The 57,671-nt window shown below is 49.1% G+C and carries 57 protein-coding genes (2 of these 57 cut by a window edge); 16 read left to right on the top strand and 41 right to left on the bottom strand.

The features are described 5' to 3' along the window. Window positions 1-1,352, top strand: the 3' portion of a protein-coding gene (gene hpnE / locus ACXX82_RS20240; RefSeq protein WP_323506385.1) for a hydroxysqualene dehydroxylase HpnE. Its footprint begins 19 nt before the window's first position; 1,352 of the gene's 1,371 nt are visible here — the last part of the coding sequence; its start codon lies beyond the left edge, outside the window; the stop codon is at window positions 1,350-1,352. Window positions 1,353-1,660: 308 nt separating this feature from the next. After that, window positions 1,661-2,797: an alpha-hydroxy acid oxidase gene (locus ACXX82_RS20235; protein ID WP_322237839.1), complete on the top strand. Its 1,137-nt coding sequence runs from the start codon at window positions 1,661-1,663 to the stop codon at window positions 2,795-2,797. Window positions 2,798-2,921: 124 nt separating this feature from the next. On the opposite strand, the gene ACXX82_RS20230 is transcribed toward ACXX82_RS20235, so the two are convergent. The 13 genes from ACXX82_RS20230 to mltG form a co-directional block, all read right to left on the bottom strand. After that, on the bottom strand, window positions 2,922-3,245 hold the full coding sequence (locus tag ACXX82_RS20230) for a cytochrome C oxidase subunit IV family protein (RefSeq protein ID WP_322237836.1): 324 nt from the start codon (window positions 3,243-3,245) through the stop codon (window positions 2,922-2,924). 9 nt (window positions 3,246-3,254) lie between these two features. Beyond that, on the bottom strand, window positions 3,255-3,995 hold the full coding sequence (locus ACXX82_RS20225) for a heme-copper oxidase subunit III family protein (RefSeq protein WP_458563585.1): 741 nt from the start codon (window positions 3,993-3,995) through the stop codon (window positions 3,255-3,257). A 32-nt stretch (window positions 3,996-4,027) separates the two neighbouring features. Beyond that, a complete protein-coding gene (locus ACXX82_RS20220; RefSeq protein WP_322237831.1) occupies window positions 4,028-4,681 on the bottom strand; it encodes a cytochrome c oxidase subunit 3 family protein in 654 nt (217 codons plus the stop codon). Then, window positions 4,678-6,450 carry a cytochrome c oxidase subunit I gene (gene ctaD / locus ACXX82_RS20215; protein ID WP_458563584.1) on the bottom strand — a complete coding sequence of 591 codons (1,773 nt, stop codon included), beginning with the start codon at window positions 6,448-6,450 and terminating at the stop codon, window positions 4,678-4,680. The genes ACXX82_RS20220 and ctaD overlap by 4 nt, the downstream gene beginning before the upstream one ends. A gap of 58 nt (window positions 6,451-6,508) precedes the next feature. Then, window positions 6,509-7,681 (bottom strand): c-type cytochrome, encoded by a 1,173-nt coding sequence (locus tag ACXX82_RS20210; RefSeq protein WP_323506388.1) that lies wholly within the window; start codon window positions 7,679-7,681, stop codon window positions 6,509-6,511. 154 nt (window positions 7,682-7,835) lie between these two features. After that, entirely contained in the window at window positions 7,836-8,339 is a 504-nt protein-coding gene (locus ACXX82_RS20205) for a hypothetical protein (RefSeq protein WP_322237828.1), read from the bottom strand. Between the two features lie 494 nt (window positions 8,340-8,833). Then, window positions 8,834-9,538 (bottom strand): ankyrin repeat domain-containing protein, encoded by a 705-nt coding sequence (locus ACXX82_RS20200; protein ID WP_458563583.1) that lies wholly within the window; start codon window positions 9,536-9,538, stop codon window positions 8,834-8,836. Continuing rightward, complete coding sequence (locus ACXX82_RS20195) at window positions 9,531-10,325, bottom strand: TatD family hydrolase (protein ID WP_322237823.1); 795 nt, start codon at window positions 10,323-10,325, stop codon at window positions 9,531-9,533. The genes ACXX82_RS20200 and ACXX82_RS20195 overlap by 8 nt, the downstream gene beginning before the upstream one ends. A 214-nt stretch (window positions 10,326-10,539) precedes the next feature. Next, window positions 10,540-11,079 carry a GNAT family N-acetyltransferase gene (locus ACXX82_RS20190; protein WP_322237821.1) on the bottom strand — a complete coding sequence of 180 codons (540 nt, stop codon included), beginning with the start codon at window positions 11,077-11,079 and terminating at the stop codon, window positions 10,540-10,542. A gap of 2 nt (window positions 11,080-11,081) precedes the next feature. Continuing rightward, entirely contained in the window at window positions 11,082-11,459 is a 378-nt protein-coding gene (locus ACXX82_RS20185; protein WP_322237819.1) for a PilZ domain-containing protein, read from the bottom strand. 220 nt (window positions 11,460-11,679) lie between these two features. Continuing rightward, complete coding sequence (locus ACXX82_RS20180; RefSeq protein WP_323506390.1) at window positions 11,680-12,723, bottom strand: DNA polymerase III subunit delta'; 1,044 nt, start codon at window positions 12,721-12,723, stop codon at window positions 11,680-11,682. Between the two features lie 103 nt (window positions 12,724-12,826). Further along, the gene (gene tmk, locus ACXX82_RS20175) at window positions 12,827-13,435 is read right to left on the bottom strand and encodes a dTMP kinase (protein ID WP_322237817.1); all 609 of its coding nucleotides are present in this window, start codon (window positions 13,433-13,435) and stop codon (window positions 12,827-12,829) included. 165 nt (window positions 13,436-13,600) lie between these two features. Continuing rightward, window positions 13,601-14,587: an endolytic transglycosylase MltG gene (gene mltG / locus ACXX82_RS20170; protein ID WP_322237815.1), complete on the bottom strand. Its 987-nt coding sequence runs from the start codon at window positions 14,585-14,587 to the stop codon at window positions 13,601-13,603. A gap of 123 nt (window positions 14,588-14,710) precedes the next feature. Between mltG and ygfZ the strand changes: the two genes are divergently transcribed. The 3 genes from ygfZ to ACXX82_RS20155 are packed head-to-tail and all read left to right on the top strand — an operon-like array spanning window position 14,711 to window position 16,809. Beyond that, window positions 14,711-15,760, top strand: coding sequence for a CAF17-like 4Fe-4S cluster assembly/insertion protein YgfZ (ygfZ, locus tag ACXX82_RS20165; RefSeq protein WP_322237813.1), 1,050 nt, complete (start codon window positions 14,711-14,713; stop codon window positions 15,758-15,760). Between the two features lie 30 nt (window positions 15,761-15,790). Continuing rightward, the gene (locus ACXX82_RS20160) at window positions 15,791-16,093 is read left to right on the top strand and encodes a DUF4936 family protein (protein WP_322237812.1); all 303 of its coding nucleotides are present in this window, start codon (window positions 15,791-15,793) and stop codon (window positions 16,091-16,093) included. Further along, on the top strand, window positions 16,084-16,809 hold the full coding sequence (locus tag ACXX82_RS20155; RefSeq protein ID WP_322237809.1) for an NRDE family protein: 726 nt from the start codon (window positions 16,084-16,086) through the stop codon (window positions 16,807-16,809). Before ACXX82_RS20160 ends, ACXX82_RS20155 begins: the two co-directional genes overlap by 10 nt. A 194-nt stretch (window positions 16,810-17,003) precedes the next feature. On the opposite strand, the gene ACXX82_RS20150 is transcribed toward ACXX82_RS20155, so the two are convergent. From ACXX82_RS20150 to ACXX82_RS20105, 10 genes are all read right to left on the bottom strand, one after another. Beyond that, a complete protein-coding gene (locus ACXX82_RS20150) occupies window positions 17,004-17,453 on the bottom strand; it encodes a PaaI family thioesterase (RefSeq protein WP_322237808.1) in 450 nt (149 codons plus the stop codon). Between the two features lie 105 nt (window positions 17,454-17,558). Beyond that, window positions 17,559-17,870 carry a Dabb family protein gene (locus tag ACXX82_RS20145; RefSeq protein ID WP_322237807.1) on the bottom strand — a complete coding sequence of 104 codons (312 nt, stop codon included), beginning with the start codon at window positions 17,868-17,870 and terminating at the stop codon, window positions 17,559-17,561. Between the two features lie 365 nt (window positions 17,871-18,235). Beyond that, entirely contained in the window at window positions 18,236-20,839 is a 2,604-nt protein-coding gene (gene clpB / locus ACXX82_RS20140; protein WP_322237806.1) for an ATP-dependent chaperone ClpB, read from the bottom strand. Between the two features lie 184 nt (window positions 20,840-21,023). Next, entirely contained in the window at window positions 21,024-21,473 is a 450-nt protein-coding gene (gene moaE / locus ACXX82_RS20135; RefSeq protein WP_322237805.1) for a molybdopterin synthase catalytic subunit MoaE, read from the bottom strand. Window positions 21,474-21,541: 68 nt separating this feature from the next. Continuing rightward, window positions 21,542-22,189, bottom strand: a complete 648-nt coding sequence (locus ACXX82_RS20130) for a LysE family translocator (RefSeq protein WP_458563582.1) — start codon at window positions 22,187-22,189, stop codon at window positions 21,542-21,544. Between the two features lie 199 nt (window positions 22,190-22,388). After that, window positions 22,389-22,649, bottom strand: coding sequence for a molybdopterin converting factor subunit 1 (moaD, locus tag ACXX82_RS20125; protein ID WP_458563581.1), 261 nt, complete (start codon window positions 22,647-22,649; stop codon window positions 22,389-22,391). An 87-nt stretch (window positions 22,650-22,736) separates the two neighbouring features. Next, window positions 22,737-23,969 carry a molybdopterin molybdotransferase MoeA gene (locus ACXX82_RS20120; RefSeq protein WP_322237802.1) on the bottom strand — a complete coding sequence of 411 codons (1,233 nt, stop codon included), beginning with the start codon at window positions 23,967-23,969 and terminating at the stop codon, window positions 22,737-22,739. A 340-nt stretch (window positions 23,970-24,309) separates the two neighbouring features. After that, a complete protein-coding gene (locus ACXX82_RS20115; RefSeq protein WP_458563580.1) occupies window positions 24,310-24,867 on the bottom strand; it encodes a hypothetical protein in 558 nt (185 codons plus the stop codon). A gap of 432 nt (window positions 24,868-25,299) precedes the next feature. Then, window positions 25,300-26,760, bottom strand: coding sequence for a threonine synthase (gene thrC, locus ACXX82_RS20110; RefSeq protein WP_322237800.1), 1,461 nt, complete (start codon window positions 26,758-26,760; stop codon window positions 25,300-25,302). Between the two features lie 353 nt (window positions 26,761-27,113). Continuing rightward, window positions 27,114-27,671: a pilin gene (locus tag ACXX82_RS20105; protein WP_416186877.1), complete on the bottom strand. Its 558-nt coding sequence runs from the start codon at window positions 27,669-27,671 to the stop codon at window positions 27,114-27,116. A gap of 600 nt (window positions 27,672-28,271) precedes the next feature. Here ACXX82_RS20105 and gmk point away from each other — a divergent pair. The 3 genes from gmk (at window position 28,272) to ACXX82_RS20090 (ending at window position 31,508) form a co-directional block, all read left to right on the top strand. Next, window positions 28,272-28,916 (top strand): guanylate kinase, encoded by a 645-nt coding sequence (gene gmk / locus ACXX82_RS20100; protein WP_323507523.1) that lies wholly within the window; start codon window positions 28,272-28,274, stop codon window positions 28,914-28,916. An 81-nt stretch (window positions 28,917-28,997) separates the two neighbouring features. Then, window positions 28,998-29,201, top strand: coding sequence for a DNA-directed RNA polymerase subunit omega (gene rpoZ, locus ACXX82_RS20095; RefSeq protein WP_168052254.1), 204 nt, complete (start codon window positions 28,998-29,000; stop codon window positions 29,199-29,201). A gap of 33 nt (window positions 29,202-29,234) precedes the next feature. Continuing rightward, window positions 29,235-31,508: a RelA/SpoT family protein gene (locus ACXX82_RS20090; RefSeq protein ID WP_322237798.1), complete on the top strand. Its 2,274-nt coding sequence runs from the start codon at window positions 29,235-29,237 to the stop codon at window positions 31,506-31,508. An 86-nt stretch (window positions 31,509-31,594) separates the two neighbouring features. Here the strand turns inward: ACXX82_RS20090 and ACXX82_RS20085 are convergent, their stop codons facing one another. The 4 genes from ACXX82_RS20085 to ACXX82_RS20070 form a co-directional block, all read right to left on the bottom strand. After that, window positions 31,595-32,071, bottom strand: a complete 477-nt coding sequence (locus tag ACXX82_RS20085; protein WP_458563579.1) for a DUF1178 family protein — start codon at window positions 32,069-32,071, stop codon at window positions 31,595-31,597. Between the two features lie 329 nt (window positions 32,072-32,400). Further along, the gene (locus ACXX82_RS20080; protein WP_322237795.1) at window positions 32,401-33,108 is read right to left on the bottom strand and encodes a peptidoglycan DD-metalloendopeptidase family protein; all 708 of its coding nucleotides are present in this window, start codon (window positions 33,106-33,108) and stop codon (window positions 32,401-32,403) included. A 173-nt stretch (window positions 33,109-33,281) separates the two neighbouring features. Continuing rightward, on the bottom strand, window positions 33,282-33,728 hold the full coding sequence (locus ACXX82_RS20075) for a hypothetical protein (RefSeq protein ID WP_322237794.1): 447 nt from the start codon (window positions 33,726-33,728) through the stop codon (window positions 33,282-33,284). Between the two features lie 45 nt (window positions 33,729-33,773). Next, window positions 33,774-34,019, bottom strand: a complete 246-nt coding sequence (locus ACXX82_RS20070) for a hypothetical protein (RefSeq protein WP_322237792.1) — start codon at window positions 34,017-34,019, stop codon at window positions 33,774-33,776. Window positions 34,020-34,356: 337 nt separating this feature from the next. Here ACXX82_RS20070 and ACXX82_RS20065 point away from each other — a divergent pair, with 337 nt between their 5' ends. Further along, window positions 34,357-34,671, top strand: coding sequence for a high-potential iron-sulfur protein (locus ACXX82_RS20065; protein WP_322237791.1), 315 nt, complete (start codon window positions 34,357-34,359; stop codon window positions 34,669-34,671). Window positions 34,672-34,920: 249 nt separating this feature from the next. Further along, window positions 34,921-35,139, top strand: coding sequence for a hypothetical protein (locus ACXX82_RS20060; RefSeq protein WP_322237790.1), 219 nt, complete (start codon window positions 34,921-34,923; stop codon window positions 35,137-35,139). 342 nt (window positions 35,140-35,481) lie between these two features. On the opposite strand, the gene ACXX82_RS20055 is transcribed toward ACXX82_RS20060, so the two are convergent. Continuing rightward, window positions 35,482-36,054, bottom strand: a complete 573-nt coding sequence (locus ACXX82_RS20055; protein ID WP_322237789.1) for a DUF4337 domain-containing protein — start codon at window positions 36,052-36,054, stop codon at window positions 35,482-35,484. Between the two features lie 305 nt (window positions 36,055-36,359). On the opposite strand from ACXX82_RS20055, the gene ACXX82_RS20050 reads away from it, so the two are divergent. Further along, window positions 36,360-37,535: a D-alanyl-D-alanine carboxypeptidase family protein gene (locus ACXX82_RS20050; RefSeq protein WP_458563578.1), complete on the top strand. Its 1,176-nt coding sequence runs from the start codon at window positions 36,360-36,362 to the stop codon at window positions 37,533-37,535. Window positions 37,536-37,650: 115 nt separating this feature from the next. On the opposite strand, the gene ACXX82_RS20045 is transcribed toward ACXX82_RS20050, so the two are convergent. The 11 genes from ACXX82_RS20045 to ACXX82_RS19995 form a co-directional block, all read right to left on the bottom strand. Next, window positions 37,651-38,349 (bottom strand): dienelactone hydrolase family protein, encoded by a 699-nt coding sequence (locus tag ACXX82_RS20045; RefSeq protein ID WP_322237786.1) that lies wholly within the window; start codon window positions 38,347-38,349, stop codon window positions 37,651-37,653. Window positions 38,350-38,692: 343 nt separating this feature from the next. Beyond that, on the bottom strand, window positions 38,693-39,832 hold the full coding sequence (locus tag ACXX82_RS20040; protein WP_458563577.1) for an ATP-binding protein: 1,140 nt from the start codon (window positions 39,830-39,832) through the stop codon (window positions 38,693-38,695). 452 nt (window positions 39,833-40,284) lie between these two features. After that, entirely contained in the window at window positions 40,285-40,596 is a 312-nt protein-coding gene (locus ACXX82_RS20035; protein ID WP_322237783.1) for an EthD family reductase, read from the bottom strand. 312 nt (window positions 40,597-40,908) lie between these two features. After that, a complete protein-coding gene (locus ACXX82_RS20030; RefSeq protein WP_322237782.1) occupies window positions 40,909-41,229 on the bottom strand; it encodes a hypothetical protein in 321 nt (106 codons plus the stop codon). Between the two features lie 84 nt (window positions 41,230-41,313). Then, on the bottom strand, window positions 41,314-41,538 hold the full coding sequence (locus ACXX82_RS20025) for a hypothetical protein (protein WP_458563576.1): 225 nt from the start codon (window positions 41,536-41,538) through the stop codon (window positions 41,314-41,316). 108 nt (window positions 41,539-41,646) lie between these two features. Continuing rightward, complete coding sequence (locus ACXX82_RS20020) at window positions 41,647-41,943, bottom strand: CobW C-terminal domain-containing protein (protein ID WP_458563575.1); 297 nt, start codon at window positions 41,941-41,943, stop codon at window positions 41,647-41,649. Window positions 41,944-41,948: 5 nt separating this feature from the next. After that, window positions 41,949-42,740 carry a CobW family GTP-binding protein gene (locus ACXX82_RS20015; protein WP_458563574.1) on the bottom strand — a complete coding sequence of 264 codons (792 nt, stop codon included), beginning with the start codon at window positions 42,738-42,740 and terminating at the stop codon, window positions 41,949-41,951. Further along, window positions 42,737-44,332: an amidohydrolase gene (locus ACXX82_RS20010; RefSeq protein WP_458564032.1), complete on the bottom strand. Its 1,596-nt coding sequence runs from the start codon at window positions 44,330-44,332 to the stop codon at window positions 42,737-42,739. Before ACXX82_RS20010 ends, ACXX82_RS20015 begins: the two co-directional genes overlap by 4 nt. A gap of 99 nt (window positions 44,333-44,431) precedes the next feature. Continuing rightward, complete coding sequence (locus ACXX82_RS20005; protein WP_458563573.1) at window positions 44,432-45,826, bottom strand: sodium:solute symporter family protein; 1,395 nt, start codon at window positions 45,824-45,826, stop codon at window positions 44,432-44,434. 61 nt (window positions 45,827-45,887) lie between these two features. Further along, on the bottom strand, window positions 45,888-46,088 hold the full coding sequence (locus ACXX82_RS20000) for a DUF3311 domain-containing protein (RefSeq protein WP_322237775.1): 201 nt from the start codon (window positions 46,086-46,088) through the stop codon (window positions 45,888-45,890). A gap of 430 nt (window positions 46,089-46,518) precedes the next feature. Then, window positions 46,519-47,343 (bottom strand): IclR family transcriptional regulator, encoded by an 825-nt coding sequence (locus tag ACXX82_RS19995; protein ID WP_458563572.1) that lies wholly within the window; start codon window positions 47,341-47,343, stop codon window positions 46,519-46,521. Window positions 47,344-47,542: 199 nt separating this feature from the next. On the opposite strand from ACXX82_RS19995, the gene ACXX82_RS19990 reads away from it, so the two are divergent. Next, window positions 47,543-49,186, top strand: coding sequence for a GMC family oxidoreductase (locus ACXX82_RS19990; protein ID WP_458563571.1), 1,644 nt, complete (start codon window positions 47,543-47,545; stop codon window positions 49,184-49,186). 168 nt (window positions 49,187-49,354) lie between these two features. Then, window positions 49,355-50,683 carry an MFS transporter gene (locus ACXX82_RS19985; protein ID WP_458563570.1) on the top strand — a complete coding sequence of 443 codons (1,329 nt, stop codon included), beginning with the start codon at window positions 49,355-49,357 and terminating at the stop codon, window positions 50,681-50,683. A gap of 65 nt (window positions 50,684-50,748) precedes the next feature. Here the strand turns inward: ACXX82_RS19985 and ACXX82_RS19980 are convergent, their stop codons facing one another. Further along, window positions 50,749-51,579 (bottom strand): IclR family transcriptional regulator, encoded by an 831-nt coding sequence (locus ACXX82_RS19980; RefSeq protein WP_458563569.1) that lies wholly within the window; start codon window positions 51,577-51,579, stop codon window positions 50,749-50,751. Window positions 51,580-52,111: 532 nt separating this feature from the next. Between ACXX82_RS19980 and ACXX82_RS19975 the strand changes: the two genes are divergently transcribed. The 3 genes from ACXX82_RS19975 to ACXX82_RS19965 all read left to right on the top strand — a co-directional run bounded on the left by ACXX82_RS19975 (window position 52,112) and on the right by ACXX82_RS19965 (window position 56,567). Then, entirely contained in the window at window positions 52,112-53,419 is a 1,308-nt protein-coding gene (locus ACXX82_RS19975; RefSeq protein WP_322237771.1) for an MFS transporter, read from the top strand. An 86-nt stretch (window positions 53,420-53,505) separates the two neighbouring features. Next, a complete protein-coding gene (sauS, locus tag ACXX82_RS19970) occupies window positions 53,506-54,933 on the top strand; it encodes an acylating sulfoacetaldehyde dehydrogenase (RefSeq protein ID WP_458563568.1) in 1,428 nt (475 codons plus the stop codon). Between the two features lie 107 nt (window positions 54,934-55,040). After that, window positions 55,041-56,567, top strand: a complete 1,527-nt coding sequence (locus tag ACXX82_RS19965; RefSeq protein WP_458563567.1) for an AMP-binding protein — start codon at window positions 55,041-55,043, stop codon at window positions 56,565-56,567. A gap of 90 nt (window positions 56,568-56,657) precedes the next feature. On the opposite strand, the gene ACXX82_RS19960 is transcribed toward ACXX82_RS19965, so the two are convergent. Beyond that, on the bottom strand, window positions 56,658-57,671 hold the 3' portion of the coding sequence (locus ACXX82_RS19960; protein ID WP_458563566.1) for a D-amino acid dehydrogenase. It continues 300 nt past the right edge of the window; the window shows 1,014 of its 1,314 coding nt (coding positions 301-1,314); its start codon lies beyond the right edge, outside the window — the gene reads right to left on this strand; its stop codon occupies window positions 56,658-56,660.

Genomic DNA, 57,671 nt, shown 5'->3' with positions numbered 1-57,671 from the left:
AAGTCGCCGTTATCGGAGCCGGTTGGGCGGGCTGTGCAGCGTCGGTCGCCCTCGCCAGCAGCCAGCATCAGGTCACGCTATTCGAAGCTAGCCGCGTATTAGGCGGGCGGGCCCGGCGCGTGATTAGCCATGTTGCTAATCCGGTCTTTGGCGACAAAGCGACTATAGATATACCGCACGATAACGGTCAACACATCTTGCTTGGCGCCTACAAGCAAACCCTGCAACTGATGCGCAAGGTCGGGATCGATGCTAAAACAGCGTTGCTGCGCCTACCGCTCCAAATGTGTTATCCCGAAGGCAGCGGCGGCATCACCTTTGTGGCACCCGCCCTACCCGCACCATTTCATCTCCTCGCAGCTTTGTGGCGTGCCGATGGGTTAAGCAGGGAAGATAAAATAGCGCTGGCACGATTCAATTCCGCTGCGCGTTGGATGGGCTGGGAATTACATGACGATTGCACCGTTAGCACGCTATTAGAGCGATTTGATCAGACTGAGCGATTGACACGATTACTTTGGCATCCATTGTGTGTCGCCGCACTGAACACGCCACCGGATCGCGCATCAGCGCAAGTTTTTCTGGCGGTGTTGCGTGATAGCCTGGGTGCGCGTCGCTCTGCTTCGGACATGCTATTACCGCGCTGCGATCTGAGCAGTCTGTTGCCCGATAGGGCAGCCGATTTTGTCAGACAGCAAGGCGGCACTGTTCATCTTGGTTGTAACATCAGACGGTTACAGGCTAACGGCACCGGTTGGCGGTTAAGCTCCGCTGATTACGAAGGGGATTTTGATGCCGTTGTTATCGCGACGCCGCCTGACATTGCAGCCAACTTGCTCGGCCCTTTAACGGATACGACGCTACTCAAAAACTTCTCCTATGAGCCAATTACCACCTGCTATTTACAGTACGCCCCGACAACCTCCTTGCCACGTCCTTTTTTCGCACTGATTGAGGATGGCGCTGTCGGTGATTGGGGCCAATTTGTATTTGATCGCGGTCAACTTGATGCGACACAAGCTGGCATGTTGGCAGTTGTCATCAGTAGTTCTGGCGCAGCAATTGCCGATGGTCACGCGGCATTAACCGCTGGTATCACCGCGCAACTAGCTAAAGTATTCAATCAGCCTGAACTGGCACATCCAAGCTGGACCAAAGTCATTTCTGAAAAACGTGCAACCTTCGCCTGTACACCAGCCCTCGTCCGTCCTGACAATAATAGCGGCTTGGACGGTGTATGGTTGGCCGGTGATTATACGATCAGCGACTATCCCGCGACGCTGGAGTCGGCCGTCAGGAGTGGCAATCAGGCGGCAGCGCTAGTTGGCTTAAAGAGCAAGACTTCACCTTGACGGGGAATACCTAATAAATCAGGTCCGAACAGCGGGTCAATCAACAGCCTTCTAAAATGTTACATATTTTCTCTGCAATAGTTAATAACTACGCGTTATGTTATTCCCGCAATTAATCCAAAATTAATCCCAAGATTTCCTAAATCACCCGGCGCAATACACCCGTCGGGCTGATGACTTGAAAAGTCTTCATCTAAAAACCATATCATTTTCTCCCAACGACGGTGCATTTTGCCCTAGCATACTAAGGGTTCAGAAAATCAGCTGAAAATTTTCAGCATCTCACCCATCACATTCACGGAGAAATAATGCCCGTCATCACCTGCATCGAAGATCTGCGCGTACTCGCACAGAAACGGGTACCAAAAGCCTTCTACGATTACGCCGATAGCGGCTCGTACACCGAAGGCACTTATCGCGCCAATAGCAGCGATCTGGCCGCCTTGAAATTACGTCAACGCGTCGCCATCAACGTCGACGAGCGGAGTACCGCCACGACCATGATAGGCGAAAACGTGACGATGCCGGTTGCGATTGCCCCGACCGGATTAACCGGCATGCAATGGGCCAACGGCGAAATGCTGGGCGCGATTGCCGCCGAAAAATTTGGAATCCCGTTTACGCTATCGACGATGAGCATCTGCTCAATTGAAGATGTTGCCAGCGTGACGACCAAGCCGTTCTGGTTTCAACTTTACGTGATGCGTGACCGTGGCTTCGTCAAATCATTGATTGAGCGTGCCAAGGCCGCGAAATGTTCGGCCCTTGTTCTCACGCTGGATTTGCAGATTCTCGGCCAACGCCATAAAGATATTAAAAATGGGATGTCCGTGCCGCCGAAGTTAACGTTGGCAAACATCATTGACCTGGCGAGCAAACCAGCTTGGGCATTGCGTGCACTAAGTGGTCGTAAAACATTTGGTAATCTGGCAGGTCACGTCAAAGGTGCTGATGGAATTTTGACATTGAGCAAATGGACTGCCAGTCAATTCGATCCCACTTTGTGCTGGGATGATATTGCCTGGATCAAAGAACAATGGGGCGGCAAACTGATACTGAAAGGCATTCTGGATGTCGAGGATGCCAAAATCGCCGCCGCCAGCGGTGCTGATGCGATCGTCGTCAGCAACCACGGCGGCCGTCAACTTGATGGCGCTGTGTCGTCTATTTCGGCACTTCCGGCTATCGTCGAAGCGGTCGGTGATGAGATCGAGGTCTGGTTCGACGGCGGTATTCGTAGTGGTCAAGACGTGCTGAAAGCCGTTGCATTGGGCGCCAAAGGAACGATGATCGGTCGCGCTTTCTTGTATAGCCTGGGCGCGATGGGCGAAGCAGGCGTCACCAAAATGCTGGAGATCATGCGCCAGGAACTGGATGTCAGCATGGCCCTGACCGGGACCAAAAATATTAACGATGTTGGACCGCAGATTTTGACGCGCGGCTAAATGCGATTAAGCGCCTGGCCAATCTTGGCCAAGCGCGGCTTTGCTTCAAACCATGTGATTTGTACGCAAACTTGCATACCAATCTTGCTCGCCTACGACCGGGTAGCACGCCAAAAATACTTTCTCAGCGAAAAAATAGCAATCGCGTTAAAAATGTACTATGCGCTTCTGCCGCCATTAACGCCACCAACACCAACAAGCAAAGTGGTGGGATCAGAATGGCATACACCAACGCTAACCGCTCCCAGGCCATGTGCATAAAAAAAGCGACTATCAGTCCCGCTTTCAGCAACATCAGCAACAAAATCAGCGTCCATCGCAAATAGCCATGAAACTGCAAATAGTCGACCATGTAAGAAAGCGTGCTGAGTACGAATAGCAAGCCCCAAATCTTAAGGTAAAGACTCGTGGGGTGCTGCTGTCCGGTATGAGAACTGTGTGTTTCCATGACGGCCTCTTACCAAAGATAAAATAGTGCAAATATAAACACCCACACCAAGTCTACAAAGTGCCAATACAATCCGGCAATTTCGACAATCTGATAGTTACCACTGCGTTCGTACCGGCCAAGCAATACACGTACAGCGACCGTTACCAGATAAATGACACCGATGGAAACATGCAAGCCATGAAATCCGGTGATCATAAAAAACGTCGCACCAAATTGGGGCGCTCCCATCGCATTTCCCCATGGCCGCACGCCCTCGTTGACGATCAGATTAGTCCATTCAAAGACTTGCATGCTGACAAACGCCACACCGAAGGCTGCGGTGACCAACATCAAAATGGCAGCACGGACGCGTTCACGACGATAGGCAAAATTCACCGCCATTGCCATCGTGCCACTACTACTGATGAGCACAAAGGTCATAATGGCGATCAACAGCAACGGTACCGGCGTCCCGCCAATATGTAATGCAAACACTTCACTGGTATTCGGCCAGACTGTCGTACCTGACATCCGCACCGTCATGTAGCCGACCAGAAAGCAGCTAAATATGAAGGTATCGGAGAGCAAAAATATCCACATCATGGCCTTGCCCCAAGAGACCTGAAATGCCTCCCGATCTGCCGACCAGTCATTCACCAACTGCCGCCATCCAGATGCCGACGACACCGGCCTCGTCAGCAACACCGGTTCTTGCGCGGTCCGAATGGATAGGTCTTCTGACTTTTGTCCGCTCATCGACAGGTTCATTTCGCCCTCCCTTTCCTCTTTTTGATGCCGTATCAACGCGTGCCACAAATGAACCGGACTACTTCCGGTGTCAGCCAGCCTAACGCTGCAAAAAGCACGACCCATACCGCTAGCAAAAAATCCCAGTAACGGGTGCACAGTCGGGCGCGCCATCTCAACTCGAACATGGCGCTATCCAATACGGGGCCAAATCGTACAAAACGCACTGTTCGTAGCCAACCGACCAAACCGCCCAGAACGTGCGCGCCATGCATCGCGGTGAGTAAGAAGAAAAAACTACCCGCCGGATTACCCATTGGCGTTATGTGGTTTGCTTGGAGGGCATGCCAGCTCCAGAATTGGCATCCTATGAACGCAAATCCGAAAAAACCGCCCATTACTAAAAACTTACGCGTCGTTAATGGTCGGCCAGCTTTATTTGCACCATGTAACATCAAGCTCGTCGCCAACAACAAAATGGTACTGAGCCAACACTGCCAGGGCATCACAATAGGCGACCAGTCACTACCATCCATTCGCATCACATACGCCGCCATGAACAAGGTGAATAACGCAGTGGCCACGCCAATAAAAACCCACAGTGCAACGCTGACAGCAGCGATTGTTGACGGGCGCGTAATTCTGGCCCGTATAGTCATTCGACCAGAGTCGCGTCTGGTGACTTTTAATGTATGAGAAGTACTCACGCTAATGCCCCTTTACTCACAACGGGTAGCGGCGTGTCCAGTGCAGGTGGCGCATTCTGCGCGACAAAATCCTCCTTCTCGCCTGGAAGACTGTAGGCGTAAGCACCGCGATAGACGACCGGCAATTGCGGCCCCCAATTACCGTGTTCTGGTGGCGTTTTTGGTGTCTGCCATTCCAGAGAAGCAGCGCGCCATGGGTTGGATTCCGCTCGCTTGCCACGGAACGTACTCCACACCAGATTAAATATGAATACGAGTTGCCCCGCCGCTACCACCAGTGCCACCACGGTGATGAAAACGTTCAGCGATTGCGCCGATGATGGAATAAATTTATATCCCTGAAAAACGTAGTAACGCCGCGGCATGCCCAAAATGCCGAGATAATGCATTGGAAAAAATATCGCATAAGTACCGATAAAGGTAAGCCAGAAGTGAATCTTTCCCAGCCGATCATCCAACATGCGTCCTGATACTTTTGGGAACCAGTGATAGATACCGCCAAAAATCACCAATAACGGCGATACCCCCATCACCATGTGGAAATGCGCAACAACGAAATATGTGTTGGATAGCGGAATATCAACGCTGACATTGCCAAGAAATAAGCCAGTCAAACCGCCAATCAGAAAAGTGCTGATGAAAGACAGTGCAAATAACATCGGCACGGTCATGTGAATATCCCCGTCCCATAACGTCAGCAACCAGTTGTACACTTTGATCGCAGTAGGAATCGCGATAATGAGAGTTGTCGTGGCAAAGAAAAATCCGAAATACGGATTCATGCCGCTAACAAACATGTGGTGCGCCCATACCACCACACTGAGGACACCAATAGCAAGTATCGCCCACACCATCGTGCGGTAGCCGAAGATACACTTTCGGGCGTGAACGCTGATCAAATCCGAGACAATGCCAAATGCTGGCAATGCAACGATGTAGACCTCGGGATGACCAAAGAACCAGAATAAATGTTGAAACAGCAGCGGACTTCCGCCGTTGTAATTAGTAGCTTTGCCCATTGATAGCAAAGCAGGCATAAAAAAACTGGTGCCGAGCGTGCGATCAAGCAACATCATGATGCCGCTGACAAACAACGCAGGAAAAGCTAATAACGCCAAAATAGTCGCGACAAAAATACCCCACACGGTCAGTGGCATGCGCATCAACGTCATACCCTCAGTACGCGCCTGCAAGACGGTCGTCACATAATTTAAGCCACCCATCGTCGCAGCAACGATAAATATCAATAGCGACACCAGCATCAGAATAATACCCCACTCATAGCCGGGCGTGCCGGGCAAAATAGCTTGCGGCGGATAAAGAGTCCAGCCAGCGCCAGTCGGACCTCCTGGCACAAAGAAACTCGCCATTAACACGATCACCGATAAAAAATAGGTCCAGACACTCAACATATTTAAGTAGGGAAATACCATGTCACGTGCACCTACCATCAATGGAATCAGATAATTGCCGAAGCCGCCTAACAGTAAAGCTGTCAGCAGATAAATCACCATAATCATGCCGTGCATGGTCATGAACTGGTAGTAATGCGTCGCATCGATTCCAGAAAAACGACCAGGAAAGCCAAGTTGAAGACGCATCAAATTTGATAGCGCAACACCGACCAAACCAGCGAAGATAGCGATACAGGAATACTGAATAGCAATCACCTTATGATCCTGACTCCAGACATATTTCAAAAAGAACCTCTGAGGCGCCTGGTGCGCCTCATCATTCTGGTGTGTGATCATCTCTTCGGTGCTAGTCATGGACTTCCCCGTTAAACGCTGGCGACGTTAAGGCCGCTACTCATATGATAGGGACTGCTTATTGACTGCTATCGCTTGTCGCTTCTGCCTGTTTTTGCGGTGATCCCTGCGCAGCAATGCCAAATGATTTTATATACGCGACGAGTGCCGTTAGCTCCGCATCGCTCATATCGATCTTGGGCATGATCGGCGTGAATCCTTTGACGACGTGTTCCTGCGGGTTACGAATAAAATTCCGTAAATAGGCTTCATCGACCAACGCGGTACTGCCGTTTTCCATGATCTCCATTTTGCCAAATAATCCCTTCCAGGTTGGCCCGACCAAGGGATTACCGTCGACCGTATGGCAAGAAATACAGGCCTTGGAAGCGGCGAGCGCCTTACCTTCCGCTACGAGGCTAACTCCGCCACCTGAATTGCCCGCTTGAGTACGCGCTTGCGGCAACATAGACACCGCAAATGTCGGTTGACCCTGTAACCAGCTTTTAAAGCTGGCCACATCCTCCACCACGACATAAGCGCGCATGTTGGCATGACCCACTCCACATAGTTGTGCGCACAACACTTCATAGCGTCCCACTTTAGTTGGGGTGAACCAAAATGAGGTGACGGTACCGGGAACCATGTTCATCCGGGCACGAAAGGGTGGAACATAAAAGTCGTGCAATACATCTTGCGATCGAAGCACCATTTGAATCGGATAGTTAAGCGGCAAATGTAGTTCGTTGCTATTGATAAGTATATTGCCGCTGCCAGCATGATCGGCTGGATCAATACCAAATGGGTTGGCTCCACTGACCAAATGAACGTTCGTGCGACCAAATTTTCCGCTAGCACCGGCAAACCGAAAACGCCACTGCCATTGTTGTCCCAATACCTCAACTTGTAGCGCATTTTTAGGCACGTTAACAAAGTCGGCATACACCAGCAATCCCGGCGCCAACAGTGCAATAATTCCGATCGTGGTGATCCCTATCAGCCACAATTCCAGCTTTTTATTTTCAGGTTGATAGGCTGCACGCCTACCTTTGCGATGGCCGAAGCGCATCAACATGTAGACCAGAAAAAGATTAAGCACGATAAACACAAAACCGGTGATCACCAGCGTAATGGTTAACGTGTTGTCCATCTGCTGCCAGTTCGAGGCCAGCGGCGTTGCCGTCCACGGACTCAATAAGTGGAAGAGGACCGACAGGTCCACCAATACGATAAGTACGACGGCCATAGTCATATCTACCCTCTTCCGCTGCCATTACTCCACCAAGCGAATAGGCGGCGACAGGTCAATCAAGATTCAGATTTATTGTGTACATTTTCACGATCTCACGCGCACTTGCGGTGACTCCTTTCAGGCGAATACTCCTTGAAGCACTGAACGTAAGGTCCTACCGATGTCCATTTCTCCGTTCGAGCGTCCAATAAGAGACTGCCGTCACCATGCCGAAAATCAGATGCGTCCCCAAAGACGCCCAGCCGCGCATTCCGTCGAACCACGAGAAAAATTGCGACATGACATAAAAGTTAAACAGATACAACAACAAACCGAACACGGTACCTGTCAGAAATACCATGCCCATGCTGGAATCGAAATGAAATGGCGCAATGATCCCGCATAAAACAAGACCAAAAACGATGCCCAGCACATAATGCGTCACCAACGCCGTGGCGACCACCGATACGCTGAAATCAGTGGATTGGAGGACGTCAGGTCCCATGACAATAGCGGAAATCATGTGAGATATTGCCCATGGACTAGATCTCCCGATCAGTGACGACCAGAGCAATTCTAAAACCATCACAACTGCACCGCCAACAAATCCGGCAACCACAGCCGCCATCCAATCCGGCACCCGCGACTCCAGATGATGAGTATGCATATGAAGTTCCATAGTGATCTCCTGAACACAGCGACAGCACCTAAAAACACATTAACAACGCCATGTAAGAGCAACGTTGGAACGTGCATGGGCGAGCAGCTAAATCATTTTTTGGGGCGCTTATGAATTTAGTGTAGTACAAATTTGACAACGTGCAAAATACTCTGCATGTTGCACCGCACACGCAATAATCGCATCTTGATCGAACTACGAATAGAGCCGTAAACGATTGGGAATAGAGCGGAATAGTGCCGGAATAAGCGGACGGGAAGGAGGCGAAAAGAAAAGAAGTTTGAAGAGATAGTGATGATGGTTGGAGCACAGGAATAACGTGTCAACCTGCACTTGGCATCGCTTGAGGCGCACGACACTTTTTCCCTTAGTGCAATAACTGAAAGTGAAATCGGTTATAACTGACCTTGACCAGCTAGTGCGTGTTTGTCCTTGCTGTTCTTATTTGTTCTTATTTGTTCTTATTTGTTCTTATTTATCATGTTCCCTTCGGTTTATCGCTGTCTAGCTTTCTTCAATCGAGACATTAATCCATCAACGATATCCTGATGATCAAATTTCTTCGCAAAATCAATTGCGTTCATACCCACATCATTTTTTAAGGTTTCATCAGCCCCTGAATCCAACAGCAATTTGACCGTCAGAATTTTGCCTTCACGCGCCGCCATCATCAACGGTGTCGTCTGGTTTGGCGAGCCTGCATCAATGTAGGCCGATGCATCCAATAACAATTGCACAATTTCATCATTGCCAATCGTCGCCGCGTAATGCAGCGCAGTCCAGCCAGTACTATTCGGCTCAGCCTCTTTATCCAGCAAGGCTTTTACTGCAGCAACATTTCCCTTATACGACGCCACCATAAGGGCAGTATCACCATTGTGCGCACGTGCGTTAAGGTTAATTCCGCGTGCATTTAGTAATATATTGAACGACCTCATTGCATCTTCACGTATTGCCAACATCAAACCGGTCTCACCGCGTTTGCTCTCAACAATATTGGGATCCAGTCCGGTCGCAAGCAATTTGGGTAGACGACGATAATCATTCATCTGGACCAACTTGAAGAATTCGTCCGAGTTGGCAGCTTTGCTTACCATCGGAAACGCGCCCAACATGATTGCCAGTATTCCGCCACTGGCGCTCGACAAAAAGCGACGACGCGTGGCCGTTGCATTGACGGTTTCAACAAATTTAAGCATGGGCGATCTCTTGAGGCAGTTTGAATAACGTAAAGAAGTTATCTGTGGTTTGCTGGGCAACCTGGGCCACGGGCAAACCCTTCAGGTTAGCCAGATATTCTGCTACATGCACCACTAATCCGGGCTCGTTCATCCTGCCACGATACGGCACAGGAGCGAGATACGGCGAGTCGGTCTCAATTAAGGTACGTTCCAACGGGACCTCCAAAGCAACGGCTTGCAGGTCTTTTGCGCTCTTAAAAGTAACGATGCCGGAAAACGAAATATAAAATCCCATTTCAATCGCCGCTTCAGCCACCGCCAATGACTCGGTAAAGCAATGCATGACGCCGCCAGCGCCACCGGCATTCGTACCCGCGCCCTCTTCACGCATAATTTTTATCGTATCTTCCGATGCAGCGCGTGTGTGGATAATCAATGGCTTTCCGGTTGCTCGGGAGGCGCGTATATGACGACGAAAACGTTCACGCTGCCATTCAAGATCACCTTTAAGCCGAAAATAATCCAGACCGGTCTCACCAATAGCGATGATTTTTGGATGATCGGAAAGTCTGACCAAGTCATCCACCGTCGGTTCTGGCGTATCTTCGTAGTCGGGATGAACACCCACTGAGGCGTAGATATGCGGGTAAGTTTTTGCCAATTTCAGAACCTGCGGAAAATCAGGCAAATCGACAGAGACGCACAGCGCGTGCGTCACCTTGTTTTCTGCCATCTTAGCCAATATTTCTGGCATTTTCGCAGCAAGCTCGGGAAAATTGATATGACAGTGAGAGTCGATGTACATGATATAAGTAGATTAAAAACAGGGCAAATCGGAGTAGAAAATCATCTGAACAACGAAAACAGATGAAACACGACAGGAGGCTGCGGATAGACATGCTGCACATTACTACTGGACGTGGAATCGATTTGTATCGATTTATCTAACGAGTTGGCAATCCCGCGATCAAGCAAAACAAATGGATAGTACAAATAGCGCTCGCACAACCAGCATAAATTTATGCGACGCGCTTGCCTAATATTACTAAATCGCGCTCAATGCCATCAAGCGTTGCCACCCTTGGCATGTTGGCCCAGCGCTCGAACCCAAATACTTCAAATAATTTCAAACTTGGCGCGTTGTGACCGAAGACAAAACCCAGCAAAGTGTGAACCCCAGCTTGCGGTGCATAAGTAAGAGCCTGCTCCATCAGATAACGGCCAATCCCTTTGCCACGCGCGACTTCATGTATGTAGATCGAAATTTCAGCAGTTCCAGCGTAGGCGGGACGACCGTAAAAATCAGAATACGACAACCATCCAACGATGGCAGGCGAGGCGGCATCATCAACCGATTGATCGACGGATTGATCAAGTTCCTGCTCAACAACCCATAACGGACGCAAAGTTGCGTTGTGGTGATCGAACCAGGCTTGACGCGATTCAACCGAAACCGGCTCTGTATCGGCCGTCACCTCACGCGAGGCGACGGTACTGTTGTAGATTGCAACTATGGCGGTGAGATCCTGTTGCGTGGCGATTCTGTGATGATATTTCATATTTATAAAGTGTGAGTAGGTCGGCTGGAACTCAGTGCGGAGCCAAGAATTTCTTCAATGCGAGTACGTAATCTATGTCCACCATCATCATCTGGAAAGTGAACGCCAATCCCCTGGGCCCGGTTATTATTTGCGCCGGATGGTGTAATCCAGGCGACTTTGCCAGCAATCGGATATTTTGCGGGGTCTTCCATCAAAGTGAGAATCAAATAAATCTCATCTCCAATAACATGCGCTTTGTTGGTCGGCACGAACACCCCACCAAAGGTTAAAAACGGCATATAAGCCGCATATAAAGCCGATTTCTCCTTGATCGCCAGGGATAAAACCGAGGGTCTGGCTAACCTTACACCACCACCAACGATTGAATTTTCTGCCATGTGCTTTCCCTTTCGAATAATTAAAACCCGCGATTGCATGACGCATGTTTGCTGGCAATGTGACCCCCGCTCGCAACATTGCGTTCACTTCACTTACTAGCGACATCGCACAAGTGGCATCAGCCTGACGTACCATCATACCGTCTTCATCAGTAAGTTCTCAATAAACCGCGTCGGAACAATCTGTCGATACTTCTGAAATTAATGCCGAGAACAAGACTCAGGCAAATATTTTTGCATAATCCAACAGCATATCTTCAATAAAAAGCCGCGCAGATAACGGATGCTCCGCAATCGCCCGTCGCTCGTTACAAGCCTTTAATCCACGCAACAAATCACCCGTTTGTGTCCTTGCGGCAAGGGTAACCAGAGCCTTTTGATGGCGCGGATAATAGCGAACGGTGTTGGTCATTTTCAGCGAAAACAAATCATAGAGCCAGCGCTGCTGCCAACCGAGTAGTTCTACCACGGGCGTTTTCTGCAAGCGTTCCGCGCATTTCAGCGCCCCATCAATACCGGGCGCACTCAGATAAGCTAACAACTCGTTGATCAGTTCACGCCCTTCACTTTGTGACTGAATCTGTGCGGTCAACGGCGCGCCACCCTGCTCGGCTAGCCACATATCAGCATCAGCGACACCTTGTTGTTGTAACCAGAGAAGCGCCTCCTGACGTGAAGGAACCGGCATTGGAAATTTACGGCAGCGCGATAATATCGTCGGCAACAACCGATCCAGGCTATTCGAAATCAACAAAAATACAGTGTTCGGCGGTGGCTCTTCCAAGGTTTTTAAAAGGGCATTGGCGGCGGCGGCATTTAGCGCTTCTGCTGGATACAGCACCACTACCCGTTGCCCCTGACGATGCGTAGAAATATTCATGAATCCGGCCAACGCACGAATTTGATCAATCTTAATTTCTTTCGATGGCGCTTTAGTCGACTTTGCAGTTTTTTTGCTATCCCCTCCATCGTCGGCCCCGTCGCCGACATCGCGTGCATCCTCATCCTCCAAAATTTCTGGCCGCACCCGACGATAATCAGGATGATTATGCTGAACAAACCAGCCACATGATGGACAAACGCCACAGGCGTGACCATCCGCTAGTGGCGCATCGCAAAATAACGACTGTGCAAATTGCTCGGCAAAAATGGTTTTACCAATTCCTTCAGCACCGTGAAACAAGATCGCGTGCGGCATGCGGGCGCGCATTGCTTGCAGCTGCTGCCAAGCATTACTTTGCCATGGGAATATCAAATTACTCATTAATTTAACAATCACTCAATCCATTAATTAATTACTTTGTTGGCAACTCGGCAAGTGTACGCCAACGCTAATACTAGACCACCGGTCCGGCAATCACGCCCCGTTACAAAGCCGCGATGATTTTTTCCAGGCCTCGCTGAATGTCAGCAATAGGTTGTGTCGAATCGATTACCCGGAAACGGGCAGGAAACTGCGCCGCTCGACGCAAATACTCCGCACGCGTATCGGCGAAAAATGTTGCCTTCTCCTGTTCAAACCGATCCAGATCACGCGTCGCATCCAAACGTGCCCGCGCCACTTCTAATGGCACGTCAAACAATAGCGTTAGATCCGGCTGCAAATGTGGATGTACCCATTGCTCTAAAACATCCAATTTATTCAGAGAAAGTTTTCTGCCGCCGCCCTGATAGGCAAACGTCGCATCGCTAAAACGGTCAGAAACGACCCAATCGCCGCGTGCCAATGCCGGCTCAATGACTTGCGCCAAATGCTCGCGGCGGGATGCAAACATCAGCATAGCCTCGGTTTCAAGATGCATTTTTTTATGCAAGACCAATTCACGCAATGCTTCGCCCAGTGCCGTTCCGCCGGGCTCACGGGTCGTAACTACGATCAGTCCACGACTGCGTAATAATTCAGTAACGTAGCCGATGTGCGTTGATTTCCCCGCCCCATCGATACCTTCAAAGGTAATAAATTTTGCAGATGTCATAGATCTCTGAACATTTCCGTAAGTAACTCTTTGTTTGTCATAGTGTAACCGACCAAATACGTGATAATGCAAGGCAATGTCCTGCAATGTCGAGGAATACCATTGATTGCCCTTTGATTAACGCTGAATAGTAGCAACGGCAGCCGCAACGATTCAGCACCGAAGTCATCGCTGATATTTATTCACGGCCTGATTATGTTCACCAAGACTGCTTGAGAAATGGCTGCTGCCGTCACCCTTGGCGACAAAAAATAACGCATCCGTTTTGGCGGGATTCATGGCAGCGTGCAATGACTCATCTCCGGGCAACGCAATTGGCGTCGGCGGCAGACCGGCACGTGTATAGGTATTGTAAGGCGTGTCGGTGGTGAGATCGCGCTTGCGGATGCGTCCCTCATATTGCTCTCCCATGCCGTAGATTACCGTCGGATCGGTCTGCAACAACATTCCGAGGCGTAATCGATTCACAAATACACCGGCGATATTGGTACGCTCCGCTTTGCGTCCCGTTTCCTTTTCGACTATCGACGCCATGATCAGTGCCTCATACGGGCTTTTATAAGGGACAGACAGATCACGATTCTCCCATGCACTATTAAGCCTTTTTAATAGCAGTGCATGCGCTTGTTTATAGACCTGCAAATCGCTCGACCCTTTTGCGAACAAATAAGTATCCGGTGCAAACAGGCCTTCCGGCAGTGTGTAGTCAGGTGTGATTTTGGCCATCAGTTCAGCGTCCGACAGCAATTGCGTATCGTGCTTCAGCGCGCTCTGTGCCGCAATTGCTTGTCGCATTTGACGAAAAGTCCATCCCTCAATGACCGTCAATGACTCTTGCGCAAATTCGCCGCGCACTAATTGGGTGATCAGGCGCAAAGGCGTGGTACCGGGCTTTATTTCATAACTACCTGCCTTAAGCTTGCCGCTTTTCCCTGTTAATCGCGCCAGAATACCTAATATTTCAGGGTTGACGGGAACGCCTGCGCTGGCGATTTGCTGCACGACACTATCCAGCCCGCTACCCGATTTAATCGTGAAGGGTATCGGATCGCCAGTTTCAAACACCGGTTGTCTGCCCCAATAAGCCAAACCGCCAACGGCAAGCAATGCCAGTACAACAATACTTAACACTAATTTCTTAAACAAAGTCAATCGCTCCGCGGTTTTTCTAAATCAGTTCAGGATGTCGAAAATCGGTTAAACCCGACGCCTTTTTGAGACATCACTATAATCAACCCAACATGATAATCGCTGAATTGAAAATGCCCCACTTTTATGACTAAAATTGTAACCACCTGGCAAGAGTTTTTGAACCAACAGTCCACCAACAATCTGCAAACAATGCCGGATGCAGAAGGTAATTTTGTTACTCCGATAACGGATCTTGGGCTGATCGCGCTAACTGGCGACGAAGCTGCCAATTTTTTGCATAACCAATTGACTAACGATGTAGCGCAATTGCCATTGGATCAAATCCGGCTTGCGGGTTACTGTTCGCCAAAAGGACGTTTGCTGGCGACTTTGTTAATGTGGAAGAGCGATCAGACCATCTTTCTGCAACTTCCGCGAACTATTCAGGCAGCGGTCCAGAAGCGCCTGCAAATGTTTGTGATGCGCTCCAAGGCAAAATTAGCGGACGTCACCGAAGAGTATGCGGTGATCGGGCTTGGCGGGACGGCAGTTGGCGCTGCTTTAGCACCATGGTTCACTGACTTACCAACTGCCCCTTATGCCAAAATCGACAACGCAAACGGTACGTTAATCCGCTGCAGCGATGCCAATGGCGTAGCCCGATATCAATGGATCGCATCGCAGCAAATCGCTATCGCTGCATGGACACCATTGTCCGAAACATTGCCGGTAGTGGATGATCGCGTATGGCGTCTCGGGCAGATTCAAGCCGGGATTCCACAAATTACGCTGGCGACGCAAGAACAGTTCGTCCCGCAAATGATCAACTATGAAGTGGTAGGCGGTGTCAATTTTAAGAAAGGCTGTTATCCCGGCCAGGAAATCGTCGCGCGCAGTCAATATTTAGGTAAACTCAAACGCCGCGCAGTACTGGCAAACGTTGATGCAATTGACGTAGACGCTGGTACCGAAGTATTCTCCAGCGCCGACCCTTTGCAACCTTGCGGCATGATTGTCAACGCGGAGCGACTTGACCCGAATGGCAAAACAACCACCTGCCTCCTGGAAATCAAACTGGCGGCACTAGACAATGGAAGCGTGCATATTGGCTCTGCCAGCGGACCGCAATTAAGCTTTATTCCGCTACCTTATGCCATGCCGGATCCTGTGGCACCGGCCGTCAAGCTGTCATAAACGTCTATCGCAACAGGATGTTGGATCAGTATGGATCTTTATATTTATTACCGCGTAGCGGCCACCAATGCTACGCAATTGATGCAAATGGCGACCGCGATGCAGACTAAACTGTCTCGTGATTTTCAGATTTCCTGTGCGTTAAAACGGCGACCGGAGGCCGAAAACGGGCAACATACCTGGATGGAGGTTTATCTGGAAGTACCGGACAATTTTACGTCGCATGTCGCGCAAGCGGTTGTGCAAAGTGGCGTGATTACCTTGATTGAAGGCCCACGTCACACCGAATTTTTTATTTCTGAATCTTTTGCTACTGGTTCATTATGTGCCTAATCGTTTTTTCCTGGAAAGTCGTTCCGGGCCTGCCGTTAATCGCAGCCGCCAACCGTGACGAGTTTTACGCACGACCCAGCGCACCTGCAAACTGGTGGGAAGATCGTCCCGATATTTATGCAGGACGTGACCTCCAAAATGGCGGGACCTGGATTGGTATTAGTCGAACCGGCCGATTCGCCGCGATAACGAATGTTCGCGCGCCGGCAGAACGCCATGAGAACGCGCCCAGCCGAGGCGGATTAGTGGCTGATTTTCTCAGCAGTAAAGCAACCGCAGCAGAATATATTGCTCAGATCAGCGTGGGTGCAAACGACTATAACGGCTTTAACTTGCTTATTCATGATGGCCAGGACTTAGTTTGGTATTCCAACAAAGGCGAGGCCGACCCACGAAACGGGAAGCCATTGCCCGCCGGCATATATGGTTTGTCTAACGCGTTGCTGGATGTCTGCTGGCCGAAAGTGGTCAGAACAAAGGCGCAATTTGCCAGCTTGCTATGTCAAGGCGCACCGGACGAAACCTACTTTGACATGCTGACCGACACCACGATCGCTGGTGATTGCCGCTTGCCATCGACAGGAGTGGGCATCGAAAAGGAGCGTTTGCTATCCTCGGTATTTATTAGCTCGCCAGATTACGGCACGCGTACCTCAACATTAGTAAAACTGCACGCGTGCGGCACGGCTGTACTGGACGAGCGCCCGGTGCATTAATCAACAAAGGGCAAGCGGCAAAAAGGGGCAGGTAGCGACCGCAATCAAAAGGGTGGATTGCCTGCCGTAACCGTTTAAATATTAACTTCAGGCAAATACGTGGCGTATGCAAATATGGGAAATATATAACGCCATAAATCAACGAAACCCAAAGCGCCTATAGAAAGCTTAGCTAGCCCCTTGTCTGTCCTTTGTTAGGCATCCGCTCCGCCATCAAACTCGCGCAGAACCTTGCGATCATTGGTTATATTTTTCAGATATTTAAAAGTACCCAGCGACTTTGCGACCAGTTTCTCATCATTCCATAATTCCGCTTCGCAAAAACACATCGTCGCAGAGCGATGAAAAGCCTTGCCTTTAGCAACAAGGTGACCGCCGATGCGGCCGCCCGGCTGCAAAAAACTGGTTTTCATTTCAACGGTGACAGCAGTACTTGCTTGAGGGTTCAGCGTACGTCCGGCTAACGCCATCACCACATCAAGCATGGTCATCGTCACGCCGCCATGAGTTACCTGACCGCTGTTCATATGATGCGGCTGCAAATCCAGCTGCAGTGTTGCCGTCCCCTCACCCATCTCTACAAACTCGACGCCGATGTACTTCAAAAAGGGATTATCGAGCGGGAAAACTTCTTTGGGAAACATAGAGGCTAACTATAAAAAGTGATGTAAATTGACGCAAAAAACGATGGGACACCACAGAAATAACGGATACTACCGAAATGTAGCGTTCAACGACGATTGCGCATTTTAGCTCTCGTAATCGAAACATTGTCGCGCTTCACGCACCGCACCAACGAACGCCTTGATCGCAATGTGCGTGGGATGATTCTGATACGCTTCCAGTACTTCGCGTGAGGCAAATTCCGCGTTTAATATCACGTCATAAGTCGCCTCTAAGCCGTCCTGTGCAATTGCGGCATCAAATAGCAGAATGCCAGGAACTATCGCCGCACAACTATCCAGCAATGCCTTTAACTTAATCGCATTGGTCGCCTTATCGGCACCTTCGGCGTGATCCTTCAATTTCCACATAACAATATGTTTGAGAGTAATGGCCATAATGACTAATTTGTCCGTTAATGAAGTTTAATATCGCGGTTTTCCGAGCTAAGCGCTGAAGTGTAGCTGAAAAGTCAGATTCGTTTTTAGCAAGAGGCGAACTGCAATTCAGGCTAGCAATTGATGGACGAAAAAAACAGCGTTTTGGGCAGTCATTTTCTTACGGGCGGGATTTATGTCATTTTTTCGGTCGTCTTTTTAGGCTATGCGCATTAGCTACTCTTTGCATGGCAACCGGCTGTTGACAGCGAAATATGAAACAAAAAAAGAGCCACGAGTTGGATCTCGTGGCTCTCTGTTTTAACGATTGAACGATTTCGACGAGATCAGTTTATCGACTCCGTTTCCTGCAATGCGCTCAGGATTTAAGACACCTTATTAAAAATCAGTTCACTATCCTTAACGTTGATGTGAATACTATCTTTAGGCCCAAATTTCCCTTCCAATATGAGCTTGGACAGCGGGTTTTCAATTTGCTGCTGAATGGCGCGCTTTAGTGGTCGAGCGCCATATATCGGATCGAATCCCGCTTCCGCGATTTTTTGTAAAGCACTCTCGGAAATATCAAGTTGCATATCCAACTTGCCAAGCCTTTGCTCCAAAATTTTCAGTTGAATCTTGGCGATGGCACCGATATTTTTTTCATCAAGGCCATGGAAGACCACAATTTCATCGATGCGATTAATGAACTCAGGACGGAAGTGATTCCTGACTTCACCCATAACTTCCAATTTCACCTCTGCCGGATCGCTACCCTCCATGGCCTGAATGCGATGTGATCCCAAATTTGACGTCATCACAATCACCGTATTTTTGAAATCGACTGTGCGACCCTGACCATCGGTCATGCGCCCATCATCCAGCACCTGCAACAAAACGTTAAAAACGTCGGGATGCGCTTTCTCAATTTCGTCCAGCAAAATCACGCTGTACGGTTTGCGACGCACCGCCTCGGTCAAATAGCCGCCCTCTTCGTAACCCACATAGCCCGGCGGCGCACCGATTAAACGCGAGACCGAATGCTTCTCCATAAATTCGCTCATGTCGATACGGATCATCGCATCCTGCGTATCAAACAAAAAACCAGCCAGCGCCTTGCACAGCTCGGTTTTTCCGACGCCGGTTGGCCCCAAAAACATGAAGGAACCATAAGGCCGATCCGGATCGCTGAGTCCCGCCCGTGAACGACGGATCGCATCCGATACAGCGACGATGGCCTCATCCTGGCCCACCACGCGGCGATGCAATTCATCCTCCATCTTCAGCAGTTTTTCTCGTTCGCCCTGCATCATCTTGGAGACCGGAATACCGGTAGATCGCGAAACGATTTCTGCAATTTCTTCGGCGCCAACCTGCGTCCGTACCAAACGCGGTTTAGCGCCTGAATCAGGGTGCGCCTCTGCAAATGCATCCTGCCTCTGCTGCACTTCCAGCGCCTTCTCAAGCTCATTCATCTTGCCGTATTTCAACTCGGAAACTTTTTGCCAATCGCTATTACGCGTCGCCTCATCAATTTGCAGGCGCAACTTCTCAATCTCTTCCTTCAGATGCTGGCTACCAAGGGCGCTGGCTTTTTCGGATTTCCAGATTTCTTCCAGGTCCGCATATTCTCGCCCCAATTTTTCGATTTCTTGTTCGATCAAACTCAAGCGCTTTTGAGAAGCTTCATCTTTTTCTTTTTTTACTGCCTCGCGCTCGATCTTAAGCTGAATCAAACGACGGTCAAGTTTGTCCATGACCTCCGGTTTGGAGTCAATTTCGATCTTGATCTTGGCTGCCGCTTCGTCGATCAGATCGATAGCCTTGTCCGGCAAAAATCGATCCGTAATATAACGATGCGACAATTCAGCCGCAGCAACGATTGCAGGGTCGGTGATTTGCACGCCATGATGAACTTCATACTTTTCTTGCAAACCGCGCAAGATCGCAATCGTCGCCTCCACGGACGGCTCATCCACCAGAATTTTCTGAAAACGGCGTTCCAGCGCAGCATCTTTTTCAATATATTTGCGATACTCGTCCAGCGTCGTCGCGCCGACACAATGCAGCTCGCCCCGCGCCAATGCGGGTTTCAGCATATTGCCAGCGTCCATCGCCCCTTCTGCTTTGCCAGCGCCAACCATGGTGTGGAGTTCATCGATAAAAACAATTGTCTGCCCTTCGTCGAGCGCGATTTCTTTCAACACTGCTTTTAGACGCTCTTCGAATTCACCACGGAATTTTGCGCCCGCCAGCAACGAAGCCATATCCAGCGACAATACACGCTTGGATTTCAGACTATCCGGCACTTCGCCATTGACGATGCGTTGTGCCAATCCTTCGACGATGGCAGTTTTACCGACGCCCGGCTCGCCTATCAATACTGGATTGTTTTTGCTACGGCGTTGCAAAACCTGAATCGCCCGACGGATTTCATCATCACGACCAATCACGGGATCAAGCTTGCCCTGACGTGCACGTTCAGTCAGATCAAGTGTGTATTTTTTTAACGCTTCGCGCTGACCATCGCCATCTTGCGAGGCCACATTATCGCCACCGCGCACGGCGCTGATCGCCGCCGCAAGGGCCTTACGCGTCAGTCCGTGCTCGCGCGCCAATTTACCGGCGTCCGATTTATCATCGAGCAATCCAAGCAGCAGCATTTCACTAGCGATAAATTGATCGCCATGCTTTTGCGCTTCCTTATCTGCCAGATTCAGCAAGCCGAGTAATTCACGACCAATCTGGACTTCACCGCCGTTGCCTGAAACCTTTGGTAACCGCTCCAACGCGGCCTTTAATCCGCTTGACAGCGCGGCAACATTCACCCCTGCGCGTTGCAATAGCGAACGAGCGCTACCGTCATCTTGATTAAGCAACGCAATCAGGACATGAATCGGGTCTATATATTGATTATCATTTCCGACTGCCTGGCTTTGGGCATCCGAAATTGCTTCCTGCAGTTTTGTGGTGAGTTTATCGAAACGCATGGTTCCCTCCAAAATGTCCGCTACATAGAGTCTATTACATCATCTAGACAGAAAATTGGGGCTCAACGATGCTTTTCAAGCATGCTGATAAAGTATAGTTGCCAAATATTAAATTTTAAATTTTTTATCGGCACTTATTATTGCTTAGCGTAATTAAGTACTATTTAGCATTACTTACGCATTTTTAGCGCCATTTTTGTAGAGCGGAGTCATCACTCTCGCGTGCATCAACCCATCGCTCGCCTTCAGGCGTCCGTTCTTTTTTCCAGAGCGGCGCTTCGGTTTTCAGATAATCAATGATGAATTCGCAAGCGGCGAAAGCCTCTCCGCGATGCGACGAAGCAACCGCCACCAGCACGATCTGATCCATAGGCAATAGCGGTCCGACGCGATGAATGACCAACGCGTCAACAAACTCCCAGCGCATTCGGGCTTGCTCCACTATTGCCGTCAATGCGTTTTCGGTCATGCCGGGATAATGCTCAAGCGTCATCTCTGCGACAGCGCTGCCAGCGTTGATATCGCGCACTGCCCCGACAAAACTGACGACCGCACCAATTTTTGGATTGCTCTGCCGCAATGCAAGCAATTCTGCAGAGAGATCAAAATCAGCGGTTTGAATACGTATAGACATAGTGCGAACCTGAACGGTGATCCTTTTAAATAGTTTACATGCGATCCAACGTAACCAATACAGCCGAATTACTTAGGGCTATGCTTCACAGTCGCCAACAAGGCACCGGCCCCGATAAAAACACATCCTGAGACCCGATTGAACAGGCGGGCGCGCCCTTGCGCACGCAACCACGGTGCGGCCCGTACGGCAAAGCTGGAATAAAACGTCAGACCAGCCAATTCGCAGCAAATAAAGGTCAAACCCAAAATCAGGAATTGCGGCACTTGTGGTGCTTGCGGATTCAAAAATTGAGGGAATAGCGCAGTAAAAAACAGAAGCGCTTTGGGATTACTAGCGCCCACCAAAAAACCATTTAAATATAAGCGCAATAGCAATCGTGGCGAAGTTGTTTTGACTTCAGCATTGTCACTTTCGACCTCAAAGTTTGATTGGCGCGAGCGAAAGGCTTTTACACCTACATAAATTAAATACGCGGCACCACACCACTTGATAATCAAGAATATTTTTTCTGAGGTCGCTAAGGCAGCACCCAATCCAAAAGCAGACACCGTCATCACCAGACAAACCGCTGTCAAGCTACCAAATGCGCCAAACAGCGCCCGGCGCACGCCAAAATTAACCGCATTCGTGACGCAATTAAGGACCGTTGGGCCGGGCGTCGCTACCAAAACGGCCACAGCAGCAAGATAAAAAAGCCACGTTTGAAGTTGCATACGATCCTTACCAAATCAGATTGGAAAAATACCACGCGCCAAGGACAAGATTGATAGTATGCCTTTGGCCAACCTTATTTTACGCAAAATACTACGGCTAAAAAAGACATGAGCTGACGCCATCCTGTTGCTTTTAATTGTTTTTCAATCAATCAAAAACCATTCTTTAGCCACTACTCATCTTCTACTTATCCACTACTTAACCGCCGGTCACGGGCGGGAAAAACGCCACTTCACAATCCTCAGTCAACGGCTGATCAGCGGTCGTCATGATTTGATTGTAAGCCATCCGCAACGCCTTGCCATCTCCCAAAATATCTTCCCACACCCCGCCTCGCGCGCGTAAATAAACACGGACATCGCCGACCGTATGCACGGTTTCTTCTGGCACATTGATCGTCTCTTGCGTCAGGTTTAAGGCTTCACGCACACTGGCAAAAAAACGTAATTGAATCTTCATGGCATTTTCCAACTTGATAATCGAGCGTGACCTGCTTGCACGCAAGGTCGTTGATTTAAATAACAAAGGTAAATCAAGGTTATTCCTCTAGCGCAGTAACGCCGAAAATGGGTAAAAACGCACGACATCGCCAACGGCAATGGTCTCTCCAGCGGGATTATCCACCAGACCATCGCCCCAGACAGTCGACGTCAGCACACCCGAACCTTGATGCGGAAATAGATCAAGACCACCGCTTGCATTGAATTTTACGCGTAAAAATTCCTGGCGACGATCAGCCTTTGTCCAGGCAAAATCTGCGCGCATCGCGTAGGTCTCCGGCGCTACGTTATTGCAACCTTGCAAACGTAAGATGAAAGGTCGAACAAACAATAAAAATGTGACGAAACTGGATACTGGATTACCAGGCAAACCCATAAAAAACGCAGTGCCAACACGGTCGTCACCGATCCGGTTGATCTCACCAAAAGCCAATGGCTTGCCAGGTTTCATCGCGATTTGCCACATATTTAGTTGGCCTTCCGCTTCTACCGCTGGTTTAACGTGGTCTTCTTCTCCAACGGATACGCCGCCAGATGTAATAATCAGATCATGCTTTTCTGCAGCCAGACGTAATGTGTCACGGGTCACCGCGAGCGAATCGGGAACTATGCCGTAGTCGGTGAGTTCGCATCCCAAATTTTCCAGTAGCCCGCGCAACACGAAGCGATTTGAATTGTAGATTGCACCGGCTTTTAACGTCTCGCCGGGCATCGCCAATTCGTCACCGGTAAAAAACACCGCGACCCGTAATTTACGTAAGACTGGCAAATGTGCCAATCCGACCGATGCCGCTAATCCAAGATGTTGTGCTTGCAGTCGTGTACCCATTGGAAGAATTTCTTTGCCAGCCTGAATGTCTTCGCCTGCGCGACGTATCCATTCACCAGACTTGGGTGCGTGATTGATTATCACTGCATCGCCGTCTGTGGTGCACATTTCCTGCATCACGACCGCGTTGGCACCGGCAGGAATCATCGCGCCGGTAAATATCCTTGCGGCGGTGCCGGGCTGTAACGGTTGCCCAACGTGTCCTGCCGGGATGCGTTGCGATACTGGCAATCGTGCAGCGCCACTCACGCAATCTTCTGCGCGTACTGCGTAGCCGTCCATTTGGGTGTTGTCGGCTGGGGGGACGTTTAGTTGTGACGTTTGTGCACTTGCCAGGATGCGACCGTTGGCCGATAGCGTTGGGGTGATCTCTATGTCGGTTATTGGTTTTGCGGCGGTTAGTAGGAGATCTAGTGCAGCCGTTACGGTGAGCATTGGTGGTTTTTGCATCTAGTGTTGATCCGTTAATTTGGTTTTTGGATTATTTATTTTAGGTTGGGTTGATTGGGTGGGGCGGATGCAGTTCAGTTCAGTTCAGTTCAGTTCAGTTCAGTTCAGTTCAGTTCAGTTCAGTTCAGTTCGGTTCAGTTCAGTCGTCGTTAAATAATAAATTTTCTACTCCGTGGACGCTTGTCGGGGGTGGCCCGACAGCCAGTTACTTTTTCTTGCTTGGCTCGGCGCCCCCCGCCAAGAAAACGTAACCAAAAAGAAGGCGACCGCAACTGACGCTGCCCTGCGGGTTCCCAAGCATTTCAGCCGCCAGTCGGGTTGAAAGACCAACTCGCTACGCTCAAACATGTCTTCCAACAATTCCCGACTGACAGCTGAAATACTTGGCAGCGTCCATGACGGAGTACGTCAACTTCAACAGCAACTTCAAGAACAACGTCAAAGGTGGCTGCGCCTGCAACGTCAAGAACAACGTCAAAGGTGGCTGCGCCTGCAACGTCAAGAACAACGTCAAAGGTGGCTGCGCCTGCAACTTCAAGAACAACGTCAAAGGTGGCTGCGCCTGCAACTTCAAGAACAACGTCAAAGGTGGCTGCGCCTGCAACTTCAAGAACAACGTCAAAGGTGGCTGCGCCTGCAACTTCAAGAACAACGTCAAAGGTGACTGCACCTGCAACTTCAAGAACAACGTCAAAGGTGGCTGCGCCTGCAACGTCAAGAACAACGTCAAAGGTGGCTGCACCTGCAACTTCAAGAACAACGTCAAAGGTGGCTGCGCCTGCAACTTCAAGAACAACGTCAAAGGTGGCTGCACCTGCAACTTCAAGAACAACGTCAAAGGTGGCTGCGCCTGCAACTTCAAGAACAACGTCAAAGGTGGCTGCGCCTGCAACGTCAAAGGTGGCTACGCCTGCAGGTCAAAAACTACTATGTCATTAGAGTCAAAGCCAACTTCGTTTATCAATACTTACTACGACAAACCGTTTACCACCAAGGCTGCGGCTTTTGACGTTGACGTACTCCGTCATGGACGCTGCCAAGTATTTCAGCTGTCAGTCGGGAATTGTTGGAAGACATGTTTGAGCGTAGCGAGTTGGTCTTTCAACCCGACTGGCGGCTGAAATGCTTGGGAACCCGCAGGGCAGCGTCAGTTGCGGTCGCCTTCTTTTTGGTTACGTTTTCTTGGCGGGGCGCGCCGAGCCAAGCAAGAAAAAGTGACTGGCGGTCGGGCCACCCCCGACAAAGCCCCCACGGAGCAGTAACCGTATTAAGTAACGACGTCCAAACCCAAGCCCAAACTCAACCAAACCAAACCAAACCAAACATTCATTTACAACCCCGTATGCCCAGCAATATACCCCTTAACCACCCCAACATCCGCCGCCATCACATCAAACCGCTGCGGCAGCGCCTCAATATTCTCAAACCCATCAGGCCGCTCTGCATCTCGCCCCAAAGCCTCACGAATCGTTTCATTAAATTTCGCTGGCAACGCAGTCTCCAACACAATCATCGTCACACCCGGCGTCATGTAATCGCGTGCGACTTTCACGCCATCCGCAGTATGCGTATCAATAGTAATCCCATACCGCTTCTCAACATCTCGAATCGTATCCAAACGATCCTGATGCGTCGACTTGCCTGACTGGAAACCATACTCGGCAATTTTACGGAACTCATCGCCATCACTACCGGGATTGCCCGACAAATCAAAGCCACCCTGCGTCTCAACTTTATGAAACAACGCACTCAGACGCGCATGATCGCGACCCAGCAAATCATACACAAAACGTTCAAAATTCGACGCTTTGCTGATATCCATGCTCGGGCTGCTGGTGTGGTACGTTTCGGCTGATTTGCGAACGCGGTAAATACCGGTGCGGAAAAACTCGTCCAACACATCATTCTCATTGGTCGCAGCCACCAACTTATCAATTGGCAACCCCATCATGCGCGCAATATGTCCGGCGCAGATATTACCAAAATTACCTGAAGGCACGGTGAATGACACTTTTTGGTCGTTGCTGGTCGTGGCGCTCAAATAACCACGGAAGTAGTACACCACCTGCGCGACGACGCGTGCCCAGTTGATCGAATTAACGGTGCCGATTTTTTGCGCTGCTTTGAACGCGTGATCGTTAGACACGGCTTTGACCATATCCTGACAATCATCGAATACACCTTCGACTGCGATATTAAAAATATTCGGATCTTGCAGGCTAAACATTTGCGCAGACTGAAATGCGCTCATCTTTTTATGTGGTGACAGCATAAACACGCGGATGCCCTTTTTGCCACGCATTGCGTACTCAGCCGCGCTACCCGTATCACCCGACGTCGCGCCAAAAATATTCAACGCCGCATCGTCCTTGGCCAAGGTGTATTCAAACAGGTTACCCAGCAACTGCATCGCCATATCCTTGAACGCCAGCGTCGGTCCATTGGATAGCGCTTGCAGAACAAGTTTGCAGCCGTCGGTTTCTTCCAACACGCGCAAAGGCGTGATTTCTTCAGCATTTTCACCTGCACGACCGTTGCGATAGACCGCACCGGTATAGGTTTTATGCGTCAACGCCTTCAAATCCGCTTCCGGAATATCAGTCGCAAATTTCCGCAGCACCTCAAAAGCGAGGTCCGCGTATGACAATGTGCGCCAATGATTGAGCTCGGCAGCGCTCACCTGCGGATATTCTGCGGGCAAATATAGCCCACCGTCCGGTGCAAGACCGCCCAGCAAAATGTGCGAAAAAGATTGTGCCGTAGCGTGGCCGCGCGTGGAAACGTATTGCATAGGGTCTATGTAGTTGTATGTGCTAGCAAAAAATGCAGAGGGAGATTGGATGGCTAAGCGCATTAACAAGCCCCTTAACCAAATCCTCATCGATTGGGCAGTATTATAGCTGCCGATTAGGCATCACCGCTGAATCGCGCTTGAATTGACAATTGCTAACTATAATCACCGCTCAGGAGAATTAATAGCACTACGATACCGAATTTGGTCATCCCAATAGCCAAGAGAGCAACAATATCCGAGCATCGCCGATGCGTATAAGTAAAGAAAGTAGACTATTGATCAAATTACGCTCTGAAATGTAAAAAAGATGCCGAAGCATCTTTTTTTGACTTACGTTACAACTAAGCCTGTTAGCGGCAGGAAGCTGGAGCGTATTTAGCCAGCAATGTCCCAGCAGTAACAGTCAGCATGTTTTGAGCTGTTGCTGTTGCTTGAGTCGCAGATGCGCAACCCCAGTCAAGCGCGCCAGTCGTTCCCGCAGCTTGCGCTGCAGCCAGCTTGACTGAAGCACCGGCAGCGGCTGTGCGGACATATGGTCCCAATACAATCGTATTCGCTGCCGCACCCACACCCACTGATGCAGCATTATAAACAATCGTGATCTCTCCATTTGCAGCAATCTGAACCGAATTAACGTATTTGCTGTTCGCACCAGTAGCACCTGCTTGCGCATTCCAAGTTGCCCTTGCGGTCACCAGATCAGCGGCGGATGTTGCACCTTCGGTTGCAATGGCGAGCTTGGCACTTTCGGCCAATGCCAAACCTTCAGTAACCCGTGTACGGACGATGTAATCTTGATAAGCTGGCAATGCAATCGCAGCCAAAATACCGATAATCGCAACAACGATCATCAACTCAATCAGCGTGAAACCTTTTTGTGCTTTAGTCGACAAGCGACGAATAGACATATTCATGAAGTAAACTCCCTCTAGATTCAGTTGAACTTCTACAGACGATAGAGCATGGACCGTGCCAGCTCTGCTTTTCTGCTAACCGCCCTAGTAAAGGCCAAGGACAAGCGCGTTTTTTACTACGTAAGTATCGACAAAATTCGTCTGTTTCATCATTTTACATGACCAAAACCGTCACTTGACCCGTGCTTTCATTCCTAAAGATGGTAATTGCCTGATTCGCCACATAAATTGACAAGCGATTACATTCATAGCTTTTCGTCGGAAGAAAGTCTTGGACAAAAAATCAATTCCATTCAGGCTAGATGCTTTTACATTTCTCAAAAGAAAAATTTGCGCACTATCCACGGGTTTACTACGCTTTTGCCACATTTATAACGCGCACTCCACACTATCCTCCCTGCAACACGTCATCTGCACTGATACAATGCTGCTCTATCAGCAAGCCATGCACTCAGGCGTTGATGCCTTATTTGATCTCACTTTGATCTCACGTCTGCGCACAATGGCAAGCCACCCTTTTTTACGAATAAGTTGACCGCTATGACGCCGCCACTGTTACCTCTATCGCCGAACGAACACCTGAACGTAGCTGCCATGCCCGACGAACACCCAATGTCTGGAAGCTTATTTATGGTGGTCGCCCCGTCTGGTGCGGGCAAATCGACGCTGGTAAATGCGTTGCTGGCGCAAGAGCCCGCGATTAAGCTGTCGATTTCTTATACGACCCGACCGCCACGCACTAAAGAGAAAAACGGACGAGAATATCATTTCACTTCAGTGGAAGACTTCCGAGCGCGTCATAAGCAAGGTGAGTTTCTGGAATGGGCCGAAGTGCATGGCAACTATTACGGCACTTCCCGCCTGGCGATTGCCGAACAAATGCAAGCCGGAACGGACGTTTTGCTAGAAATCGACTGGCAAGGCGCGCAACAGGTTAAAAAGCAATTTCCCCACGTTGTTGGTATTTTTATCTTGCCGCCGTCCATCGCTGCGTTGGAAGATCGTCTCAAAAAACGCGGACAGGACGAGCCACAGGTGATAACCCGCAGAATTCTGGCCGCTGGCGGGGAAATCGCGCATGCGCCTGAGTCCGAATATGTTATTATCAACCAAGAATTTGCTACTGCTTTGTCGGAACTAACTGCTATTGTCAAAGCGACACGATGTCGCTTCGCGCAACAAGCAGTTCGTAACGCATCCTTATTTGCGCAACTTGGCATTCATGCCAACCTAAGTTGACACCACGTTAATCTTGACGACAACGACGCTCAAACGGCGTTGATGCAAGAGCGACAATGACCCTGTTTTTTCGGAGAACATATGGCCCGCATTACCATTGAAGATTGCATCAAGCACATCCCTAACCGTTTTCAATTGACTCTTTCCGCAACATACCGCGCACGTCAGCTTTTACAAGGTCACACACCTAAGGTTGATGCGAAAGACAAGCCAACTGTTATTGCCCTGCGTGAAATCGCTGCTGGCAAAGTTGGTATCGAAATGCTTAAGAAAGTGCCGGGTTAATCGTCCACGTACTGCGGCTGGTGTATAAATAGTATGAACCTGACTCCTCCAGATTCGACCTTACCATCAGCCGCTCCTGTAAAACGAGCTGTATTGCCTCGTGCTGTCAAAACTGCACCAACTGAAACATCCACTGATCAGCCAATGTCCAAAATCGGCGTTGCATCGATCACCCACCTGACTACCAAACTCGCTGAATACCTTAGCCCTTCCGAATTAAAGAAGGTCAAGGAAGCGTATCGCTTTTCAGATGAAATGCATCTGGGGCAGATGCGTAAATCAGGTGAACCCTACATTTCGCATCCAATTGCCGTCGCCGAAATTTGCGCCGATTGGAAGCTTGACGCGCAAGCGATCATGGCTGCACTTCTGCACGATGTAATGGAAGACCAGGACGTCAAAAAAGATGAGTTGATCGAACGCTTTGGCGCGCCGGTGGCTAGTCTGGTCGATGGTCTTTCCAAACTCGATAAAATTGAATTTCAAAGCCAAATCGAAGCACAAGCGGAAAATTTCCGCAAAATGTTATTGGCGATGGCGCGGGATGTCCGCGTAATTCTGATCAAGCTGGCGGATCGTCTGCACAATATGCGCACGCTCGGTGTCATGGTTCCAGAGAAAAAACGCCGTATCGCGCGCGAGACGATGGAAGTGTATGTACCGATTGCGCATCGGCTTGGTCTGAACAATATTTATCGCGAGTTGCAAGAACTGTCGTTTTCACATTTACACCCGCTGCGCCACCGCACGCTACAGAAAGCAGTCCGCGCAGCACGCGGAAATCGACGCGAAGTTGTCAGCAAAATTCTTGATTCGGTCAATACCACCTTGCTTGCTACGGGTATTCCGACGCAAATAGATGGCCGCGAAAAAACGCTTTACGGCATCTATCGCAAAATGCGGAATAAGCATCTGTCATTTTCCCAAGTGTTAGACGTGTACGGTTTCCGGATTGTCGTTGATACGTTCGCCAATTGCTACGTCGCGCTGGGTACATTGCACGCGCTGTACAAGCCGATGCCCGGCAAATTCAAGGATTACATTGCGATCCCTAAACTCAACGGTTATCAGTCGCTGCACACAACGCTGATTGGCCCTTACGGAACGCCGGTTGAGTTTCAGATCAGAACGCAAGATATGCATCGCGTGGCGGAGTCCGGCGTTGCTGCGCATTGGTTATACAAAGATGAAGATGGCGATTTAAGCGAGTTACAGCAACGTACGCATGCGTGGTTGCAGTCGCTGCTCGACATCCAGAAACAAACCGGCGACTCAGCTGAGTTTCTGGAACACGTCAAAGTCGACCTGTTCCCTGATTCTGTTTACGTGTTTACGCCAAAGTCGAAGATCATCGCATTGCCACGCGGCGCCACTGCACTCGATTTTGCCTATACGATTCATACCGACGTGGGCGATCAGACCGTTGCCGCCAAGATCAATCATGAACCCGCTCCGCTACGTTCAGAACTGCACAATGGCGATATCGTCGAAATCATCACCTCCAGCAGTTCACGCCCGAGTCCTAACTGGCTCAGCTTTGTTCGTACTGGCAAAGCGCGATCCGCGATCCGTCATCATCTGCGTACCAGCAATTTAAATGAGTCGATTGATCTCGGTAAGCGCCTGTTATCGCAAGCGCTGGCAACACTCAATCTGAACCCCGCCTTGGCGCCAGTCGTGGTTGAACGACTGCTCAACGAATCCAGCGCGAATTCAATGGAAGAGATTTATGCCGATATCGGGGTCGGCAAACGCATGGCAGCTCTGGTCGCTCGGCACATCATGGGATTGCTGGAAAACCAGCCAATTTCGTTGCCGTTATTAGACATGGAAGGCTTAGCGATACCGCTCAAAGCCGAACCGGTGGTCATCACTGGCAGCGAAGGTGTATCGATTCAATTATCGGCTTGTTGCCTGCCTATTCCGGGTGACATGCTCATCGGCCAACTCAAGCGCGATCAGGGCTTGGTAGTACATACCGAAGATTGCAATGTAGCGAAACGTCAACGCAGTAAAGATCCAGAGCGATGGATTGAAGTACGTTGGGCGCATGACTTAAACCGACGTTTTGATTGTCGCGTAAAAGTACTGGTACATAACGGCAAAGGGATTTTGGCAAGAGTCGCGGCTGACATCGGTGAGTCCGACGCCAACATCACATACGTCAATATGGATGACGATAAAGATTTACTGATGACGCAACTGGTCTTTACTATCCAGATCGAAGACCGCGTTCATCTGGCGCGTCTGATGCGCAACGTCCGTAGAATTCATGGCGTTACCCGCATTTTACGGGATCGAAGTTAACTCCGTCGACATGCTTTTTAGAGCAACGTGTTGACGCTAACACCCGCTATTCATTTTCTACTAATCTGAATTGCCGCGATCTGACGCTACTGCAACGACTCCTTGAATCGTGCCGGCAACGCCAGCTCCACGAAATCAATCCCTTCCTCTGCCAATTCTTCTCGCTGAGTGGGGCTGGCGACTCCCCGTATCGCATGACTGGGAACTTCATTGTAATGAATACGCCGCGCCTCTTCTGTAAAGCGCTCACCAACATCTTCGGTATTTTTTAACATGTAGTGTGCCATTTCAAACAATGCTGATTCCTGCCTGATCGCCAAATCGCTGCGCGTATCTTGCGCTTTCGCTGATGTTGATGCCGATGCCGAGGATGATGCCGATGTTGAAGCCGTGGCGTGAGAGAGATTCAGATGTGGAGCTGATGGCAATTTATACACCTGCGGACTGTCACAAGTCGGGCAGGTAATCAAATGACGATCAGATTGCGATAGAAAATCTTCCTCTGAAGAAAACCATCCTTCAAAGCGATGCTGCTGTTCGCAACCCAAATTATAAACTTTCATTGCTCTTACACACCCATACAGAAAAGTGATTGCTTCTTGCTTAATTGCGTTTTGCCGACAATATTAATACCGTATATGATTATATGCTACCCGTGCGTATTTTCTTTCTCGCACCATCGTCACTGTTGCTTTAGGCGCTTTTTTGCGTCTTTTTTATAACTTCTTCTATTTTTTATCGTGCCGCCCTGATTCTCTACTAAACGTGCCCACCATCGTCATGAGCTTAAGACGATTCCTACAAAACGATTTCAACTTTTAGCGCCGTTTAGCTGCAACTCACCCCATCAACGCATTCCAGAATAAAACGCGTCAACAGGCTATCAGATTGGCTAATGCCCGGGGAACAAGGCAGAAGGATCAATCGGTTTGCCATCACGACGGATTTCAAAGTATAGCTTAACGGTACTACTATCCGATTTGCCCATTTCAGCGATCTTCTGACCTCTGGTGACCATCTGGCCTTCTTTAATAAGAATAGTCTTATTATGCGCGTACACGGACAACAGGTTGCCGGTATGCTTTATGATCAGCAAATTACCATAACCACGAATCCCTGCTCCCGCATACATTACCTTGCCACTTGCCGCTGCCAGAATTGGCTGCCCGCTTGTTCCTGCAATTTCAATTCCTTTTTTCTTCGACGAAAAGCTGCTTGTTTTCGCCCCTTCTGTTGGCCACAGCCAATCAATTTTGCTTTCCTCACCGCTTCCAGATGGTGGCACTGACGTCGGTGCGGGCGCCTTACCAACACGATCAGTATTTTTTACGCCAGCATCCGCAGTTGCGCCAGGCGGTGCGACCCGAAGCACTTGTCCTACTTCGATACCGTTTGCATTTTCCAGCTTATTCCAGGAAGCGATACTGCGATGATCTTGTCCAAACTTGCGGCCGATGGCGTACAACGTATCACCCTTTTGTACTGTGTAATATCCTGGCCCGCTCGGCGTGGATGCGCCGGTCTGACCGCCGCCGGTTGTGCTGCATGCCGCAAGCATGACGATCAGGATTGCTAGTATTACCAAACGAATTTTTTGCATTCTCATTCCATTTCACGGATTCGCGAGTTCAGAATCCGATAGGAATAACCTCATTCCTACCATTACCCTGCGCCCCATCGATTAGACCGATACTTGACCTCGAATATGCGGCTTCGTTCATTTAGTTGGGCCAATCGATTGCCGTAAAGTGACCTGATGCATCCCTGCGCCGACTATTCCGAGGGCGAAATGCGCGCTGACGAATCCATGCCCTGCCTGACCGAACATGCACGCTCAAGTGAATTGGCCGTCAGATCCGGAGAGACCGAATAGACTCGTCCATCTTCCTTGCAGTAAGCTTCAACAGAGAGCGTCGCGGCAGACTTCGGGGTCGCAAAAGGTTTTATTATCGCGTTTAGCAAAAGTCCGCTGAAGCCCATCAATACAATGGTCCCCATTTGCCAAATCCACTTGCGGCGCTCCCACTCGCGGTCTTTTGCAGAGGCTGCGTCATCCATTTTTGGGATCTGTTGATCGGCCAACTGTCCTGCGCATATTTTCACTTCGGACGATGCGCTTCCCCCAACCATATCCACGCCAATGACCGCTCCGTTTGTCCCACCCTGGTGGCAGCTGTCGACATCGTTTGTCGCATTGCCTTTAGTTTTTATAACACCCATATCCGCCTTATAGCCCTCGACCCAATTGTTATTAATAAAACTTGATCACTCTTCTAGCGCCGTGATTACACCATCCAAAAAACCATTCAAACTCGGATTGTCGGTACTGCTACGCAATTCGAGTGCAAGTTCGTTCAAGTCGGCTAAAGCGGTAAAAAGCTGCGCCTTGCGTTCAGGCTTGAGTGATAGCCCGACTTCGTAGCCGATATCGCGGCAGACGCCAACGAATTCTGGATTCAAACTATCTGTCGGCATATCTGGAATAGGTGCAGGTGTGTTAGCGTCGGTCATGCGCGTTCCTTCTATAAAGCGGGGAGTTTAGCAAACTGAAGACTGCATAGGGTAGTTTGCTCGTGGCTTTTCGTACGAAATGAATGTATTTACGTAGTAACCGCATGGTAAATAAGCAATCCACCTGACGCCACCCTGAAATTGTTGTGCAGTAGCAAAAAAATTGAAAACAAAAAAATGACAAATCATGTTGATGCGTCAAATACTTAATTAACAATTAACCTTATCAATCCGAATGACCTATATATAGGCCAAAATATACGCGTTTTATATGCCCGTGCTACGATTCGACTCCACGGTAGAGGTACCGTAAAAATAGCCCAAATAAGGAGTCCACATGAGTAATCGTAGAATATTTTTGAAAAACTTATCTCATATAGCAGCAGCATCTGCAATAGGCCTCTCTCTCAATGCACGTGCGCAAGCAGCAAAAGTCGATGACAAAGATCCGCAAGCGGTGGCTCTGGGTTACAACCATGACTCGACTAAAGTTGACAAAGTTAAATATCCGAATCACTTGCCAGCCCAGCAATGCAACAATTGCCAATTATTTCAAGGTAAAGCTAGCGATGCAACGGGTGGATGCCCACTTTTTGCTGGCAAAGTAGTAGCAGCAAATGGTTGGTGTAGCGCTTATTCAAAAAAGGCGTAGTCAAGATTGTTCTGACTTACGTTTGATGTCGCAATACCAAGCCCAGCTAGCACGCTGGGCTTTTGCTTTTATAAATAGAGTGCTCGCCTGTTAGTTGCACCAAGGTGCGACCAAAAAAAAGTCCGTCGACACATATTTTTCTGAAAGAAGTAAAATAATATTGCGCCCTTTGTAAAAGAGCGCCAGAAATTTATTCAAATCTGCTATTGTTACTATGGATATTCAATCCGCGACCAACAGGAGACTCCCATGGATTTGGTAGATAAATTTGACGCCAAAGGCGCATCCGGCAGCAGTTATCACGTGCACGTGTATCACGATCCGATTACCGCAGCGACAACCAGCGGTGAAATCAACGAGTTACCAGGCCCCAAAAGCTATCAATTGTCTGACGGGCGACACCTGCATCAATTATCAGAAACGAAATTTGAAATCGTTCACACTAACGAAAGAATATTCCGAATTTGATGGTGAGCAAACGCATCTCTGACAGGCGTTTAATCCAACTTTTGATCAACGATAACGCTCTTTCAATACGCACCCAATTTGTGTTTGAGAACCGTCTGGGTTACCTCTGACCAAACAAACAAGCCCGCATATTATCTGTGCGGGCTCGTTCCTTGAAACACTTACAAGCGATGCGGATGCATCGCTTTTGCTTTTTTACAATCTAGACATCTCTGTCAGCCCGTTCCGATCATTGACGCTACTATTGAATACTATTCGATAGTATGCGTTACCTTAAGGTATAAAAACTCCTCAGAATAGAGGAAATCAAACATCGGCAATTGATTGGCGGCTAGTTGTCGTTTAGTATAAAAAAGCCGTAGCAGAGCAAATAATTCCCACTCCTGCGGATATCACGGAACCCCAAATCAACCAGCGCTTTCTGGTCAGCACGGTAATTGCCGCCAACGCCACCGCAATTTGAATGAACGTCATCCCAAGTGCCAATCGCTCATGCGGCCTCAGCTTTGCTTCCGACTCCTCACCAAGTTTGCGTGACTCTGCCTGAAGGCTCTCCGCTTCGATTTTAATAGCTGCTTTCTGGCGATCCTGTTTATCGCGATCTGCCAGATAACGGGCTTTCAATTCTGGATTTTCTGTCAATGTGGCAACTGCTTCGTCCAGATGGCTTTTAGTCGACTTTGATTGATAGAAAGCCCACTGATCACTAGCCTCAGCCTGCTTCAGGATGCTTTGATTCTTTAAAAACATCGCTTCGTTTTGCGCCGCACCACTTTGATAACTCACCAGCGCGCCGATGGTCGCCAAAATGGCTGTCATCAGGGCGACTTTTTGCGCCAAACCATCACGTTCTTTTTCTACAGCCTCTTCAATTGCGTGCTCATGAGGACTTGGCACTTCGTATTCTTCTTCCATTATTTTCTCTGAGGGTAGACTAAAAATGAACCATGAAATGAAACATATTTAGTAGATTGATAAGATTCACAGCGCCGTCGCTTTTATACATCATTACCCAGCTAATATCCGATAAATTTACAAAAAAAAATTAGGTAATTTTCTCCACCCATTCGCCCTACCATGCAGCAAAACACACCTTACAAATATCTCATCGCGCTAGCTACCATCGGACTTTTCGGGCATTATTTAAATATTAACAAAAAAACATCCCATCTCGTAACACCCCGTCTTCTCACCATGCTTCAGCTAGCACGGAGGAAAAAATGAAAAAGATCTCGGCGATCCTGATCCTGAATTGTCTTATGGTTGCAGCGCCTTTCGCCCAAACCTCGACAGAACCACTTTTAACGGCTAAATCATGGTTATTGCTCGACACCAATAGTGACCATGTTTTAGCCTCACACGATGCCGATGTTCGGGTAGAGCCAGCATCGTTAGTAAAACTAATGACCGGCTATCTGGCCTGTGCAGCAATAGAAGAAAAAAAGCTCAACCCGCAGCAAATGGTCAATGTATCGACCCGCGCATGGAAAGTTGATCATGAAGGATCGAGGATGTTTATCCAACCCGACAAACCGGTCAGCGTTCAGGATTTACTGTATGGCCTTATCGTACAGTCCGGCAACGATGCTGCAGTTGCCATGGCAGAAACCATTTCTGGCACGGAAGAAACTTTTGTCGCCCAGATGAATAACACTGCGCGCATATGGGGCTTAAAAGACACGCACTTTGCCAACTCCCATGGACTGCCAGATCCTGAAAATTATTCAACGGCACGCGATCTGGCTACCCTTGCAACGCACGTGGTTGAGGACTTTCCAGAATGCTACAAAATTTACGCAATTAAATCGTTCACTTATAACAAAATTACGCAGCAGAACCGGAATCAATTGCTGTCGACAGATGCCAACATTGACGGCATAAAAACCGGCCACACGGCCGCTTCCGGCTATAGCCTCATTGCTTCTGCCAACCGTCCCAATGGCATCGGCACCAGACGTCTTATCGCCGTCGTATTGGGTGCGCCGTCCGGCAATGCGCGCGCGCAAGAAAGCCACAAACTGTTGCAATGGGGTTATCAGAATTTTGACACGGTAAAGTTGTATTCACACGGCGAAGTAGTTGTGACGCCGAAGGTATGGAAAGGCAAACAGAGAGAACTAAAAGGGGGTTTTCTTGAAGACTTGTATGTCACGGTCCCCAAGGGTCAGGCTAGCAAAATAAAGCAGACGATCGAGCTCAACAATCCGCTGCTTGCACCGATCGCCGAAGGCAACAAACTAGGTCAGCTTAAAGTACAAGTAGGCGAAAATGTTGTACTGACTCACGCCATTGTTGCATTGACGAGTGTAGAGCAAGCCAATTTTGTGTCACGTATTTTGGATGATGTGTGGCTTTGGGTTAATACGACCATCGATCACTTCATGAAGCATCAATGATGTATTGATGTATTAATGTATTAATGTATTAATGTATTAATTAAACAAACTCAGACCGATGGTATGTTCAGGATAGCAGTCATGCATGCTGATCGCATGCATGACAGATTACTGGTTACAGATTTTCGGCTAAGAAAGTCAATGTGCGACCTTCTGCCAACGCAGCAGCACGCTGGTTATACATGGCCGGACGCCCCCAGCAATTGAACCCATGATCGGTATTCGGATAGTCGTGGAAGGTGGCATTTGCTTTCCCTGCAAATGCCACTTTTACGGCTGCCACGTTGCCCTGTGTGATGTGTGCGTCATCGGCCGCGTAGTGAAATAAGATTGGCTGTTTGATCTGGTCAGCGATGTCCAGATGCTGATCAATGCCGCCGCCATAAAAGCAGACAGCCGCATCGGCATTACTTAGCGCCGCGGCGCGGAAGGCAAGCTGCCCACCAAAACAAAAGCCAAGCGTCGCGACTTTGCCACTCAACTCAGGTAGCTTGCGCAACGTTGCAACGGCGTCGGCGACATCTTTCGCCGCCTGATCAGCATCAATTTTCTGATAGAACCCGAACGCTTGCTCGGTACCGCTTTCGTCGTAGGCTAAATCGACGCGCGGCGACATGCGCCAAAACACGTCGGGTGCCAATACAACATAACCCGCCAAAGCGTATTGATCTGCAACGGTGCGGATATGCTCATTGACGCCCCAGATTTCTTGCAAAAGAACAATACCTGGGCCTTTGCCGGTCGGCGGCAAAGTGAGATAGCCGCTAAATCCGGTTGCGCCTGCGGTCGGGATATCGATCCAGTGTCCGTTCATCGTGGTTTCCTTTTAATTTAAAATTAGAAAATAGCGCCTGAGACGCGTGAATTCTGTGTTGTATGTTCTGTATTGATGCGGGTATTGAGTATTGGATATACCAAAACAGCGCCAGCATCACTGCTCACGCCATTGATCGGTAATCATATCAGAAGTATTTATAGATAACTTGCGGCGCAAAAAAACCAAACAAGGCCAGGGGCAATACGCTAGCGTCACTGCTGAAGACATCACATCCAAGGCGTCACTGCAAAATTGATGACCTCTTTATATCCCTCAAAACTCACCCTAAAAACTACTTCCCATCGGCCACCAAATCGGCAATCGCATGGTTATTGGATGGTTATTGAATCGCCTTCTGTCGCGGAAGTTTCACCATAAATACCGTACCCGCACTTTCGTTTGACTCGACCGTTATCGTTCCTCCGTGTGCCTCAGTAATTTGGCGCGCGATAAACAAACCCAAGCCCAGGCTGGTCGATGGGCGGCTATGCCCTTGCCCGTCTACGTTGAGTTGGACCAACGGCGTAAAAATAGCCACCAACGACTCGGTGGGTATGACGGGGCCGAGATTCTTCACTGTCACGATGATCGCCTCCCGTTCGCCTGTCGCGCAAATTGTCACTGGCTGTTCGGCAGTGCGATACTGCGCTGCATTATTCAACAAATTAGAAAAAACCTGCTGCAATCGATCGCTATCAAAACAATCAATCAGATCACCCGCCGTATCCAGCGTAAATTTGCAATCGGGATGTGCTGCACTGGCATCCTCTAGCGCAGCCTGACAAATTTCTTTGACATTAACCTCCTCCCTAACCATTGGCATTTTTCCACCAAGCTGCGTTCTTGCGTACTCTAATAAATCATTCACCATTGCATTCATGGTAGCGGCACTTCTGACTACTCGCGCTCCGATCAGTCGAACACTATCCTTCTGCTCCCGCAAACGTGACAACGAGTCGCCAGCCATTGCCATGGTGGCAAGCGGACTCCTTAAATCGTGTCCGAGAATTGCCAGAAAGGTGTCTCGGGTACGTGTTTCCTGATCCGAATAAGTAGTCACCGACTCCGCCAATGCCTGATCTATTGCCTCATTAAAACGCACCATATCATAGGTCGTTTCCTCTGAAATTTGACCAATTTGTGGCAACCATAAACGCAGCACAATCGCTCTTAATGCACGATATTCGGCAGTGAGCTGCGTCAAAGAGAATCCACTCAGTTGACGCAGCAGACCATGCGTCGCCGCCGCGCTTTCATCATCCATAATGCGCAGGGTAACGCCTTCCAGTTTCTGATTTTGTTGCTGGGGACTTGGTGTAATGACAATATCGGAGGCAATTTCTTGAAGAATTTTCTTTATATGATCGCGTAGCGCGGTGGTTGAAAGTTGGTTAGCAGGAGCACCGAGTGTCCGTGCGATAGATTCCCACTCCTTAATGATTTGCTCGGTGTGGGTGCTGATAAAGCCGGATAGTTTCATGATGAGCGCCATACCCGCAACGGATACAGTCCTTTATTGGCAAAAAAACAACAAACGCAACAAAAAAATAAACCGACTTGAATATCAGCAACAAGACACTACAAAATAACTAATAGGTAGATCATAGCCGCAAAAAGCGTGCCGTGATGACATCCCCATCAAATATAGAATACCGCGCCTTATTCGTTGGCAAAAAATATATTCTGAACTTGATGCAGCGCGCGCCGAATGCTTAGGTTGGACCAACAAACGCGACAATAGTGAAGCCCCAGAGGCAACCACGCCAGAACTAATATGCAATAGCGCCGTTAAGGTTTCGAAGCAAATCGCCGAACTGAGTCGGCAAGCCTGCACAAGCAGCGAGTGTAGTTTAGTACCGGACTGACAGCATTTGTGGCGCGCACGCCACCAGAATTTTGTGCGCTATGGCCGTCGCAAATGCTGCCATTGTTTTACACTATTATCTTGGTTTCACTCATCAACAAATCCACACCAGCGCCGGCAAAGTTAGCCAAATCGCCCGCTGCCGCTTGCCCTTCTGGTGTAGCCAGAGCCGCCTGAATGGCCGCAACGGAATCAAACTCCAAAACCGCCACCAGATAGAAGGCATGCTTGCCAGCCATACCCATCACATCACCGCTGGATAATTCGAAGCCACGCAAACCCGGTATCGCCTTGACCAAAGGCACGTGTTTCTCAGCATAATGCGCATCGAATGCTTTGGTGTCGGTCGGCTGCTGATATGTTACAAAAAGCTTCGCCATATCTTATCTCCTGATTTTTTATTGGTTAATTGAATAGTGCTCTTTATTAGCCACGGACTATAACGCATTACGATGTTATGCGTTCGAAAAAGACTGACAATTTACCTGTTGGAAGACGCAAACATAGTGTGCTGTGGGTCACACAATAATCGATTAAGATTTCTACGCTTCTGACGCGACGTTTTTTGCGCGCGACCACATGAAACGTGGAAATCAAATCTGCCCGTGCGCCGCCGTTACCTTGCCACCTTTCCACCAATCAAGCATCGCATAAATTAATAAAAAAAAGAACCGCATTCAAATCAGGCAGAATCAGAGTGCCGATATCGGCCCGATCCTGACGTGGCGATCCAGTTTATCGATACGATGCTCGGCAGCCTCCGCCAGCATCTGCGCTGACGTTAATGCAAGGCGCAGCAAGCGCTCGGTATCGATGATATCCAGGGTCGGCTTGACGTCAGTGCCGTGGTCCGCGTTGCTTACGTGGACCAGCTCCATACATGTCTTTATCCCGTAGCAGACATCTACCGTAAGCGCATAAAATTGCGCGCATTGGTCAGTCTGATAATGCAAAGGAAGCCATGAAAAAGGCTGATGGAATGCTTCTGGTTCTGGCGGTGGCGGCATGCTCATGGCTGCGCTTCCGTGATGACTTGGATCGTGAGGTATTTGCAGAATGCTAAAGAAGATGCGGTAGAGGTGATGGTTCCTTTTCAGTTACGCCGCATCCCGATTAGAAATCGGGTGGGCGACAAATGGCAAGGTTAGTAGACCGGCGTAGAAGCGATTCCCGGCAGGCCGAAGCCTCCCTGCCACTGCCGCCCATAAACGGGCAACGATGAAGAACACACACCACTTTGCATAGTGTGTGCGCACTACTACGGTCGAGCTACTAAACTCGGTCCCATTTTTATCAGGGACGCAACGAGTACAGGGCATCATTCTGCTTTCTGTGAAGCAAATTGTATTTTCCGTTACTTCATTGCCCGCTTAAACCCCGATCACTATCTTCTTATTTTGCGATGCCGAATTAAGGCGAACTAACGCAAACTAACGATTAGACGCAAGTGTCCTCAATAGCAAAGGTGATCGCGCGATCACGGGATCTTTCGCTTTTGACAGTTGCGGTGCGCCGACCGCTTGTTGCAAAGCGTCGATCATTTGTCTCTCATCAGCAGAGTTGATAAGGCCAATAAATACGATCGTTGATATTGGCCCAGATTTGCCCGCAAAGGGAATCAGCATGATCCGCGATCCGACCACGTGCAGCTCGTAAGGAACGGTGTCTTGGGTAAGCCAGACAATGCCTTTGGCACGGAGTATTTTGTCTGATAGCGTCGACAGCATTTGTTTTAGCTTTTTTTATCGAAACAGGCTGAAGAATTAAAGTTAAAGCTGCGTATTGCAGAGTGGTGTTTTGTATCTTCATCAACTAACGTCATCAAGGCGGGCGGCGTGGTCGACTCGTTCAAGTCAGACTTAACGTCTGGCAACAGTGCAGAATCAAAAAGGAATTCAAGCGGAATTTGTCCGTTCTTTGCATCGATAATATAGTTGGTTTTAGCGATGGCAGAAAGTTGGATTTTGGTACTAATTTTTTTTCCGTCAGAAATCAAATCGAGCTTGGTCAATACCAAAACACTGGCCCCCGCAATTTGACGCCGGGCAATGTCGCCAACATACGGATCGTGCAGCGTTTTTTCACTATTTTCAGCATCCACCAACACCGCGATTGCACATAATCTAAACGCCTTGTCGGACATCCCAATTTGTGCAATTTTTGCAGGATCGGAGACGCCACTTGCCTCGATCAGCAGAATGTCTGGCCGATTTTCCCTTGCGCTAATGGCGATTAACGCTTCGGTTAAACTGTCGCCAATGGAGCAGCAAATACAGCCATTTTCCAGATTGATCACATCATCCGTTTTGGAGCGAATCAGCGCAGCATCAATATTAATGCTGCCAAAATCATTGACCAGAACAGCTATTCTTTTTCCAGTCCGTGCAGATAAAACCTGATTCAGTAACGTTGTTTTACCCGCCCCGAGATAACCACCGATCACGACGAGGTTAATCGGTGCACGCATATCCTTATCGACATTCGTCGTTAGCGCGTTCAGCTGATTAAAGGTGTTCGATATCATTTTGGCGACTCAAAAACCTTGCCACCCAAAACGGTTCCCCATACAGAAATATCCTTCAAATGATCGGGATCAATGAGCGTCGGATCTTGTTCCAGCACTGCAAAATCTGCGTACTTGCCAACCTCAATACTACCAACCAAATGGTCCATCTTCAATGTATAGGCCGCACCCAGCGTAATAGCGTGCAATGCCGCCGGAACCGAAATACGCTCGTTTTCGCCCAACACACGACCGGAAGATGTTTTTCTTTGTACTGCGCACCAGGCTGTAAAAAGCGGGCTCAATTGTGTAATCGGCGCATCAGAATGGAACGCAATCGGAATGCCCAGTCGCAACGCGGAACCAGCGGCGTTCATCCTGTTGGCGCGGTCTGGCCCCATGGTCTGATTGTAGTGTGCGTCACCCCAATAATAAATATGGTTTGAGAAAAAATTGATACACATGCCCAATGCGGCGATGCGGCGCAATTGCGCTGTATCGGCCATCTGGCAATGCTGCAGAGTATGGCGATGATCAGCGCGAGGATGTTTGGTTAATATTTCCTCAAACGCATTGATGACCAATTCTGCAGCCTCATCACCGTTTGTATGCACATGAAGCTGCAAACCATTGAGATGGAATGGTGTAAATAATTCCACAAACTGACTGGGCGGAATAATCCATAAACCGTTTGGCTTACCGTCAAAATAACCGGGCCATTTGACGCGTGCCGTGAATCCCTGAATCGAACCATCGACAATCACTTTCACCGGTCCATAGTGCAATTTATCGGTATTTTTTTCGATCGCTTCCTGCAATCTTTTTAAGCCATTTTCTGCACTTCTTTGCGGTCCATAAGCCGGGACAATCCGAATCGGATAATTATCATCCGGTGTAATCTTGCGTAAATTTTCCGCTCCTATCGCCGACAGGTCATTCATGAGATCAGTCGCGGTGGTCACGCCAGCGAGTTGGGCCACTTTACCAAAATTCCAGATCGCGCTTTCTTTTTCGCTCGAAGAGATCGCTAGTTGCTTGCCGATTATTCGGTAGATAGGAAACATAGCGGCAAATTCTTGCAGTTCACCCGAAGGCTTGCCGGCGGCATCTTTATGTATGCCATCAATATCCGTATCTTCATCAATGTCCGCAACCGCTAACATCGCCGAATTAACGTTCATTAAATGCACACTGGCATGCAAAATCGCAATCGGGCGAATGGTGGAAACAGTATCCAGTTCTTTGGCCGACAGGCGGGCCGTGCCAAAGAAAATCGGATCAAATCCCCACGCCAGCAATTCGGTAGAAGCATCTGTCATTTCTGTTTCTGCTTGTTTCAGACGTCGAATAACCTGGTCTAAGGAGGTTAATCCTTTCCAACACTTTCCGTCCGGTCCACGTCTGTCGTGATAGCCAACGTAGACCGCATCCCACATCGCACCTTCCATTAAATGACAATGCCCTTCGACCAACCCTGGCATTAAAATTTTGTCTTGGAAAGCGTGATTAACTTCAACCTCTCCCCATTGGCCGACTTCTTCCAGTGAGCCAACAGAAAGAATTTTTCCTTCGCGCACCGCGACACAGGTCGCCTCTGGCTGACCGGGGTTCATGGTGATAATTTTCTTCGCAACAAAAACTTGAATCTTCTGGCTTTTTATTTTAGTTAAACTCACACCGTACTCCACAGAAAAATAATGGCTGAAACTGCTTTATGGCAAAACTGTTTGCATGCTTTTTGAACACAATTTCATCAAAAAATGTGCAGTGCAGAGAACAATAATATTAACTAGCAAACAAATTAAACCGATATTGAAACCGCCCAAATCAATTTTATTGACATACATCAAGATAGCCAGCACTTGCCCCACGATGATTCCCAACGCAACCGCATTTGCTTTTACGCCCTTAAAAAATAGGATGATCATCATTCCCGGAAAAAATTGGGTGATCCCGTAATAAGCCGTGTTAATAATCGTCAGCATCAAGTTAGGCGTAAATAGCGTCAGCACGATTGAGGTGGCCAGGTAAATGACAATGACAAATATGGTGCTGGTTTTCTGCTTACTCTCTGGAATATTGGGAACTAGATTACGTGTGACTAATGGGCCAATCGACAAACAGATACCGGCTAAAACCAGCAAACCTGAAAGCGCCGCACCAGCCGTCACCAGCCCCAATAACCAGCCGGGTAAAAGATTCACTGCCGCGGCAAAAAAGGCTTCATTTGGATTATCGAGTGTTAAGTTTGCGCTGATCGCGTAATAGGAGGCGACGATCAAAAACGGATACATCAACATGTAAAGCGGCATGGCAATTTGGGTTTTACGGATCGTGTTGGCGCTTTTTGCGGTAAAGAAATTTTGTACCGCAAAAGGAAACATGTAAAAGCCCAACGATTGGAAGAACATGGTGCTCATCGAAAAGGTGATTTGTTTGGTATTCATAGTGTTGCTGACATGCGCGCTTGCTACGCGAAATACTTCCGTCACACCAAACTCCCACGAGACGGCAACGCCAGCCACAACAATGGCAACTACCATTAAAATATCTTTAAGAATAGCAATGTAGGCAGTCGCTCTTACGCCAGAAATAATGATGTAGATAAAGGCTAAAAAAGCTGAAATAAATATCAGATAAATCGGCTCTAAATTCCAACCTAAACTTTTTAATGCGGCGACCAAACCGGTAAATTGCAATTGTCCCCATGGAATCAAAAATAGAATCGCCGAGACGGTAACGACTACTTCGAGAAAGCGACTTTGATAATGTCCCTTGAACAAATCCGGAAGCGTGATGGCGTTATATTTTTTGCCGGCCTCCCACATTTTTGGCCCGATAAAGTAACCAATCGGATAAGCCAATAAGATGTAACCTAAGAACCAGACGCCATAGGTCGCACCTTTGGCGTAAATACCGCCGGGTAAACCGACCATTGTGCCGATACTATAAATTTCTCCTGCGGCCAGAAAAAATACGAGGTAGACACCGAACTGACGGGACGCAACAAAAAAATCATGCACACTTTGCGCGTTATGTCCTCTTTTCGAACGAAATGCTAAGTAGAGCGAAAAGGCGATGAAGCCTAAAAAGACGACGGTAGACATACGAACTCCCGAATAGTTTTATATTATTTATAAGATTGTTAGTGACTCTTGCGCTCTGCTCTCAATCGTCTATGTCGATGTTTTTGCGGTCGAAAAATATCCAGCAAGTGAGTAAGCAGCACGATGTCAATATCATCCACATAAACATCCAGAAATAAATAAATGGGACGCCAAATACGGTGGTATTAATGGTGTTGACCCAAGGGAGCATGGCGACTACGGCGATATTGGGAATGCCGATACCAATCAGAAATCTGAACAATTTTATCTCCTAGCGTTTTAATAATTTTTTTCCAATATGCGACAAATTATTTGATCTGGCAAAATAATTATTTTGATCGCAATTACTTTTGGTTATGTCGATAGCGTCGAACAATGCCGCTTTTCCTAAGCGCACTCATCCAAAATCACTTGCTGAAATATTCCAGAAAAATACTAAAAAATTGCGCCCGAAATAACGCTCAGCGATAGCCGAGCGGATTGATTTCCGATTTCCGATTTCCGATTTCCGATTTCCGATTGGCGATTGGCGATTGCCGATTGGCTGCAGACGACATCGGTGGTAAGCGAATGCGATAGGTATCGCATAGTGATTATTGATACCGATAGCGATGTTGTTAAGTCCGCACCTGCTTTGCAGGCGGCCTGCCCTTATAGCCTTATAGTCACCGGCTAACAGAACCGATTGGATTCTAACCAACCAATAATGGTTGAAGCTTCAATGCAGCGACCTTCAACTTGGGAATGTTTTCTATCAGTTGATCCAACGATTGACGCGCTGTCGGCGCATGGCAGGCAACCGCTGCCACGGTGCGTCCATCCGGTGCGCAAATTGGCACGGCAATAGCGACCATACCATGTATGAATTCCTCATTATCTATTCCGATTCCACGCGAATCGAGACGTGTCAGTTCGGCTGTAAGCAGGTCGACATCTACGATAGTTTTGGGAGTCAACGGTTTCAAGACCATCAAGGACAGCATTTTTTGTTGATCAAGCAAGGGCAAGCGCGACATAAATAATTTGCCACTGGCGGTGCAATGCATCGGCGCGTGCGTGCCAGGTGGCAAATGCAATCGCAACGGTTCGGGCGTGTCGACCCGATCAACATATAGCACTTCACTTCCAGCTGGCATGGTCAGGTTGCAAGTCTCTCCAATTGCGGCCGCAAGATTGCCAAGGATGGTCCTGCAACCGCGCATCAATGCATTATTTTTAAGCGTGGACAGCGCCAGATCGGCCGCCGCCGGACCAAGCAAATATCCGCGGTCAATTGGCATTCGCAATACGTATCCCAGCCGTTCGAGCCCTTCGAGAGTACGCATCATCGTCGCTTTGGGAATCCCGGTGCGATAGGACAGTTGCGACAACGTTTGCGGATGTTGTGCGGCGGCGAGGTGTTCAATCAGCCGCAGAACACGCAAGACGCGCATATCACCAAGCTCGTCTTTGGACGAAATAGTTGAATCGCTTGACGACTCTTTTGACAACTCGGCATTTCGAAACAGTTTTGTCATTTTTCGTTTCACTTCTCAAGTATTTGCAAGTTTCTGATTGTAAGCAAGCTTGGAATAACATATTTTGGACCATTATGTTCCGAATATGAGAATAATTGCAAAATAAATGGGCGAATTGGCCGTAATGCGGGTTTCGAAAAAAATACATAGCGACCAATCCACAAGCCCCGATTCACAAGAACTACAAGGAGATCACCGCATGACACGTCGTTTTGATTACATCATAGTGGGCGCTGGATCAGCGGGATGCGTATTGGCAAATCGTTTATCGGCAAACCCGGCCACCCGTGTTTTGCTACTCGAAGCTGGCGGCAAGGACGCTAACCTCTGGATTCATATTCCGGTTGGCTATTTCAAGACCATGCATAACCCAAAGCTGGACTGGTGCTATGTCACGGAACCGGATCAGGGCATCGATGGCCGCCAATTGCAATGGCCTCGCGGCAAGGTACTCGGCGGTTCCAGTTCCTTAAACGGTTTGCTGTATGTGCGTGGCCAAAAAGAAGATTATGACCACTGGGCGGCGCTGGGCAATAAGGGCTGGAGTTATAAAGACGTTTTGCCCTACTTCAAAAAATCGGAGGATCAGGAGCGCGGTGCCGATGCGTACCACGGTGTCGGCGGGCTGTTGAAAGTATCGGATTTACGTCTACGTCGCCCGATTGCAGATTATTTCATTGAGGGTGCGAAAGATATTGGCATTCCTTACAACGATGATTACAACGGCAATACGCAGGAAGGTGTGAGTTATTTTCAGCAAACCGCGCATAAAGGCTTGCGTTGGAGTACAGCCAAAGGATTTTTACGTCCGGCCAAAAAAAGAGCAAACCTGCAAGTGGAAACCGACGCTCACATCACACGGATTCTGTTCAAGGATCATCGCGCCGTGGGCGTGGAATATCGCATAGGCGATGTGCTGCACCAGGTCAGCACAGACGTCGAAATAATCTTATGTGCCGGCGCAATTGGATCGCCACAGATTCTGCAATGCTCTGGCGTCGGGCCCGCAGCCTTATTACGCAGTGTGGGCGTTCCGCTGGTGCACAATCTGCCCGGCGTAGGACAGAACTTGCAAGATCACCTTCAGACCAGACTCGTGTTCAAAACGCGCTTGAAGACGCTCAACGATGAGGTGAATAGCCCCATCAACAAGATGAAAGTCGGCATGCAGTATCTGTTGTCACGTTCCGGCCCGTTGACGCTGGCAGCGAGCCAGGTGACGATATTTACCAAGTCCGATCCGTCACTGGCGCGGCCCGATATCCAGTTTCATATGCAGCCACTTAGCGCTGATAAACCCGGTGAAGGCGCGCATAAATTCTCTGCTTTCACGATGTCGGTTTGTCAGCTAAGGCCATACAGCCGCGGCTACATTGCCATCAAATCGAGCGATCCGCTGGAATACCCTGAGATCCATCCCAATTACCTGTCTGACGAGCGCGACCATCCGGTGGTCATCAGTGCGCTTCGTCTGGCACGACGCATTGCAGGCGCGCACTCTCTGGCGCCACACATCTTGTCCGAATTTATACCCGGTGCGGAATATCAAACCGATGCCGAGTTGCTACAAGCAGCGCAACGCTTCAGTCAGTCAATTTACCATCCGTCGGGGACGTGCAAGATGGGAGGCGATCCAATGGCCGTGGTCGATGATCGGCTGCGCGTGCATGGACTCAAAGGATTACGGGTAGTCGATGCGTCGATCATGCCCGAACTTGTTTCAGGCAACACCAATGCACCCACCATCATGATTGCAGAAAAAGCCGCAGACATGATCATCGGGGATGCAGCTGAAAGGCAGCAATCATGCGCGAACAACCAAGATGACGTAGCACAACACTAAGCAGAAAAAGTTGCGTAGCAAAGAATCCGACGGGACATTTTTGTGACGACACGTTAAGACAAATTATCGCTTCAAACAGGGGATAGCCGCGCAATAACGCCACTTGAAAAGATGGCTGAATGAGCGGTGCAGAACCACCATTGTTTATAAAACAAATCAGGAGACATCATGGCAAATAGCAACAGTAAAACAAAGGAACTACGGCGCGTGGTTGTCGCGAGCGTCATCGGTGCCACCATCGAATGGTACGATTTTTTTCTATACGGTGTGGTCGCGGGCATCGTCTTCAATAAATTGTATTTCCCGGGCAGCGATCCCATCGTATCGACGATGCTGGCTTACGGCACGTTTGCCGTCGGGTTTCTAAGTCGCCCTATTGGTGGCGTCATCTTCGGCCACTTCGGTGACAAAATCGGCCGTAAAAGCATGCTGGTGATGACCCTGATGATTATGGGTGTTTCTACTTTTCTGATTGGGTTGCTGCCGACCTATGCGCAAATCGGTGTCGCCGCACCAATTATATTATTGATGTTGCGCATTGTTCAAGGGATTGGACTGGGTGGTGAATGGGGCGGCGCGGTGCTGATGGCGTATGAATATGCACCGATAAAGGAGCGGGGATTTTATGCCAGTTTGCCGCAATTGGGTCTCGCTATCGGGCTTTGTCTGGCTTCGGGCGTGGTAGCCATTCTGTCCTATGCATTGACGGATGTGCAATTCCTGACATGGGGATGGCGTCTTGCCTTCATCCTGTCGGCTGTGCTGGTCTTCACCGGTATGTGGATACGTCTGACCGTGATGGAAACGCCGGAGTTTAGGGCAATCAAGAAACATAATTCTGAAACCCAGATCCCCTTTTTCGACATGATGAAACGTTATCCGGGGAACGTTTTAAAGGGCATGGCGGCACGTTATATCGATGGCGTATTTTTTAATATCTTCGGCGTGTTTTCAATCAATTATTTAACCAATTCGATCAAAATCAGCCGCACTGACGCATTGATCGGCGTCATGGCATCGGCTGTTGTGATGTGCTTTTTCATTCCCTTCTTTGGTCGCTTGTCTGACCGAATGGGACGGACCAAGGTGTTTTTTTGGGGCGCCCTTATCACCAGTTTTTCTGCCGTTCCCGCATTTTGGTTCATGATCAATAGCGCTGATAATGTATTGGTGGTGTGGCTATCGATTGTGATTCCGTTAGGTATTCTTTATGCATCGATATACGGCCCAGAAGCGGCGTTGTTTTGCGACCTATTTGATGCAAAAGTACGCTACACGGGCATCTCGTTTGTATATCAATTTTCTGGCATTTTCGCTAGCGGATTGACGCCGATTATCGCCACCTATTTGCTCAAAACCGGCGGTGGACAGCCATGGCACATCGTCGGCTATATCTTGTTTGCCGGATTGATATCTGCGTTCGCCGCTTTATCGATCGGTAAGGGAAAAACCAGCGACATCGAATTGGAGCATCCCGGATTGCAGAAGGCGCGATAATTTTGACGCAGATGGTTTTGATTTATTGCGCATCTATTTAGCGTCGGATCCGCTTCAACCAAGCTTCAATCAAGCGTCATTTGCGGATTTATGTCCGCATTTGACGCAGCAGCAGGTGTTTCAGAAAAATAGGCATTCGACAGTGCTTGTGCCGCTAACCTTAACGTTGGCACGTGTTGCAATGCCTGTTCCAAATTCATGCGCACCACCGGAGCCTGTAACGCGAGCGAAGCGCAAGCCCGGCCGCTTCTATTCAATATCGGGACCGCTACCCCGATCATGCCGACGTGAAACTCTTCATTATTAGTGGCGACTTTGTCTGTTGTGAAACGTTGAAGTTCTTGCTCTAACAACGCCACATCCGTGATCGTGTTGTTGGTGCAGCGTTGCAGCGGGCCACTCCCGATCAGTTTTTGGCGCTGACTGCGTGACAACTGACTCAACAGTAATTTTCCGCTGGAGGTGCAGTGCAACGGTACGTGCGACCCTGGCTGCAAATTCAATCGCAGCGGCGATGGCGTTTCTACCCGATCCAGATAGGCGATCGCATTACCGTCCAGCATCGTGACATTGCAGGTTTCTCCAATGTCGTCCACAAGCCTCTGCAAAATCACGTGGGCAGGGGCGCGTACGATCGAATTTGCCAATACTTCAAGCGCAAAGGTCGATAGCCTCGCACCAGCGGTATAGCGCTTGCTAACCAGTTCCCGCGACAACATCCCCGCTTGCTCAAGCATGATCAACGTCCGATAGGTGGTCGGCTTGGGTAATCCACAGGCGGACGCTACTTCATCCAGCGAAACAGGTTTATCGACTCGGATAACAGATTCCAATATATGAAAAGCTCTTAACGCTGCCGAACCGGATTGCTTCTGATTGCTTTTCGTAGGTTTCATGGCCCGAATTATCTCAGATTATGATATCAGCAACAACCTGACCAAAAATCAAATTTCTATTTAATGAAATGAAATATTCCGTTTTTTAAATTTTATTCTTGCAATTCATTTTTTTGAGAAGTATATTTAATAAAACGAAATCCACCGTTTCGTTTTTTATCACTCACTACCTTCCAATGTGTGAGGTAGTCGCCATGACGCGCAAGATCTGCGCGCTGGCTATTGCATTGATTTGCATTGATTGGCATTGACTTGCATTGAATTATTTCTCGCGTCCGCATAACGGGACAAAAACGGCATCCTGCCAAATCAATTAAATGCCGACTCCCCGATAAGTGATTTGCCAGGGAAAAACAGGCACAGAAACAGAAGATAACGTCAACAAAGATAGGTAGTCGGTTGCCCCGATTCCGATCTGTCGACCAACTACGGCTGAACGCTTTGCATCGAAAGGACAAGGAGGAGATCAAGCAAGACAAGGCTTCAGGCCGTACAAAATAATGATTACCACTTACAACGATAAGGCGGAGACATGAAAAAAAGATTAAAGGTGAGGCATCTGATATTAGGTCTTATGTGTTTGATGTATTTCATTTCATACATAGACCGTGTCAACATTTCGATTATTGCACCCGTGCTAAAGCATGAGATGGGCCTCACACCGACCGAATTAGGTCTGGTTTTTTCAGCCTTCGCCTATCCTTACGCCGCCATGCAAATCCTGGGCGGATGGTTTGCCGACAAATATGGTCCACGACTGGTATTAGGAATTCTCAGCATCATTTGGGCCGTTGCGACGATCCTTTGCGGCTTCTCATGGGGACTTTGGTCATTAATCATGTTTCGGATGTTATTGGGCGTCGGCGAAGGTGGCGCATTTCCTGCGGCGACACGGTCCTTCACGTTTTGGATGCCCAGTACAGAGCGCGGCTTCGCTCAGGGCATAACGCATAGCTTTGCGCGTTTGGGTGGTGCAGTCACACCACCGCTCGTTTTGCTCATTGTTGTCCAATACGGGTGGCGCGAATCCTTCATTATTCTCGGTGTCATTAGTCTGATCTGGACGTGTGTTTTCGTTTGGCTTTATCGCAATACGCCGATAGAACACAGGTGGGTAACGTCTGCCGAACTGAAAGAAATCGGTATCAATCCGGCTGAAACGAAAAAAGCCGCAAAAGGAAAAACCCCATGGAAAGAGATGATAAAGCGAATGTGGTTGATCACATTCGTGGACTTTTGCTATGGCTGGTCGCTCTGGGTATTCCTGACGTGGTTGCCGTCTTATCTTAAGGATGCACGCGGTTTTGACATGAAACAGCTTGCATTATTTACGGCGCTGCCACTGCTGGCTGGCGTGGTTGGCGACACGTTGGGCGGCGTTCTTTCCGACTATATCTATAAAAAAACCGGCAACCTTAAACTTGCCAGACGCTCGTTGCTGGTGGTCGGCCTAGGTGGAGCGTTGGTCTTCATCCTCCCCGCAATTTATACCGAGACACCGTTGACAGCCGTTGCACTGCTGGCGTTATCTTTCTTCTTCCTGGAACTGACGAACGCGGTGTTGTGGAGTTTGCCTATCGACATTGCGGGTAAGTATGCAGGAACTGCTGGCGGCATGATGAATACGGGGTTCGGTATAGCCGGAATGATTTCGCCAGCGGTATTCGGTTTCCTGATTCAAACGACGGGAAGTTATGAAGTGCCGTTTCTGATTTCCGCGGCGTTATTAGGGGTTGCGGCAGTCTGCTCACTATGGATCGATCCGACCAATAAGCTCAAGGACGAACCAATCGAAGAACCGGCATTCAATCCGATGGGGAAAGTGCCCGTCTTTAGATAGGGTCGGCTTTTTGTCCGGCTGCGGACAAAAATCAAAATGTCAAATCTGAACAATCAACAATCAATAATCCAAGGATGGAGATCATAATGTCAGTTGAAAATTCCGCAAAATCCAACCCGGCGATAGAATTAAAAGTCGTCTCTGAACTCATCAGGAAGGCACGCGCCGCACAGCGCGAATATGAACACTATTCGCAGCAGCAAGTAGATGATATCGTGACTGCGGCAGGATGGGCGATCATGCATCCTGCGCACAATCGCAACCTGGCTGAAATGGCAGTTCACGATACTGGCCTGGGCAATGTCGATGACAAAATATTGAAGAACCATCGTAAAACACTCGGCCTGTTGCGGGACCTGAAAAATGCCAAAACAGTCGGTATCATCGCCGAATATCCAGAGCGTGGATTGATAGAGATTGCGCGACCGGTCGGCGTGGTGGCAGCGATCACACCGTCGACCAATCCAGCCGCAACACCAGCTAACAAGGTGATCAATGCCCTCAAAGGGCGCAATGCCGTGATCATTGCGCCCTCTCCCAAGGGACTGAGCACCTGTATTGCACTGGTCGCTTACATCCATGCTGAACTGAAAAAAGTCGGCGCACCGCTGGATCTTGTTCAGTATCTTCCCGCGCCCACTACCAAGGAGGCGACGCAGGAACTGATGCGCCAGGCCGATCTCGTGGTCGCAACCGGCTCGCAAAACAATATCCGCGCAGCTTACGCCAGCGGTACGCCTGCATTTGGAGTGGGCGCAGGAAACGTTGCCGCGATCATTGATAGTTCAGCCAATCTACGTGATGCCGCAAAAAAAATAAGCAGCTCCAAAACGTTCGACAACGCGACTAGTTGTTCCTCCGAAAATAGCGTTGTGATTCTTGATGCAGTCTATGAATCAGCGGTGGCCGCACTGATCGAAGCAGGCGGTGTCATGTTGGATGCGAACGAAAAAAGTCAGTTACAAAAAACCATGTGGCCGCGAGGAAAACTGGATACCGCCGTCACCGCGCAGGTCGCATCGAAAATTGCAGCACTAGCGGGATTAAGCGAGTCGCGTTTTTCGCAAGCCAGAATCCTCATGGTGGAAGAAGTCGGAACCGGTTCAGACTATCCCTATTCGAGTGAAAAGCTTGCACCGGTACTGACGATTTATCGCGCCCGCGACTTTGATCACGCCTGCCAGATAGTCAATGCTTTGTATGACTATCAGGGCGCGGGCCACTCGGTAGGCATACATACCGATGACGACGCACATGTGCTGCGTTTGGGAAATGAACTTCCGGTTTGCCGGGTCATTGTGAATCAGGCGCATTGTTTTGCCACCGGCGGCAGCTTCGAAAACGGATTGCCGTTTTCACTTTCAATGGGATGCGGCACATGGGGCGGCAATAATTTCTCCGACAACATGCACTACAAACATTACCTGAACATCACACGAATCGTGCGCAGCATCCCAGAAAACATACCGACTGAAGAAGATATCTTTGGCGCGTATCACCGCAAATATAGCTAATCGCTCTCTTGGTATTTCTTGATTTTCAAGAGATGCAGGAGCGATATTTTTATTGCTTGGTTTTGCTTATTTTCTACTCAATTACACTGATTTTAGGAATCAATATTATGCTGCGCACGATTCGTGAATATGTCGATTTTCAGGCTGCGAAAAATCCGGATGCGGTCTATTTGATTGCCCCGGAACCGAACCTCAATATGACGTTCGGCGGCCTCCGGCAAGCATCCCGTAAGCTTGCGCGCTATCTTGCCGGACGTGGAATTCAGCCTGGTGAAAAGGTGGCACTGTTGATGCAGAATGGTTATCAGACCTGTCGTCTATTCATTGGCGCCATGTACGGTGGTTTTTGTGTCACCCCGCTCAATTTGCTGGCACAAGCATCACAGCTTGAATACGTGCTGAACCATAGCGACGCCTCTATCGTATTTGTATCGCCGGATCAGCTGGCACGCCTTCACACCGCACTTAGCAATATCGACCGGAAAATTCAAGTCATTGTGTGTGATATCGACGCAGAAGAATTCATTGCCGCATCAGATCAAATGGAAGAAATGATCGAAGAGATGCCATGCGTCAATGAAGAGGACGATGCCTTGATGATGTATACCTCGGGAACCACCGGCATACCGAAAGGCGTTGTGCTGACCAACAGGTCTGTCATATCAGGTGGACAGTTCGTGTCGGCCGCGCACGAATTGGGGCCGAAAGATCGGGTCATGGCTTCCCTTCCGCTTTACCATATCAATGCTCAGATCGTGACCGCGACATCGACCTTGGTACATGGTGGCAGTCTGGTTTTACCGCATCGTTTTGGCGTCTCGCATTTCTGGCGCTTGGTGGCGCAGTATGAATGCAGCTGGATCAATCTGGTGCCGACCATGGTTTCTTATCTGCTGCAAGGTGCCGAGGCGCCAGACAACAATCTGGATATCAGCCGTGTCCGTTTCTGCCGCTCGGCTTCGGCGCCGCTTCCGCCTGCCCTGCATCGTGCCTTTGAAGACAGATTTAACATTGGGATCATTGAAACCATGGGACTGACGGAAACGGCAGCACCATGCTTCACCAATCCACTCGATTCAGCACAACGCAAGATCGGCAGTGCAGGCCGGGCTTTTGGCAATGAAGCGAAGATTATTAACCCAGAAGGACACGGTTTACCAAGCCGCGAAACGGGCGAAATCATGGTGCGCGGGCCGAACGTGATGAATGGCTATTACAAAAATCCCGAAGAGACCGCCAAGACCCTCACGGCCGAAGGCTGGCTCCACACCGGCGATCTCGGCTATCTGGATGAGGATGGATTCGTCTTCGTCACCGGTCGAATCAAGGAGCTGATCATCAAAGGTGGCGAAAACATTGCGCCAAGGGAGATCGATGAAGCATTACTAAAACATCCAGCGGTACTTGAGGCCGCGGCCGTCGGTATTCCAGATCAACATTACGGTCAGGAGATCATGGTGTGCGTGGTGCTGAGAACTGGGCAACATTGCTCCGAAGATGAGCTTAGAATATTTTGTCGGCATGAACTTGGCGCTTATAAGACACCCAAGCTCATCCGCTTTCAGGACGAATTGCCGAAAGGGCCATCAGGAAAGGTGCAGCGACTCAAGTTGCTGCAACCGGCAGAATGTTAACTTTTCAGCCAGCGTCCCGTCGCTTCCTTATTACACTGTTTCAGTTCATTCCTTGAAGCGCCCTGCTTCGTTCGGTAATTCATGGAAGACTTAACCCACGATTCCCGGCGAGCCCATTTGCATGGGTTGGCGTCGTGGCATGCCGGCAAAAGCAAAATCAAGGTCGGGCTGACGGCCACAAACAATATCCGCAATCGCACGCCCTGACCCGCAGCCCATGGTCCAGCCAAGCGTTCCGTGACCAGTGTTCAAGAATAAATTGGCTATCTTTGACTTGCCAATATACGGGATGTTTGATGGTGTTAGTGGACGCAATCCAGCCCAATAGGTTGGATTATCATAATCACACGCATCGGGAAACAAAGTTCGCACGCGCTGGGTGATGGCATTGCAACGAGCCGGGTTTAATGCGCGCGAGTAACCATTTAACTCGCAAGTGCCTGCCACACGCAGGCGTTGGCCCAGCCGTGATATCACTAACTTATGACTATCGTCAGTTAATGACACAGTGGGTGCCGCTTCTGGATTGATGACCTGATATGTGGCTGAATAACCTTTGCCAGGATAGATCATCAGATTGATATCCAGCGGCTTCAAAAGCGGCGCTGAGAAGCTGCCGAGCGCTACTACAAAAGCATCGGCCCGCAACGTCTGATGGCGACCGCTTGCATCGATTACTTCAATCTCTTTAATCTTCTTGTGCGCACCGCTGCCTTCTGAGAGCAGGCGCGTAACTGTCGTATTGAATCGGAACTGGACACCGAGTTCCGCAGCCTTTTCAGCCAGCGCACAAGTGAACTTATACACATCCCCTGATTCATCGGTTGCCGTGAAGTCGCCACCAACGATCTTGTCGCGCAATCCGGTCAAGGCTGGCTCCAGCCGAATGATGTCATCGACGCTCACGGTATTGCGTGGGCAACCCAGTTCTCGCATCAGCGCAGCGGCGGCCAGCGACTTATCGAACTCGCGCTGGTCGGTATAGAAATGCAGAATTCCCCGCGTCAAAAAATCGTAGTCCATCCCGATTTCGGCACGCACGGCTTGCAAGGTTTGGCGACTATATTCGGCAATCGAGACAATCTGGCGAATGTTGTGCTTGAT

The organism is Glaciimonas sp. GNP009 (genome assembly GCF_054343755.1).
Note: the sequence above shows the minus strand (reverse complement) of the source record. Positions and strands in the feature narration are given on the sequence as shown.

Coding starts and splice junctions, on each gene's coding strand:
- ACXX82_RS20190 (WP_322237821.1), bottom strand. CDS start 11,079: ATGAAATATCATCACAGAATCGCCACGCAACAGGATCTCACCGCCATA.
- moaD (WP_458563581.1), bottom strand. CDS start 22,649: ATGAAGATTCAATTACGTTTTTTTGCCAGTGTGCGTGAAGCCTTAAAC.
- ACXX82_RS20085 (WP_458563579.1), bottom strand. CDS start 32,071: ATGAAAGTTTATAATTTGGGTTGCGAACAGCAGCATCGCTTTGAAGGA.
- ACXX82_RS19980 (WP_458563569.1), bottom strand. CDS start 51,579: ATGAAACCTACGAAAAGCAATCAGAAGCAATCCGGTTCGGCAGCGTTA.
- ACXX82_RS20030 (WP_322237782.1), bottom strand. CDS start 41,229: ATGAGCATGCCGCCACCGCCAGAACCAGAAGCATTCCATCAGCCTTTT.
- ACXX82_RS19985 (WP_458563570.1), top strand. CDS start 49,355: ATGGCAAATAGCAACAGTAAAACAAAGGAACTACGGCGCGTGGTTGTC.
- ACXX82_RS19975 (WP_322237771.1), top strand. CDS start 52,112: ATGAAAAAAAGATTAAAGGTGAGGCATCTGATATTAGGTCTTATGTGT.
- ACXX82_RS20145 (WP_322237807.1), bottom strand. CDS start 17,870: ATGGCCATTACTCTCAAACATATTGTTATGTGGAAATTGAAGGATCAC.
- ACXX82_RS20180 (WP_323506390.1), bottom strand. CDS start 12,723: ATGAGTAATTTGATATTCCCATGGCAAAGTAATGCTTGGCAGCAGCTG.
- ACXX82_RS20200 (WP_458563583.1), bottom strand. CDS start 9,538: ATGCTTAAATTTGTTGAAACCGTCAATGCAACGGCCACGCGTCGTCGC.
- rpoZ (WP_168052254.1), top strand. CDS start 28,998: ATGGCCCGCATTACCATTGAAGATTGCATCAAGCACATCCCTAACCGT.
- ygfZ (WP_322237813.1), top strand. CDS start 14,711: ATGACTAAAATTGTAACCACCTGGCAAGAGTTTTTGAACCAACAGTCC.
- thrC (WP_322237800.1), bottom strand. CDS start 26,760: ATGCAATACGTTTCCACGCGCGGCCACGCTACGGCACAATCTTTTTCG.
- ACXX82_RS20185 (WP_322237819.1), bottom strand. CDS start 11,459: ATGGCAGAAAATTCAATCGTTGGTGGTGGTGTAAGGTTAGCCAGACCC.
- ACXX82_RS20090 (WP_322237798.1), top strand. CDS start 29,235: ATGAACCTGACTCCTCCAGATTCGACCTTACCATCAGCCGCTCCTGTA.
- ACXX82_RS20070 (WP_322237792.1), bottom strand. CDS start 34,019: ATGACCGACGCTAACACACCTGCACCTATTCCAGATATGCCGACAGAT.
- clpB (WP_322237806.1), bottom strand. CDS start 20,839: ATGCGTTTCGATAAACTCACCACAAAACTGCAGGAAGCAATTTCGGAT.
- ACXX82_RS20040 (WP_458563577.1), bottom strand. CDS start 39,832: ATGAAACTATCCGGCTTTATCAGCACCCACACCGAGCAAATCATTAAG.
- ACXX82_RS20130 (WP_458563582.1), bottom strand. CDS start 22,189: ATGCAACTTCAAACGTGGCTTTTTTATCTTGCTGCTGTGGCCGTTTTG.
- ACXX82_RS20025 (WP_458563576.1), bottom strand. CDS start 41,538: ATGATGCCCTGTACTCGTTGCGTCCCTGATAAAAATGGGACCGAGTTT.
- ACXX82_RS20010 (WP_458564032.1), bottom strand. CDS start 44,332: ATGAACCCCGGTCAGCCAGAGGCGACCTGTGTCGCGGTGCGCGAAGGA.
- sauS (WP_458563568.1), top strand. CDS start 53,506: ATGTCAGTTGAAAATTCCGCAAAATCCAACCCGGCGATAGAATTAAAA.
- ACXX82_RS20050 (WP_458563578.1), top strand. CDS start 36,360: ATGAAAAAGATCTCGGCGATCCTGATCCTGAATTGTCTTATGGTTGCA.
- tmk (WP_322237817.1), bottom strand. CDS start 13,435: ATGACATCTGCAAAATTTATTACCTTTGAAGGTATCGATGGGGCGGGG.
- ACXX82_RS20035 (WP_322237783.1), bottom strand. CDS start 40,596: ATGGCGAAGCTTTTTGTAACATATCAGCAGCCGACCGACACCAAAGCA.
- ACXX82_RS20045 (WP_322237786.1), bottom strand. CDS start 38,349: ATGAACGGACACTGGATCGATATCCCGACCGCAGGCGCAACCGGATTT.
- moaE (WP_322237805.1), bottom strand. CDS start 21,473: ATGTCTATACGTATTCAAACCGCTGATTTTGATCTCTCTGCAGAATTG.
- ACXX82_RS20195 (WP_322237823.1), bottom strand. CDS start 10,325: ATGTACATCGACTCTCACTGTCATATCAATTTTCCCGAGCTTGCTGCG.
- ACXX82_RS20210 (WP_323506388.1), bottom strand. CDS start 7,681: ATGACTATGGCCGTCGTACTTATCGTATTGGTGGACCTGTCGGTCCTC.
- ACXX82_RS20160 (WP_322237812.1), top strand. CDS start 15,791: ATGGATCTTTATATTTATTACCGCGTAGCGGCCACCAATGCTACGCAA.
- ACXX82_RS20065 (WP_322237791.1), top strand. CDS start 34,357: ATGAGTAATCGTAGAATATTTTTGAAAAACTTATCTCATATAGCAGCA.
- ACXX82_RS20225 (WP_458563585.1), bottom strand. CDS start 3,995: ATGAACCTGTCGATGAGCGGACAAAAGTCAGAAGACCTATCCATTCGG.
- ACXX82_RS20020 (WP_458563575.1), bottom strand. CDS start 41,943: ATGCTGTCGACGCTATCAGACAAAATACTCCGTGCCAAAGGCATTGTC.
- ACXX82_RS20005 (WP_458563573.1), bottom strand. CDS start 45,826: ATGTCTACCGTCGTCTTTTTAGGCTTCATCGCCTTTTCGCTCTACTTA.
- ACXX82_RS19965 (WP_458563567.1), top strand. CDS start 55,041: ATGCTGCGCACGATTCGTGAATATGTCGATTTTCAGGCTGCGAAAAAT.
- ACXX82_RS20205 (WP_322237828.1), bottom strand. CDS start 8,339: ATGGAACTTCATATGCATACTCATCATCTGGAGTCGCGGGTGCCGGAT.
- ACXX82_RS20080 (WP_322237795.1), bottom strand. CDS start 33,108: ATGCAAAAAATTCGTTTGGTAATACTAGCAATCCTGATCGTCATGCTT.
- ACXX82_RS20155 (WP_322237809.1), top strand. CDS start 16,084: ATGTGCCTAATCGTTTTTTCCTGGAAAGTCGTTCCGGGCCTGCCGTTA.
- ACXX82_RS20120 (WP_322237802.1), bottom strand. CDS start 23,969: ATGCAAAAACCACCAATGCTCACCGTAACGGCTGCACTAGATCTCCTA.
- ACXX82_RS20105 (WP_416186877.1), bottom strand. CDS start 27,671: ATGTCTATTCGTCGCTTGTCGACTAAAGCACAAAAAGGTTTCACGCTG.
- ACXX82_RS20075 (WP_322237794.1), bottom strand. CDS start 33,728: ATGGGTGTTATAAAAACTAAAGGCAATGCGACAAACGATGTCGACAGC.
- ACXX82_RS20060 (WP_322237790.1), top strand. CDS start 34,921: ATGGATTTGGTAGATAAATTTGACGCCAAAGGCGCATCCGGCAGCAGT.
- ACXX82_RS20230 (WP_322237836.1), bottom strand. CDS start 3,245: ATGGAAACACACAGTTCTCATACCGGACAGCAGCACCCCACGAGTCTT.
- ACXX82_RS19995 (WP_458563572.1), bottom strand. CDS start 47,343: ATGACAAAACTGTTTCGAAATGCCGAGTTGTCAAAAGAGTCGTCAAGC.
- ACXX82_RS20150 (WP_322237808.1), bottom strand. CDS start 17,453: ATGTTTCCCAAAGAAGTTTTCCCGCTCGATAATCCCTTTTTGAAGTAC.
- gmk (WP_323507523.1), top strand. CDS start 28,272: ATGCCCGACGAACACCCAATGTCTGGAAGCTTATTTATGGTGGTCGCC.
- ACXX82_RS20055 (WP_322237789.1), bottom strand. CDS start 36,054: ATGGAAGAAGAATACGAAGTGCCAAGTCCTCATGAGCACGCAATTGAA.
- ctaD (WP_458563584.1), bottom strand. CDS start 6,450: ATGACTAGCACCGAAGAGATGATCACACACCAGAATGATGAGGCGCAC.
- ACXX82_RS19990 (WP_458563571.1), top strand. CDS start 47,543: ATGACACGTCGTTTTGATTACATCATAGTGGGCGCTGGATCAGCGGGA.
- ACXX82_RS20235 (WP_322237839.1), top strand. CDS start 1,661: ATGCCCGTCATCACCTGCATCGAAGATCTGCGCGTACTCGCACAGAAA.
- ACXX82_RS20015 (WP_458563574.1), bottom strand. CDS start 42,740: ATGATATCGAACACCTTTAATCAGCTGAACGCGCTAACGACGAATGTC.